Origin of the sequence: Rhodococcus pyridinivorans, assembly GCF_900105195.1 — a bacterium.
Lineage (GTDB): Bacteria > Actinomycetota > Actinomycetes > Mycobacteriales > Mycobacteriaceae > Rhodococcus > Rhodococcus pyridinivorans.
Genome location: NZ_FNRX01000002.1, coordinates 515896 through 571685, shown reverse-complemented (window position 1 = coordinate 571685; position 55790 = coordinate 515896). Strand labels below are relative to the sequence as shown.

Genomic DNA, 55790 nt, shown 5'->3' with positions numbered 1-55790 from the left:
GCGTTCGCCGAGAAGCGCGCACCGGTCTGGAAGGGCGAGTAGGAATGTCGGACGTTCTGGTCGCGCAGGACGGCTCGGTCGCCACGATCACGCTGAGTCGACCGGAGCGCAAGAACGCGATGACGGTCGAGGCGTGGCGGTCGTTGCGTGAGACGTTCGGTGCGCTCCAGCACGACGATTCCGTCCGCGCCGTGATCCTCACCGGCGCCGGTGGTGACTTCTGCACCGGTGCCGACATGGAACGGCGCGACTCCACCCATCCCCTCGACCGTATGCGGGAGATCAACGAGACGGCGCTCGCCGTCGCGGAGTTCTCGAAGCCGTTGATCGCGCAGGTCGAGGGGTATGCGGTGGGCGCGGGATGGAACATGGCGTTGCTGTGCGACGTGGTCGTCGCCTCCCGCACCGCGAAGTTCGGTCAGATCTTCGCGCGGCGCGGACTGTCGATCGACTTCGGCGGGTCGTGGATCCTGCCGCGCCTCGTGGGACTGCACCAGGCGAAGCGTCTGGTCATGCTCGCCGACATCGTGTGCGCCGAGGAAGCATACGACCTGGGCCTGGTGACCGAGCTCGTCGAGCCCGACGCCCTCGCCGGTCGCGCCGCCGAACTGGCCGCGCGGCTGGCCGCCGCCCCGCCGGTCGCGGTGAGCATGTCGGCGCGGATGCTCGAGCAGGGTTCGTCGCTCACGCTCCGCGAAGCACTCGAGAACGAGGCCCGCTCGCAGGCGATCAACCACGCCACCGACGCCCCCGATGCGATGCGTGCATTCGTCGACAAACGCGAGCCGTCGTTCACCGGCGGATGGCGGGTACCGCGCCCGGTAGACACCCCTTCCTGACGGTTGCGTCCAGGACGGTTCCGAGCGTCACCTACGATAATCGGGTGGACTTGCACCTCGTGACCTATTTCGTGGCGGTCGTCGACCACGGCGGGATCACGAAAGCTGCTCAGGCACTTTACATTTCGCAGCCGTCGTTGTCGCAGGCCATCCGCACCCTCGAACGCCGCCTCGACACGACCCTGTTCGACCGCACCGGCCGACGGCTCACCCTCACCGAGGACGGTCGTGTCCTCGAGGGCGCCGCACGCCGCATCCTGGCCGACGTCGAGCGGGCGAAACAGAAGGTCGCGGCGGTGCGCGATCTCCAGGCCGGTCGTGTCGAGATCGTCACCTTCGCGACGTTCTCGATCCACCCCGTCATCGAGTTCGTCCAGCGCTTCCGTCGGCGCTACCCCAACCTGACCGTGCGGGTGAACGACGCCGAAGGCCCTCCCGGAGTCCACGCGGCGCTGCGCCGCGGCGAGGCGGAGATCGGCATCACCGACCTGTCCGTCGATCACGCCGGCATGATCACCGTTCCGGTCCTCGAGCAGGAGATGGTGCTCGCCGTGCACCCCGACCGCGCCGCCGACGTGCCCGACCCCGTCACCCGGGCCCAGGTCCGCGACTTCCCGCTGGTCCTCGACCTCGGCTCCCGCGCGAGCGCCGCACGCACCGGTGAACTGCTCGGCGATCAGAACGTCGTCGTCGACTGCGCCAACCAGGCAGCCCTGTGGCAGTTCGTCGAGCGTGGCACCGCCGGGACGATCGTGCCGCGTCGCGTCGCCGAGAAGCAGATCCCCGGTGCGGTCGTCCGGCCCCTGGACCCACCGTTCCGGCGTCCCGTCGGATTGGTGATGCGACCCGGCGATCTGTCCCCCGCTGCCGCCGCATTCGTGGCAACCACCACCGGCACCCCCTGGGAAGCGTGACGACATGGAGTTCCGTCAGGTCGAATACTTCCTCGCCGTCGTGGAGAACGACGGCATCAACGGCGCGGCCGCCGAGCTCGGCGTCGCCCAGCCCACCGTCTCCCAGGCACTGCGCAGCCTCGAACGCGAGCTGGGGGTGCAGTTGTTCCACCGCATCGGGCGCGGCATGGTGCTCACCGCGGCGGGCAAGGCACTGATCGGCCCGAGCCGGCAGATCCTCCGCGATGTGAACGCGGTCGAGGAGCTGCTCACCGTGTCGACGACCGAGGTGACGGGCCGACTGGATCTGATGGTCTTCCCCGCTCTCGCAACCGGCCCGATCGTCGACCTGGTCTCCGAGTTCCGCCGTCTCCATCCCAAAGTCACCGCGCGCCTCGGTGATCTGCGTGCGGAGGAGTTCACCGCGTCGGTCATCCACGACGGCTACTGCGAGTTCGTCGTCACCCATCTGCCCGTCGAGGACGAGGTGGGTCTCGAGATCATCGAGCTCGGACAGACCGAGTACTGGCTCGCCTATCCCCCCGGCACCGACCTGCCACCCGGGCCGCTGTCCTTGGCCGAGCTCCCCGACATCCCGATGGTGTTCGTGCCGCGCGGTGGTGGCTCCGTGAGCGACGCGATCGACTACGCAATGCGGCAGGCCGAGGTGCGCCGTCCCATCTCCGTGCTCACCGATCATCGCGAGGCCCGCCTGCCGATGGTGCTCGCCGGTCTGGGTGGGTCGTTCGTCGAACGGTCGCTCGCCGAGTCGGCGCAGGACGTCGCGGTGGTCCGTCCGTGCGAGCCGACCTTCGCGCAGTCGTACGGACTGGTGTTCGACCCGGCCTCGCTGTCGAAGGCCGGTCGCGCCTTCGTCGACTTCGTGCGGTCGTCCGAGGAGTCCGGCGCGGAGGAGCAACTCCCGACGGAACGGTGACATCCGGGGATCCGGGGGCGACGATGGTGGGGACGACATCCACTTCTCCTCGGGAGATGATCCGTATGTCCACCTCGACGACTTCCTCCGTCCACCTCGATTCCGTCGACGCGTACGCGCAGCGCGTCCTCGATTCCGTCCTCGGCACCATGGACACCCTCACGATCCTGATCGGCGACCGTCTCGGCTGGTACCGAAGCCTCGCCGACGACGGACCTGCGACGGCCGGCGAACTGGCCGAACGCACCGGAACCCACCCGCGGTACACCCGCGAGTGGCTCGAGCAGCAGGCTCTGACCGGTCTGCTCGACGTCGACGACGGCGATCCCCCACGCTTCACGCTGTCTGCGGTCGGTCGCGAGGTACTCACCGATCCGCACAGCCTGGCGTACATGGCGCCGCTCGCCCGGATGATCGTCGGCGCGACGATGCAGCTTCCCGGTCTGCTCGAGGCGTACCGCAACGGTGGCGGCGTGAGTTGGAGCCAGTTCGGCCGCGACGTGTGCGAGTCGCAGGCCGACGCGAACAGGCCGCTGTTCGAGAAGGCGCTGCCCGATGCTCTGCGGTCGGTACCGGAGGTCGACCGGGTGCTCGGTCAGCCGGGCGCGCAGATCGCCGACATCGGCTGGGGCGGGGGATGGTCGACGATCACGATCGCGCGCACCTATCCGGATGCGAAGGTTCACGGCTTCGACATCGACGCCCCGTCGGTGGAGATGGCCCGGTCGAACCTCGCGGAGAATGCCGATGTGGCGCAACGCGTCACGTTCACGCAGTGCGACGCGTCCGAACTGCCCGATGAAAACTTCCAGGCGGCCTTCGCATTCGAGTGCGTCCACGACATGCCCCGACCGGTCGAAGTGCTGGCTGCCGTACGACGGTCGCTCGCACCCGGCGGGTTCATGATCGTCATGGACGAAGCGGTCGCCGACACCTTCACCGCGCCCGGTGACGACGTCGAACGGCTCATGTACGGCTACAGCCTCACCATCTGCCTCCCTGACGGTATGAGCCACACACCGAGCGCCGCGACGGGCACCGTCATGCGTCCCGCGACCCTGCGCCGCTATGCCCTCGATGCCGGTTTCACCGAGGTCGACGTGCTCCCCATCGAGGACTTCGGCTTCTTCCGCTTCTACCTCCTCCGCACCGAATAGCGTTGCCCGTCGAAAGTTCGGGGAGGTTGTGTTCGCGTTTCTCGAAAAACACGCACACAACCTCCCCGAAGTTCTGCTCAGACGGGCGCACCGGCCGCTCCCAGAGCACGCCGCACCCGTTCGACGAAGACTTCGGGCCGCCGGTAGAGGAGGTCGGCGCCGACCCGGATGACCGTCCACCCCAGTTCGGGCAGCACCGCGTACCGATCGATGTCGCGGGTGCGCTGAGTGGGGTCGGTCCAGTGCTGCACGCCGTCGTACTCCACGAGCACCCGCCACTGCTTCCATCCCATGTCGGCTCGCGCCACGAACACGTCGCCGTCGAAGATCTCGATCTGGGTCTCCGGCGGTGGGAGACCGGCACGGACGAGGAGCAGACGCGTGTGGGTCTCGGGCGGTGACGCAGCCCCACCGTCGACGAGGGCGAGCACCCGCGGCACGGCACCGATACCGTGTGCGCCTTTGCTCCTCGTCGCGAGTTCCTCGATCTCAGGCACCTTCAGGCCGGTCGCGTTGCAGAGCGCGTCGATCGTTTCGACGGCCCGATCGAACGGCATTCGTCGGGCGAGATCGAAGGCCGTCTGCGCCGGTGTGGTCGCGAACATCCCGTCGACCACGCAGGTGTCGAGCTTCGGGGCGCGTCGGACCGAGATGCCCGGCGCCGACCGGACGTGATCGGAGCGGACGAGTTCGGCCGCCGCATCCGGGTCGAGCCATCGAGTGCCGTGCACGGCAGCGGCGGACACTCCCGCGAGGACGCCGCGGCCCTGCGACCACAACCATGCCGCCTTCGCACGCAGCAGCGGGGTGGCCGGGATCTCTCGTCGGATGTAGACGTCGCGGTGGAGGTGGACGAAGTCGCGTGCGAGCCGATGCCGCGTGACGACGCCGGCAGCGAGTGCCGCGCGTCCCGAGAACGGTTCGTCGAAGTCGATCACGCGCCGAGCATGCCGGGCGCGACGCGCCTCCTGACGCCGCGTCGAGGCCCGGTTGTGGACAACCCGGCGTCATCCCCAGCCCGGTCACCTGCGACGAAAGAAGTTCGGGGAGGTTGTGTCCGGGCTTTTCGAGAAAAACCGAACACAACCTCCCCGAACCGGGAGCTGTCTGCTTACGCGACGCGCTCGAAGATCGCTGCCAAGCCCTGGCCGCCGCCGATGCACATGGTCTCGAGGCCGTAGCGGGCCTCGCGACGGTGCAGCTCGCGGGCGAGGGTGGCGAGCATGCGTCCGCCGGTCGCGCCGACCGGGTGGCCGAGCGAGATGCCGGAGCCGTGAACGTTGGTGCGCTCGAAGTCGGCCTTGCCGAACTTCCATTCGCGGGTCACCGCGAGGGCCTGCGCGGCGAACGCCTCGTTGAGCTCGATGATGTCGACGTCGGCGAGGGTGATGCCCGCCTTGGCGAGGGCGACCTCGGTGGCCGGCACGGGGCCGATGCCCATGACCTTCGGTTGGACACCGGCGACGCCCCACGAGACGAACCGCACCAGCGGGGTCAGGCCCAGCTCGGCGGCCTTCTCCGGGGTGGTGACGATGGCCATGGACGCGGCGTCGTTCTGGCCGCTGGCGTTGCCGGCGGTGACGGTGGCCTCGGGGTCCTGCTTGCCCATGATCGGCTTCAGCTTGGCGAGGGTCTCCAGGCTGATGTCGGGACGCGGGTGCTCGTCGGTGTCGATGACCTCGTCGCCCTTACGGCTGCTCACCGTGACTGGGATGATCTCCTCGGCGAGGATCCCGTTCTTCTGGGCGTGGACTGCACGCAGGTGCGAGTTCAGGGCCAACTCGTCCTGCTCGTCGCGGGAGATCGAGTACTCGCGACGCAGGTTCTCCGCGGTCTCGATCATGCCGCCGGGCACCGGGTAGAAACGGCCACCGGCGGTCGAGCGGGCTCGGACCAGCCCGTCGTGCATCTGCACACCGGTGCGGGCGCCGCCCCAGCGGATATCGGTGGAGTAGAACGCCGCGTTGCTCATCGACTCGGTGCCACCGGCGACAACGAGATCGTGGTCGCCGTTACCGACCTGGAAGGCGGCCTGGATGACGGCCTGCAGGCCCGAACCGCAGCGACGGTCGATGTGCATGCCGGGCACCGTGATCGGCAGACCGGCGTCGAGAGCGACGACGCGGCCGATGGCCGGGGCCTCACTGTTGCCGTTGCAGTGGCCGAGGATGACGTCCTGAACCTGTTCGGGCGCAACACCGGTGCGCTCGAGTAGACCCTTCAGGGCCGCGACACCGAGATCGACTGCGGTGAGGGACTTGAACATTCCGCCGTAGCGGCCGATCGGGGTACGGACCGGCTCGCAGATGACAACTTCACGCATGATGACCTTTCGGGAAGAGAGGGAGGTGACGGATGGACCGTCACATGAAGCGGCCGCCGGTGACCTCGAGGACGGTGCCGGTCATGTAGGAGGACATGTCGGACGCGAGGAACAGTGCGACGGAGGCGATCTCGTCGACCTCGCCGGGGCGGCCCATGGGGATCTCGGCCATCTTCCGGTCCCATGCCTTCTGCGGCATGGCCTCGGTCATCGCCGAACGGATCAGGCCGGGCTGGATCGCGTTGACGCGGACGCCGTGGTGCGCCATCTCCTTGGCGGCGGCCTTGGTGAGGCCGACGATGCCCGCCTTGGCGGCGGAGTAGTTGGTCTGGCCGACCATGCCGACCTTGCCGGACAGCGAGGAGATGTTGACGATCGCGCCGCGCTTGGCCTCACGCATGATCGCGGCGGCCTTGCGGGTGCCGTGCCAGGTGCCCTTGAGGTGCACCGAGATGACGAGGTCGAAGTCCTCTTCGGTCATCGTGCGCATCGTCGCGTCGCGGGTGATACCGGCGTTGTTGACCACCACGTCGAGCGAACCGAAACCGTCGACGGCCTCGGCGAGGAGGGTGTCCCAGTCGGCGGACTCGACGACGTTGGCGCGCACGGCCCGGGCCACGTCGCGCCCTCCGAGCTTCTCGGCGGCGGCGGTGGCGGCATCGAGATCGAGGTCGCCGATCACGACGCGGGCGCCGGCGTCGACGAACTCCTGTGCGATGGCGAAGCCGATTCCCTGAGCGCCACCGGTGATCACGGCAGTGCGGTTCTCCAACAGAGACATCTACGATTCCTTTCGGCGGGACTCGGGACGGCCCCCAGACAAGTCGATGCTCCGAATATAACGGCGAACCGGCCGGTAGAACGGCTCTCATCCATCGACAATGCCTATATGGGAATGGCGCCATTCGTATTGGACACCTCCCCGCGGCCGCACGAAGGTTGTAGACATGACACTCTCCATCCCGGCCCCCGAGGTCGACGAGGACGACTTCCGCGAGATCCTCGCGCAGACCCGCGCGTTCGTGCGCAACGTGGTCGTGCCGCGCGAGCAGGAGATCGCCGAGACCAATGCGATTCCCGAGGACATCCGCCAGGCCGCGAAGGACATGGGCCTGTTCGGATACGCCATCCCGCAGGAGTGGGGCGGCCTCGGCCTGAATCTGCAGCAGGACGCGGAACTCGCGATGGAGCTGGGTTACACGACCCTGTCGCTGCGCTCGATGTTCGGCACCAACAACGGCATCGCCGGCCAGGTGCTCGTCAACTTCGGCACCGACGAGCAGAAGCAGCAGTGGCTCGAGGGCATCGCCTCCGGCGAGGTCGTCGCATCCTTCGCCCTCACCGAGCCGGGCGCCGGCTCGAACCCGTCGGGTCTGCGCACCAAGGCCGTGCGCGCCGGTGACGACTGGGTGATCACCGGCGAGAAGCGCTTCATCACCAACGCGCCGCTGGCGAACCTGTTCGTCGTGTTCGCCCGCACCCGTCCGGCAGACGGGAACGGCACCGGAATCGCGGTCTTCCTCGTCCCCGCCGACACCCCCGGCCTGACGGTGGGCAACAAGGACGCCAAGATGGGCCAGGAGGGCGCCTGGACCGCCGACGTGCACTTCGACGACGTGCGTGTGCCGAACTCCGCGCTCGTCGGCGGCAGCGAGGACGTCGGCTACAAGGCCGCCATGGTCTCGCTCGCCCGCGGTCGCGTGCACATCGCCGCACTGTCGGTCGGCCAGGCCCAGCGCGCACTCGACGAGTCTGTCGCCTACGCCGCGACCGCCACGCAGGGCGGCAACCCCATCGGAAACTTCCAGCTCGTGCAGGCGATGATCGCCGACCAGCAGACCGGTGTGATGGCCGGCCGCGCCCTCGTCCGCGACGCCGCGAAGGCGTGGGTCGAGGAGACCGACCGCCGCATCGCACCGTCGGTCGCGAAGCTGTTCTGCACCGAGATGGTCGGCAAGGTCGCCGATCTCGCCGTCCAGATCCACGGTGGCACCGGCTATATGCGCGAGGTGCCGGTCGAGCGGATCTACCGCGACGTGCGTCTGCTGCGCCTGTACGAGGGCACCAGCGAGATCCAGCGTCTGATCATCGGCGGCGGACTCGTCAAGCAGGAGCAACAGAAGAACTCCTGACCTTCGGGGCGCGGTTCCGGAACAGGTACGTCCGGAACCGCGCCCGAACCGATTCTTGCGAATCACCTTCCACCGCATACGAAGAAAACCCCGGCATCGGATGCCGGGGGTTTCTCGTGTGCGGGGTCAGGAGACCGTCAGTCGCGATCGCAGATCGGTCTTGAGGATCTTGCCCGCGGCGGAGGTCGGCAATGCGTCGACCACCACCACTTCACGGATCTTCTTGTACGGCAGGACCTGTTCGGCGACGTACGCCTTCAGCTCCTCCGCGGCGGGCTCCTCGCCGTCGACGGGGACGACGAAGGCTACCGGCTCCTGACCGATCGCGCCTGCCTCCCGCCCGACGACCGCCGCAGTGGACACCTTCGGGTGGGTCACCAGGATCTCTTCGAGCTCACGCGGATACACGTTGTAGCCCTTGTAGATCAACATGTCCTTCGCCCGGTCGGCGATGTACACGAATCCGTCGGCATCGCGGTAGGCGATGTCGCCGGTGGCGAGCCAGCCGTCGACGTACTGTTCCGCGGTGATCTCGGGGTGTCCGAGATATCCGTCGGTGACCTGCGGTCCGCGGATCCACAGTTCGCCGAGCTCTCCGTCGGGGAGGACGACGGTCGGATCGATCTGCGAGCGGATCTCGAGTTCGGTGTCGAAGACCGGGAGGCCGACGCTTCCGAGGCGGTACTCCGAGTCGACGACGAGCGGCATCGCCGTGACGACGCAGGTGCCCTCGGTGAGCCCGTAACCCTCCGCGATACGTGCGTTGGGGAACGCACGCTCGAGGTTCCCGAGGGTCACGTGGTCGATCGGAGCGGCACCGGACGACACGACCCGCACGGTGGACAGGTCGCGGGTCTCGACGTCGGGATGCGTAGCGAGGGCGTGCCACATCGCCGGGCTGCCGGTGATGTAGCCGGCCTCGTACCGTTCGATCAGCTCGAGCATCCGGGCCGGATCGAAGCGACCCGCGAGGACCTGGGTCAGGCCGCACGCGAGAAGGAACGACGTGTTGATCAGCGCGTGCGCGTGGAACAGCGGCGACACCACGATCGTCGAACCCTGACCCGGGACCGCACCGGCGATTTTCAGGTCGCCGATCGGTTCGAGCGAGATGCGTCCGTCGACATCGGCGACCAGCTGGTGCCCGGCGCGCCACGCACACATCTGCGTGACGTTGCCGACAACGTTGCGGTGCAGGACGCGCACGCCCTTCGAAATGCCGGTCGTGCCACCGGTGTACGCGATGTGCGCGATATCGTCCGGACTGGTGACGACCGGTTCGAAGGTCTGCGGGCGTCCTTCGAGCGCATCGCCGAAGCGCACGGCACCCGGCGCGGTGACCGCTTCGTCGGAGACGACCGCGATCAACCGGATACTCGTTCCGGACGCAGCCCGGAACAGGGTGTCGGCCTGTGCGGAACCGGTGACCGCCGCGGCTGCGGAAGTCTCCTCGATCTGCCGGCGCAGACCCGGTTCGGGCTGCAGCGGATTCACGAGCGTGACCGCCGCTCCGACGCGGAGCGCACCGTAGTAGGCGATGTGGAACTCGACGCAGTTACCGAGGTGCAGGAGCACCACGTCGCGGGCCCGCACCCCGGCCTCGTGCAGCACGCCGGCGAACTGCGCCGAGCGTGCGTCGAGGTCGTTGTAGGTGAGCACCCGGTCGCCGTCGATCACCGCGGGACGGTCGCCGTAGACGGCGGCGAGGCTCGGTGCCCACACCGCCATCGTCGTCGCCGGGTACGACAGCCTGCGCTGTGCGAGGTCGGAAGCCGAGGTCATGGTCGACGCCCGGTTCACCGCGGTGCCATACGGATGGCGCCGTCGAGGCGAATGGTCTCGCCGTTGATGTAGCCGTTCTCGAGGATGTTCGTGGCCAGCTGCCCGAACTCGTCGGGCCGGCCCAGACGCGACGGGTTGGGCACGGTCGCTTCGAGCGACTTGCGGACGTCCTCGCGCAGGCGGGCGAGCAGCGGGGTGTCCATGATGCCGGGGGCGATGGTGTTGACGCGGATGCCCTTGCTGGCGAGGTCGCGTGCGGCGACGATCGTCATGCCGACGATGCCGGCCTTGGACGCCGAGTAGTTGATCTGGCCGATCTGGCCCTCGAAGGCCGCGACGGAGGCCGTCATGACGACGGCGCCACGCTCGTCCTCGATGAGGTCGAGTTCGGCCATGCGCTCGGCGCCGAGGCGCAGCGCGTTGAACGAGCCGATGAGGTTGAGGCGGATCACGAACTCGAAGTCCTCGAGCGAACCGGCCTTGCCCTCCTTGTCGAGGATGCGCATCTTGCGTCCGGCGCCGGCGCAGTGCACGACACCGCGCAGGCCGCCGCGCTCGTGCGCGACGTCGAGAGCCGCAGCGAACTGCTCCGAATCGGTCACGTCGCCGGGGGCGAAGACGGCGCCGTCGCCGAGCTCCTTGGCGATCTCCTCACCGTTCGAGCCGGGGAGGTCGATGAGGGTGACGTTGCCGCCGGCGGCCAGGACGCGACGTGCCGTGGCGAGACCGAGACCGGACGCTCCGCCGGTGACGGCAACGGACAGACCCTTGAGTTCCATAGTGTTTCCTTCGGATTCGTAGCAGCTGGGTGACGTGAGATCAGAGCAGTTCGAGGATGGTGGCGTTGGCCATGCCGCCGGCCTCGCACATCGACTGCAGGCCGTAGCGGATGCCGTTGTCGCGCATGTGGTGCACGAGGCGGGTCATGAGAATCGCGCCGGAGCCGCCGAGGGGGTGGCCGACACCGATCGCGCCGCCGAGCGGGTTGAGGCGGTCGGGCTTCGCGCCGGTCTCGACCTGCCATGCCAGCGGCACCGGTGCGAAGGCCTCGTTGATCTCGAAGGCGCCGATGTCGTCGATGGACAGACCGGAACGCTCGATGGCCTTCTCGGTGGCGGAGATGGGGCCGGTGAGCATGACGACCGGGTCGTCGGCGGCGACGACGGCGGTGTGGATGCGTGCGAGCGGGGTCCAGCCCTGCGCCGCGGCGTATTCGCTGGTGGTGATGAGCAGGGCGCCGGCACCGTCGGAGATCTGCGAGGAGTTGCCGGCGTGGATCACGCCGTCCTCCTTGAAGACGGTCTCGAGCTTGGCAAGCGACTCGACGGTGCCGCCGCGGCGGATGCCCTCGTCGGTGGCGAACTCGCCGACCACGGCGATCTGGCCGGTGAAGGCGCCCGCGTCGGTGGCGGCTGCGGACAGTTCGTGCGAGCGCAGCGAGAATTCGTCGAGCTGCGTGCGGGAGAAACCCCACTTCTCGGCGATCATCTCGGCGCCGATGCCCTGGCTGAAGCCGCCGACCTCGAAGCGGTCGAGCACGTTCTGCGGGAAGTGCTGACCGTCCTTGCTGGCGCTGCCCATCGGCACACGGCTCATGGACTCGACACCACCGGCGATCACGACGTCGTTCTGGCCGGAGATGACGGTCGCGGCGGCGAAGGACACGGCCTGCTGGCTCGATCCGCACGCCCGGTTGATGGTGGTGGCGGGTACGGTGACCGGCCATCCGGCCGCGAACACGGCGCTGCGCGAGACGATTCCGGCCTGGTCGCCGACCTGGCTCACACAACCCCACTGGACGTCGTCGATCGTGGCGGGATCGAGGCCGGTCCGCTCCGCCAGTGCGGTCAGCACGTGGGCGGACAGGTTGACGGGGTGGATCTCGGACAGTGCACCACCTCGACGTCCGATGGGGGAACGGACGGCGTCGACGATCACGGCATCGCGCATGCGAATCGGTCCTTTGCTGTTGCGGGACACGGTTGCCGGGCAACCGTGGTGGGAAAAGACGACCGGCCGGGTGGTGGTCCTCACATTCGAGGAGACCATGCACCCGGCCGGTAGGGGTAAGTCTTTCGGCGGAAGCTTCCGTTAGGCGGAAGCTATGCCGAACAGGTCAGGCGGCTGCCCGGATGATCTTGCGGTCGCGCTCCGGGTCGGCCAGGAAGAGCACCAGGATCGCGGCGAGCGCACCGAGTGCACCGATGACCTGGAAGGCCGTTGCATAGCCCTCCGCCGCGGTGGCGGCGTTGTCGACGAGGACACCCGTGCCGTAGGGGGCAACGAGACCGCCGACCGCCATCAGCGCGAGGAAGACACCCATCGTGCCGGCGGTCTGCTGCGGCGGGCACAACTCGGAGATCGCGGCGTTGATCAGCGGGAACGCGATGGCGCCGAAGCCGTAGCCGATGGAGACGACCGCGACGGCCAGAGCCGGCGTACCGATGGACGGGAGGAAGACCAGGATGGCACCGCAGATGAGCACACCGACGGCGGGCACGATGATGCGGACGACCCGCGAGCGGTAACCCTTGGCGCTGAGGCGGTCGGTGACCGTGCCCGAGCTGATCATGAGGAACAGACCGATGATGGACGGCAGGGCGAACATCGAGCCGGCCTGCAGAGCGCTGTAGCCGAGACCGACCTCGAAGTAGGACGGCAGCCAGGTCAGGACGACGGTGGTGAGCGCGTAGACGACCATGATCAGGATCGCGCAGCTGATGAAGGTGCGAGTGAGGAAGATCTTGCGCCACGGCACGGACGGTTCGGTCTGCGCGGGGGAAGCGGCGGTCTCGGCGCCCTTGACGGCCCGGGTCGTGTAGGGGCCTTCCTTCCAGCCGAGGAGCCAGCAGCCCATCCAGATCGCACCGAGGATCGACAGCGAGATCAGCGCGGCACGCCATCCCCATTCGACGGTGATGAAGGTCAGGACGGGAGCGAGGGCGATCTTGGCGACCGAGGCGGAACCGGCCAGGAAGGCGCCGGGCAGGCCACGCTTGGCCGGCGGGTGCCACGAGTACGCGGCGGTGTGCATGAGCGCCGAGCTCGGTCCTTCGGCGAGACCGAGCAGCATGCGGGTGACGACCAGCATCGCGAAACTCGCACTGACGACCAGCGGCAGCATGACGAGCGACCAGGTCAGGCCGAGGGCCAGCAGGGCCCAGCGGAGGGTCATGTACTTGTTCAACGGCCCGGCGAAGAAACCGCCGACGGTGAATGTGACGAAGAACAGCGACCCGACCAGGCCGATCTGGGAGGAGCTCATGCCGAGCTCACGCGCCAGAGGCTGGGCGATGATGCCGAGGACGGCCTTGTCGGCGTAGTTGACGACGTAGAGGAAGATGACCAGGCCGGTCATGCTCCACGCGCGGCCGGGGGTCACGAGAGGTGTCGAGCCGGTCGTCGGCCGACCGGGCCCGCCGGCGGCTGCCGACTTGTCGTGCACGATTTCGCCTGTGGTCACTGGGAGTCCCTTCAGAACTCGAGCGGGATGGCCGACTTACGAACGATCGGTATGTCGCTGTCGGAAGAACGTCACGCCTGGCGTCTGCATGCATTGAACGTGAGCCATGTCACCTGAAGCAAAGAGCGGGAGGCGAACGAATCGATCACTGAAACCTATGACTCATCACACGGCGGATTCAGGCCGCATCGAGTATTGGTCTGCGCTAACCGAGCGATAGCCGATCGGTGCTGTTCCGGGCGGCAAAACCTGGGCATGCTGACTGTGCCCGAAACAATCTGCGACGAGGACGAGCGAGCCCAGCATGAACTCCACCGCTTCCACCGACGAACTGCCCTCGTCCACTGCACCCCTCGCGGGAGTGCGCGTGGTCGAGGTGTCCAGCTTCGTGGCCGCACCCCTGTGCGGCATGACCCTGGCCGCGCTCGGCGCCGACGTGATCCGGGTCGACCCGATCGGCGGCGCTGCCGACTACCGCCGCTGGCCGGTCACCGACGGCAACGAGTCGATCTACTGGGCCGGCCTGAACAAGGGCAAGCGATCGCTCGCAGCGGATTTCCGTAGCCCGGAGGCACAGAACCTGATCCGCGACCTGATCATCGATGCCGGCGTGCTGGTCACCAACGCCGCCGGTCGCTCGTGGCTCGACTACGACGAACTCGCCGCGATCCGCCCCGACCTGATCCACGTGCAGGTCCTCGGTCGCGCCGACGGCACCGGCGCCGTCGACTACACCGTCAACGCCGCCGCCGGTTTCCCGCAGGTCACCGGTGCCGAGAACGTCTCGACTCCGGTCAACCACGTGCTGCCCGCCTGGGACGTCTCGTGCGGCCTGTACGCGGCCCTGTCGGTTGCCTCGGCCGTCTACCGTCGCGAGATCACCGGCGCCGGAACGAGAGTCGTTCTCCCGCTCGAGGACGTCGCGTTCGCGACCGTCGGCAATCTCGGCTACATCGCCGAGGCCCAGCTCGGCCGCCCCGTCCGGGAGAAGGTCGGCAACTCCGTCTACGGCACCTACGGCGCCGACTTCGCCACCAGCGACGGCGCACGCTTCATGCTCGTCGCGCTCACGCCGCGCCACTTCCGCGATCTCACCGAGCTCACCGGCACCGCCGAGGCCGTGGCCGCACTCGAATCCGCCCTGGGCGTCGACTTCCGCGACGAGGGCACCCGGTTCGAGCACCGCCACGTGCTCAACAGCCTGTTCGGCGCCTGGTTCTCGCGCCACACCGCCGACGAGGTCGAGACGGCGCTGGGCGGCACCTCGGTCCTGCACGAGCGCTACCGCACGTTCGCCGAACTCGCCGCCGACCCGCGCGTGACCGACAACCCGATGTTCCACAAGCTCGACCAGCCGCGCATCGGCAGCTACCACGCCCCGAGCACCCCGATGTCCTTCGACGGCCGGTATCCCGAGGTCCGCCCCGCGCCGGCCAACGGCGACGACACCGCCGAGGTGCTCACCGAACATCTCGGGCTGACCGACGACGAGATCGACGCCCTCGCAGCATCCGGCACCATCCGCATCTCCCAGAAAGAGCACGCATGACCCGCCTCGCCCAGACCCTCGGTCTGACGGAATTCCAGTCCGAGATCCTCGACACGGTCCGCGCCTTCGTCGATCGCGAGATCATCCCGAACGCTCAGGAACTCGAGCACTCGGACACCTACCCGCAGGCCATCGTCGACCAGATGCGCGAGATGGGCCTGTTCGGGCTGATGATCCCCGAGGAGTACGGCGGGCTCGGCGAGTCGCTGCTGACCTACGCGCTGTGCGTCGAGGAACTCGCCCGCGGCTGGATGAGCGTCTCCGGCGTCATCAACACGCACTTCATCGTCGCGTACATGATCCGCCAGCACGGCACCGAAGAGCAGAAGCAGTACTACCTGCCCCGCATGGCCACCGGTGAGGTCCGCGGCGCGTTCTCGATGTCCGAGCCCGAACTCGGCTCCGACGTCGCCGCCATCCGCACCAAGGCCAAGCGCGACGCCGACGGCAACTACGTCATCAACGGCCAGAAGATGTGGCTGACCAACGGTGGTAGCTCCACTCTCGTCGCCGCGCTGGTCAAGACCGAGGAAGGCTCCGACAAACCCCACAAGAACCTGACCACCTTCCTGGTCGAGAAGCCTGCCGGCTTCGGTGAGGTCGTCCCGGGCCTCACCATCCCCGGCAAGATCGACAAGATGGGGTACAAGGGCATCGACACCACCGAGCTCGTCTTCGACAACTACAAGGCCTCGGCCGATTCGATCCTCGGTGGGGAGCCCGGCAAGGGCTTCTTCCAGATGATGGACGGTGTCGAGGTCGGCCGTGTCAACGTCTCGGCCCGCGCGTGCGGTGTCGCGATCCGCGCCTTCGAGCTCGCCGCCCGCTACGCCCAGCAGCGCACCACCTTCGGCAAGCCCATCGCCCAGCACCAGGCGATCTCGTTCTCCCTCGCGGAGATGGCCACCAAGGTCGAGGCCGCCCACCTGATGATGGTCAACGCCGCGCGTCTGAAGGACTCGGGTGAGCGCAACGACGTCGCCGCCGGCATGGCCAAGTACCTCACCAGCGAATACTGCTCCGAGGTCACCCAGGCCGGCTTTCGCATCCACGGCGGCTACGGCTACTCGAAGGAGTACGAGATCGAGCGCCTCATGCGCGAGGCTCCCTTCCTGCTCATCGGCGAGGGCACCAGTGAGATCCAGAAGACGATCATCAGCAAGGGTGTGCTGCGCAGCTACGCGCTGTAAGGTGCTCCCCCACAATCACATCCATCCCTGGAAGGACAACGCGTGAAGCGCACGCTGTACAACGAGGATCACGAGGCGTTCCGGCAGACCGTCCGCGACTTCATCGCGAAGGAGGTCGTGCCCGTCTACCCCGAGTGGGAAGAGACCGGCCATCCTCCGCGCGAGTTCTACAGCCGCATGGGCGAACTCGGGCTCCTCGGCATCCAGGTTCCCGAGGAGTACGGCGGAGGCGGCGAGGCGTCGCTGAAGTTCAACGTGATCCTCGCCGAGGAGGCGTCGGCGGCCGGTGTGTCGTTCGGTTCGTCGTCGGTGCACTCGAACCTGATCCTGCCGTACATCATGCAGAACGCCACCGAGGAGCAGAAGCAGCGCTGGCTCCCCGGGTTCGCCTCGGGTGAGCTGATGTTCGCCATCGCGATGACCGAGCCGGGCACCGGTTCCGACCTCGCCAACATCGCGACCACCGCGAAGCTCTCGGAGGACGGCAGCCACTACGTCCTCAACGGCGCGAAGACGTTCATCACCGGCGGTGCTCTCGCCGACCGCATTCTCGTCGTGGGCCGCACCTCGCCGTACAACCCCGAGGACCGTCGCGGTGGCCTGTCGATCCTGGTGGTGGACACCAAGAGTGAGGGCTTCGCGGTCGGACGCAAGCTCCACAAGATCGGTCTCAAGACCTCGGACACCGCCGAGCTGTCGTTCGACGACGTGAAGGTGCCGGTCGCCGATCTGCTCGGCAAGGAGGGCGAGGCGTTCTCGTACCTGACGCAGAACCTCGCGCAGGAGCGTCTCACCATCGCGTTCGGTGCTGCCGCCACCGCGGCCGCGGCGATCCAGCACGCCATCGCATACACCAAGGACCGCAAGGTCTTCGGCAAGCCGGTCGCGTCCTTCCAGAACACCAAGTTCGTGCTCGCCGAGTGCTCGACCGAACTGCAGGCCATGCAGATCATGGTCGACAACGCGATCGAGCTCAACGACCGCGACGAACTGACGGTGCCCGACGCCGCCCGCGCGAAGCTGTTCGCGACGGAGGCCGCCGGCCGCATCATCGACAAGTGCCTGCAGCTGCACGGCGGCTACGGCTACATCACCGAGTACCCCATCGCCCGCCTCTACGCCGACACCCGCGTGACCCGCATCTACGGCGGCACCAACGAGGTCATGAAGACGATCATCGCCAAGGATCTGGGACTGTAGGTCTTCTGTAGTTCTTCGGTGGAGTGGGCCCCGCTACCGGGGGTTCACTCCACCGAAGTCGTTTCCGACTATCGTTTCCCGCCATGCGGCTAGTCGTGAAGACCAAGAGGGTGATCGAAGCCCACCTGAACAATTCGTCCGTCCGAGCCCTGTCGGGGTCGATGGTGGCGTACGAGGGCCAGGTCGGTTTCAAGTCCGCCGGTTTCGGTGGTGGCGAGGGTGTTCTCTCCGGGCTGCGGCAGCGCGCGACGGGTGAGGGGCTCTCGCTCATGGAGTGCAGCGGCACGGGCATCGTCTACTTCGCGCACCAGGCGCAGGACGTCACGGTGCTGGAGCTGAACAACGAGACGCTGCAGGTCGAGTCCGAGCAGTTGCTGGCGCTGAGCGGGAATCTGAACACGAACGTGACGTTCGCGGGTCTGCGCGGCGGCATGAGCGGCCAGGGTCTGTTCACCACGACGGTGACGGGGACCGGGCAGGTCGCGCTGCTCTCCGCCGGGGGCCCCCTCATCCATCTCGAGGTGTCGCCGCAGCATCCCCTCGTCGTCGATCCCGACGCCTTCGTGTGCGCGAAGGGGCAGCTCACGCAGTCGTTCGTCACCGACGTGTCGTGGCGCTCGGCCATCGGTCAGGGCAGCGGCGAGGCGTTCTCCCTCGAGTGGGTCGGCGTGGGCGTGGTCTCCATCCAGCCGGCGGAACGGTAGGAACAGATGAGCTTCACGAAGATCAACGGCAAGGTCGTGCGCGTCGACCTGCGGCAGTCCGGTCCCGTCGTGGCCCGCCGCGGCGCGATGCTGTTCTACACCGGCAACGTCCGGTTCTCCCCCCACGGTGTTCCCGGTGGCGTCGGGGGCGCTCCGGGTCTTGGTGGTCTCGCCGGTATGGCGGGACGCATGCTGCAGGGTGAGCACGAGGCCACGATGCTCGCGCAGGGCGACGGTGTCGTGCACTACGGCTTCCGCGGTCTCGAGACGCACATCGTCGACATGTCCGCGGGCGGTGAGCTGCGGGCGGAAGCGTCGCGCCTGCTCGCCCACACCACCGGTCTGCAGTCCACGGTCGTCTCGGTGGCCGCCGCCTCCGGTGGGGGCGGTGGCGGCGGGGGTCTGCTCGGGGCGCTGCGCGGCGCCGCCACCGGAGCGATGACCGGCACCGGCATGTTCACCACCCAGCTGATCGGCCAGGGCGCGGCGGTGCTGCTCGCCCACGGCGGCGTGTTCGAGCTTCAGGTGGGTGGTCCGACGCCCGTGGTCGTCGACCCGCAGGCGTTCGTGGCGTCCTACGGCCCGGTCCGCACCGAACTGAAGTCGTCGATGAGCTGGCGGAACGTCGGTCGCACCGGTGGGGAGGCCATGCAACTCGAATGCAGCGGACAGGGCATCGTCTACGTGCAGGCATCGGAGGAGAAGCTGTGAGTACCGTTCTGAACCCGTCGAGCTTCGGCGGCAGCGACAACGTGCCGGGCAACCCCTACGCCTACTGCATCGACCTGCAGACGCCCTGGTTCCTGTCGAAGGGCGCGATGATCGCGTACTACGGTCAGGTGCAGTTCTCGGCACTCACCCACGGGCTGCAAGGACACCTGCTGCACATGGTGGCCCAGCAATTCTCCGCTCCGCTCTATCTCGGCGACTACGTCGTGGCCGAAGGCTTCGGGAAGCTGATCATCGGCGACCGCGGATACGACATCAACTCGTACGACCTCGACGACGGCAACCTCACGATCCGGCAGGCCAATCTGCTGGCCTTCGAACCGGGCCTGTCGCTCAACCAGTCGATCGTCCCGGGTTTCCTCACCCTCATCGGTACGGGCCGTTTCCTCGCGTCGTCGAACGGGCCGGTGATGTTCGCCGAGCCGCCGCTGCGGGTCGACCCGGAGGCGCTCGTCGGGTGGGCCGACTGTCCGTCCCCCAGCCATCACTACGACGAATCGTGGATCACCGGATTCGTCTCGGCCGGGGCGCGGCGTTTCGGTGTGCAGTCCGGTGAGGAACGGCAGTTCGATTTCACCGGTGCCGGAACCGTCCTGATCCAGTCGAGCGAGAAGGTCCTCGACGATTCGTCGCTGGTGCGCACGATCGAGAACCAGATCCCAGGCCTCACCTCGCCCGGTCTGCACCGGATCAACCAGGTGGTCTCGCAACACCTGCAACAGCAGTAGCTGCAGTATCACACCCTGGGACGGACCTGGGCATAACACGGATCCGCCCCCCTCTTCTTGTGACTACGATCACAAGCTAGGCTAGCCTAAGCCGATGTAAGGTTTGGACAACCTAAGTGAGTGTTTCCTCAGTCGCAGAAAGGTGGCTCTGATGATCGTCTGCAGTTGCCACGCTCTTACCCACCACCACATCGAGGCAGAGGTGGCTGCGGGAGCACGCTGTACCCGCGAGGTGAGCGCCAAGTGCCGCGCCGGCACCGATTGTGGCAGCTGCGTCCGGAACATCTCCGCGATCATCCGGCAGGCCCGCCGGCGGAATGAGACCATCGAACTCGAGACCGCCGTGTAGCCAGCCCCTACCCGGCGGTAAACCTGATGGTTCACCCCGGGAGGTGCCATGAAGGGCGACAAGAAGGTCATCGAGTTGCTCAACGAACAACTCACCGCCGAGCTCACCGCGATCAATCAGTACTTCCTGCATTCGAAGATGCAGGACAACCGCGGATGGGCGAAACTCGCGAAGCACACTCGCGACGAGTCGTTCGACGAGATGCGTCACGCCGAGAGACTCACCGATCGGATCCTCTATCTCGACGGACTCCCCAACTACCAGCGCCTCGGGGCGTTGCGTCTGGGTCAGACCGTCAAGGAGATGCTCGAGGCCGACCTGCAGGTGGAGATCGAGGCGCGCGACCGGCTCCGGAAGGGAGCCGAGTACATGCGCTCGGTCAGCGACATCACCTCGGCCAACATCTTCGAGGAGATCCTCGCCGACGAGGAAGAACACATCGACTATCTCGAAACCCAGCTCGATCTGATCGAGCAGCTCGGCGAACCGCTGTACCTCGCCCAGCACATCTCTCCGCCGGAATAACCCGGCACAGCAGAACGGGCCGCGGCATTGCGCCGCGGCCCGTTCTCTATGCTGTGGACACACCAGCTTGGCTGTGGGACACACCAGCTTGTCGACGGTGAGAGGAAGACCATGAGCGATTCGTCCGTGACCGTGGTGCACAACGCCGAGAAACAGAGGTACGAAGTCCGGGACGACGACGCCGTCGTCGGATACACCCAGTACCACCCCGACGACGACGGCCGCCTCGTCTTCGACCACACCGAGATCGACAAGGGTTACTCCGGTCAGGGACTCGGAGGCAAGCTCGTCGGTTTCGCCCTCGACGACGTCCGCGAACGCGGCAAGCGCATCGTCGCGATCTGCTCGTACGTCGACAAGTTCATCGAGAAGCACCCGGACTACCGGGATCTGACCGACTAGACATGCACGCGGGCGCTGGTCAGTTCCCCGCGCGGTTGCGCAGGTCGAGTGCGACGTCGGTGATCATGTCCTCCTGCCCACCGACGAGGCCGCGACGGCCGATCTCGACGAGGATGTCGCGGGTGTCGAGACCGTAGATGCTCGCGGCGGTCTCGGCGTGACGCAGGAAGCTCGAGTACACGCCGGCGTAGCCGAGGGTGAGGGTCTCGCGGTCGACCTGCACCGGACGGTCCTGCAGCGGGCGCACGAGATCGTCGGCGGCGTCCTGCAGCCCGAACAGATCGCACGAGTGCTTCCAGCCGAGCAGGTCGGCGACGGCGACGAAGGGCTCGATCGGGCAGTTGCCGGCACCGGCACCGTGTCCGGCCAGCGACGCGTCGACGCGGATGACGCCTTCCTCGACGGCACACACGGAGTTGGCGACCGACAGCGACAGGTTCTGGTGCGCGTGGATGCCGATCTGCGTGGTCTCGTTCAGGACCTCACGGTAGGCACGCACACGCTCGCGAACACCGTCCATGGTGAGGCGTCCGCCGGAGTCGGTGACGTAGACACAGTCGGCGCCGTAGGACTCCATGAGCTTCGCCTGGCGGGCGAGCTCCTCGGACGGGGCCATGTGCGACATCATCAGGAAGCCGGACACGTCCATGCCCAGTTCCTTCGCCGCGGCGATGTGCTGCGCGGAGACGTCGGCCTCGGTGCAGTGCGTCGCGATGCGCACCGACCGCACGCCGATCTCGTAGGCACGCTTCAGCTCGTGGACGGTTCCGATACCGGGCAGGAGCAGCGTGGTGAGCGTGGCCGAATTGATCACTCCGGCAGCGGCTTCGAGCCACTCCCAGTCGGTGTTGCTGCCGGGACCGTAGGTCAGCGAGTGACCGGCGAGACCGTCGCCGTGGGAGACCTCGATGGCATCCACACCAGCACGGTCGAGCGCACCGGCGATCTTCGCGACGTCCTGTGGCGTGATGCGGTGACGGATGGCGTGCATGCCGTCGCGCAGGGTCACGTCCTGGATGTACAGAGCCGTTCCGTCGCTTGCGAATTCGCGAGTCGTCGTCGTTGCCGCGGTCATGCCGTCACCTGATCCTTCGTGCGTGCCGCCACGGCGCGTGCGACCTGCAGCGCCGCGGAGGTCATGATGTCGAGATTGCCCGCGTACTCGGGCAGGTAGTGCGCTGCGCCCTTGACCTCGAGGAACACCGCGACCTTCCACAGAGGGCCGGTGTGGTCGGTGAGCGTCTCCATGGGCTCGGTGACCTCGGTGAACTGCACCTCCTGCTTGAGGGTGTAGCCGGGCACGTATTCCTGGACCTTCGCGACCATCGCCTCGACGGACGCGACGATCTCGTCCTTGCGGTCCTCACCGACGAGAGCGAGCACGGTGTCGCGCATGATCATCGGCGGCTCGGCCGGGTTGAGGATGATGATCGCCTTGCCGCGCGTGGCGCCACCGATCTTCTCGATGGCCTGCGAGGTGGTCTCGGTGAACTCGTCGATGTTGGCGCGGGTGCCGGGGCCGGCCGACTTCGAGGAGATCGAGGCGACGATCTCGGCCCAGTGCACCTTGGTGACCTGCGAGATGGCCGCGACGATCGGGATGGTGGCCTGGCCACCGCAGGTGACCATGTTGACGTTCGGGGCGTCGAGGTGCTCGGTGAGGTTCACCGGCGGCACCGTGTACGGGCCGATCGCGGCCGGCGTCAGGTCGATGAGCATCTTCCCGTGGGGGCGCAGGACCTTCTCGTTGTACTCGTGGGCCTTCGCCGAGGTTGCGTCGAAGACGATCTCGATCTCGTCGAAGCGCGGGTGCTCGACGAGTCCTTCGACACCGGTCGAGATGGCGTCGATGCCGAGGCGCTTCGCCCGTGCGAGGCCGTCGGATTCGGGATCGATGCCGACGAGGGCGACGGTCTCGAGTTCGGCGTCGGCCAGTCGCTTGATCTTGATGAGCAGGTCGGTGCCGATGTTGCCCGACCCGATGACGGCAACCTTGGTGGTCATGAGTTCTCCTGTGCGGTGGAGCTTTCGGAAGAGAAACGCGCGGTGACGGTGCCGAGCGAGGAGATCTCGGCGCGGACCGCGACGCCGGGCGGCGCCGGAACCATCGGGCCGAGTGCCCCCGACAGCACGACCTGCCCTGCGCGCAGGGGCTGCCCGAACTCGCGTGCCGTGCGCGCGAGCCACAGCAGGGCGTTCAGCGGATCGCCGAGGCAGGCTGCGCCGTTGCCCTCGGAGACGAGCTCGTCGTCGACGTACATCCGCATGGTGGCGTCGATCGGCTCGAACTCGTCGAGGGTGAGCGTCTGCGAACCGAGCACGTACAGGCCGCTGGATGCGTTGTCCGCGACCGTATCCGTGATCTTGATGTCCCAGCCGGCGACGCGGCTGTCGACGATCTCGAGAGCGGCAACCGCGTGGCCGACGGCGGCGCGGACGGTCGCGAGATCGAGATCGTCCGAGTCGAGGTCGGCGGAGAGGACGAAGGCGATCTCGGCCTCGGCCTTCGGCTGCAGCAGGCGCTCACTGGGCACCTCGTCGAGAGCGGTGACGTCCATGTCCTCGAAGAGGACACCGAAGTCGGGGCGGTCGACACCGAGCTGCTGCTGCACCGCCGGCGAGGTCAGGCCGATCTTGCGTCCGACGATGCGGGCACCTTCGGCGAGCCGGCGGTCGGTGAGCTGCTGCTGCACCGCGTACGCCAGGTCGATGTCGGTCTCCCCGAGCAGGTCGCGGACCGGACCGCACGGTGTGGAGCTGCGTGTGGCCTCGATGAGACGGTCGGCCGCCGCACCGGCGATGCGGGTGCGATCCGCCGCTGATGCGGTGTTGGAGCTGGTAGTCATCACGTCCTCGTCGTTCGATGGATTACGACCATCGTGGCGGCGAGGTCCGCCCCCGTACAGGGGGTCGTTCCGGTGAGTGGAACGTGCGCGCTCAGAGGTTGCGAATGGCCTCGCGGCGGGCGTGGGTGGCGGCGATACCCGCGGCGGCGGCCTTCACCGCTCCCTCGTGCTTCTCCGGACGGAACCGGGTGACGGGACCGGTGACGCTCACCGCCGCGATGGGACGCTCGTCCGCGTCGAGGATCGGGGCGGCGACACAGGCCAGGCCGACCGCGGACTCCTCGAACTCGAAGGCCACCCCGCGCTCGAGCACGGTCGCGAGATTCGCCCCGAGCCGCCCGGGGGTCGTGATGGTGCGGGGAGTCTTGCGCGCCAATCCGGCCTCGACCACCTCGGCCAGCAGCTCCGGTGGGGAGAACGCGAGAAGAGCCTTGCCGATCCCGGTGCAGTACATGGGCATTCGCCCACCGATCCGGGACGGCGTGGACGCGGGGCGATGTCCGCCGATCTTCGAGACATAGACGACCTCGACACCTTCGGGGACGCCGAGGTGCACGGTCTCGTGGGTGCGCTCGTAGAGGTCCTCCATGAACGGGATGGCGACCTCGACCAGGCCCCGCTCGAGGGAGGCGCGCAGGCCCAGTTCGAAGAGCTGCCCGCTCAGGCGGTAACCGGCCGGGTCCTTGTCGAGCAACCGGACGGCGACGAGGTCGCCGACGACGCGGTGCAGCGTCCCCTTCGGCAGACCGGTGCGTCGACCCAGTTCGGCGAGGGTGAGGACGTGGTCGTCGGCGGTGAACGCCCACAGCACGGTGACGACCTTGCCGAGCACCGTGTTGGTGTCCACCCCGTCGCCCGGCGGGCGGGCATGCACCGGCGACTCGCGCTGTCCTTCCACGTGGCTCAGGTTAGGACACCAGCACCGTGTGGCGGTCGGGACCCACAGCCGCCCGGACCCGGTGCCCGCCCCTGGCATCCTGGATGTGTGACCGAGCGCAAGCGGTGGGATCTGACGTTCGAGACGTGGATCGAACGGCAGATCCGCGTGGCGCAGGACCGGGGCGATTTCGACGATCTGCCCGGTTACGGCAAACCCATCCCCGACCACGGCGACGACGAGCTGTGGTGGGTGAAGAGTTATCTGGCGCGCGAAGGTCTTTCAACGGAGGCTCTGCTGCCGCCCGAATTGCAGTTGCGGCGCGAGATCGAGCGGCTGCCCGGCACGGTCGGGTCGGCTCCCAGCGAGAAGGTGGTGCGCGAGATCGTCTCCGATCTCAACCGGCGGATCGCCGACTGCCTGCGGTTCCCGAGCGGACTGCCCGTGCCGATCCACAAGGTCGACGCCGAGGAGATGGTGGAGGTGTGGACCGTCGAGCGGGCGCGTCGTCGTGAGGAGGCCCGCACGGCTCTGAACTCGACGCGACCCCGGCTCGAAACGGAGTCCGAGGCCGGGGCCGTGCGCAGGGGGTGGATCTTCCGGTGGTTCCGCAGGCGGAACCGGCCGGTCGTCAGGGAAGGGTGAGCGGTGCTCCGGTCGCGGCGCGCACCTGATCCTCGGTGACGCCGGGGGCACACTCGGTCAGGACGAGGCCGTCGGCGGTCACGTCGATCACCGCGAGGTTGGTGATGATGCGCTGGACCACGCCCTCACCGGTGAGCGGCAGCGAGCACTCCGAGACGATCTTCGGGTTGCCCTGCTTGTCCGTGTGCTCCATGAGCACGATGACCGTGCGGGCGCCGTGGACGAGGTCCATCGCCCCGCCCATGCCCTTGACCATCTTTCCGGGCACCATCCAGTTGGCCAGATCGCCGGTGGCCGAGACCTCCATGCCGCCGAGCACGGCGGTGTCGATGTGGCCGCCGCGGATCATGCCGAAGCTCAGCGCCGAGTCGAAGAAGGCAGCGCCGGGGTTGACCGTCACGGTCTCCTTGCCGGCGTTGATCAGGTCGGGATCGACCGAGTCCTCGGTGGGGTACGGCCCGGTGCCGAGGATGCCGTTCTCACTGTGCAAGGTGACGTGCACACCCTCGGGCAGGTAGTTGGGGATCAGGGTCGGCAGGCCGATACCGAGGTTGACGTACTCCCCCGGCGCGAGTTCCTGCGCGGCGCGCGCGGCCATCTGTGTGCGCGTCCAACCGAGTGTCTCGACAACTGTGGTCATGTTCTACGCTCCCTTCGCGGCGCTGACGGTGCGCTTTTCGATCTGCTTGTCCTGGACACCGGTGTGCACGACCCGGTTCACGAAGATTCCCGGCAGGTGCACCTCGCCCGGATCGATCTCGCCCGGCTCGACGAGTTCCTCGACCTGGGCGATGCACACGCGGCCGGCCATCGCGGCGAGCGGGTTGAAGTTCATCGCGGCCTTGTTGAACACCAGGTTGCCCTCGGTGTCGCCCTTGAGGGCGTGCACGAGCGAGAAGTCGGCGGTGATGGACTCCTCGAGCACGTACCGCTTGCCGCGGAACTCGCGGATCTCCTTCGCCGGCGACGCCACGGCGACCGAACCGTCGGCGTGGTACTTCCACGGCAGTCCGCCCTGCGAGATGGGCGTGCCGACGCCGGCGGGGGTGAAGAAGGCGGGGATGCCTGCGCCACCGGCGCGGAGCTTCTCGGCGAGGGTGCCCTGCGGGGTCAGCTCGACCTCGAGCTCACCCGAGAGGTACTGCCGGGCGAATTCCTTGTTCTCCCCGACATACGACGCGGTGACCCGGCGGATGCGCTTGCTGCCCAGCAGGATTCCGAGACCGTGGCCGTCGACACCGCAGTTGTTGGAGAACACCTCGAGGTCGGTGGCCCCGGCGTCGGCGATGGCCCGGATCAGGATGTCGGGGATACCGCACAGTCCGAATCCGCCCACCGCGAGCGTCGCACCGTCACGGATGTCGGCGACGGCCTCCGCCGCCGTCTCGAACACTTTCGTTGCCAACTCTCACCTCTCGGGTTTCCGGGGGAGCCGCCGGGCTCCGCTGGACGAATCACGTCCACTGGATGAACGCAGTCGCATGCTTGGTTTCTACTAAAGAGTCTGCAGGTAGAGAACACAAGTACCTGCCGGAATATCTCTGAAATTGATCGTTCATCGAACAGAGACGCTATATGCGTTCACTGAGTGGACGTATAATCGAGGCATGTCGTCCGATGCACGGGGTCAACTGGTCGCGCGGATCGCCGCCCTGCTGCGCACCGTCTCGTCGCACGAACCGGAAGGGGTGACGACCTCGGAGGTCGCCCGCACCACCGATCTCGCCCGGCCCACGGTGCACCGGCTGCTCAGCTCGCTCGCCGACGAGGGGCTCGTCGACCGGGATCCGGCGTCGGGACGCTGGGCCCTCGGACCCGAGCTCTACCTGCTGGGATCGCTCGCCTCCGTGCGCTACGACATCACCGATCTCGCGGGCGACGTGCTGCGCGATCTGGCGCGCGCGACCGGCGAGAGCGCCTTCCTCTCCGCGCGGCGGGGCGACGAGACGGTCTGTCTGGCGATGGAGGAGGGCAGCTTCCCGCTGCGTTCGCACGTGCTCCACATCGGGATCCGGTTCCCGCTCGGGGTGGCGTCGGCGGGGCTGGCGATCCTCGCGCACATGCCCGATCAGGAGATCGAGGCGCATCTGTCGCGGGTGGATCTCACGCAGGATTGGGGACCGGACCACGCGCGACCCGCACTGGAGAAACGGATCGAGACGACACGGCTGACCGGCTACGCCGTCAATCCGGCACTGATCGTCGAGGGCAGTTGGGGAATGGGCGCCGCGGTGTTCGATCACCGCGGCGCCCCGACCTGGGCGTTGAGTCTGACCGGCGTGGAGAGCCGGTTCCGGCCCGATCGTGTGCCCGAACTCGGTGAGGCGCTGCTCGACAGCGCCCACCGTCTCACTCAGTTGTTGCGTCACCGTCCCCGGTGACACGCGGTCATGCCGAGGCGGCGGCCGACGCGCGCTGCAGCACGCGCTCGGCGTGACGCAGCACCGGGGCGTCGACCATCTTCCCTTCGAAATCGAAGACGCCGCGTTCCGATTCGGCGGCCTCGAGAACGCGCCGCGCCCACGCCTCCTCCTCGGGGGTGGGCGCGTATGCCCGGCGGACGACGTCGACCTGGCTGGGATGGATCGACACCTTGATGTCGAATCCGACCGCCACGGCGTCGAGCGCCTCCTCGTACAGGCCGTCGGTGTCCTTGATGTTCAGGTACACCGAGTCGAGCGCCCAGCGGGCGTGACCCTTCGCGGCGAGCAGGGTCACCGACCGGGCGTGTTGCGCGACCGCGCGGTACGTCCCGTCGGCGTGACGGCTCGCGTTGCCACCGAGTCCGGCGACGAGATCCTCGGCACCCCACATCATTCCGAGGGTGTTCTCGGCGACGGCGATGTCCTCCACCGCGAGCACCCCGAGGGGCGACTCGATGAGCGCGACCACCTCGAGCGGTGCGAGCGAGCGCACCTCGTCGCCGCTCTCGCACTTGGGCAGCATGACCCGCGTGTACGACGTGCGGCGCAGTGCCTCGAGATCGGCCTCGTGGTCGGCCGTGCCCACCGGGTTGACCCGCACCACGGTGCGTTCGGGGTCGAGCGGAGTGGCGATCAGCGCCTCACGGGCCGCCGGCTTGTCGGCCGGCGCGACGGCATCCTCGAGGTCGATGATCACCACGTCGGAACGTTCGGCGGCCTTGGCGTAGCGCTCCGGACGATCGGCGGGACAGAAAAGCCATGCGGGGCCGGGGAGTTCCCAGGTCATGTCGTGGGCCTCTTCTGGACCAGGGTCTTGCGCACGGCGACGGCGACGACATCGCCGTGCTGGTTGCGACCGGTGTGTTCGAGGGTGACGATGCCCTCCCCCGGCCGGCTCTTCGACTCGCGCTTGTCGACGATCTTCGTCTCGGCGTAGAGCGTGTCGCCGTGGAACAACGGCTTGGGGAAGGAGATCTCGGAGAACCCGAGATTCGCGACGATCGTGCCCTGCGTGAGCTGGGCGACCGACAGTCCCACGAGCGTCGAGAGCGTGAACATCGAATTGACCAGACGCTCACCGAAACTCGTCTCGGCAGCGTATGCGGCGTCGAGGTGTAGCGCCTGCGTGTTCATCGTCTGCGTCGTGAACAGCGTGTTGTCGGCCTCGGTGATCGTCCGGCCGGGGCGGTGCTCGTAGATCGCGCCGAGTTCGAACTCCTCGAACCACAGGCCACGCTGGACGATCCGCTTCTCCACGGTGGTGTCGGTCTCGCTCACAGTCCCAGCTCCCGTCCGATGAGCATGAGCTGCACCTCGGTGGTGCCCTCACCGATCTCGAGGATCTTGCTGTCGCGGTAGTGGCGCGCCACGGCGTACTCGTTCATGAAGCCGTAGCCACCGTGGATCTGCGTCGCGTCGCGCGCGTTGTCCATCGCGGCCTCGGACGCGACGAGCTTGGCGACGGCGGCCTGCTTCTTGAACGGCTTGCCGGCGAGCATCGCGGCGGCGGCGTCGTAGTAGGCGGTGCGCGCGGCGTGCGCACGTGCCTCCATGCGGGCGATCTTGAAGGCGATGGCCTGGTTGTTGCCGATCGGGCTGCCGAACGCCTCGCGCTCCTTGGCGTACTTCACCGATTCGTCGACGCAGCCCTGCGCGGCGCCGGTCGACAGCGCGGCGATGGCGATGCGGCCCTCGTCGAGGATGCGCAGGAAGTTGGCGTAGCCGCGGCCCCGCTCGCCGAGGAGGTTCTCCTCGGGCACCCGCACGTCGGCGAAGGTGAGCGGATGCGTGTCGGAGGCGTTCCAGCCGACCTTGTTGTAGGCGGGTTCGGCGGTGAAGCCCGGCGTGGAGGTCGGCACGAGGATCGTGGAGATCTCCTTCTTGCCGTTCTCCCGCACATCGGTGACGGCGGTGACGGTCACGAGCGAGGTGATGTCGGTGCCGGAGTTGGTGATGAACTGCTTGTTGCCGTTGATGATCCACTCGCCGTTCTCGAGCTTGGCGGTGGTCTTGGTGCCTCCGGCGTCGCTGCCCGCACCCGGCTCGGTGAGCCCGAAGGCCGCGAGGTTGCGGCCGCTCGCGAGCTGCGGCAGCCACTCCTGCTTCTGCTTCTCGTTGCCGAAGCGGTAGATCGGCATCGCGCCGAGCGAGACACCGGCCTCGAGGGTGATGGCGACGGACTGGTCGACCTTGCCGAGTTCCTCGAGCGCGAGGCACAGCGCGAAGTAGTCGCCGCCCATGCCGCCGTACTCCTCGGGGAACGGCAGGCCGAACAGGCCCATCTCGGCCATGCCCTGCACGACCTCGTAGGGGAACGAGTGCTCGGCGTCGTGCTTGGCGGCGACCGGCGCGACCACCGTGCGGGCGAAGTCGGCGACCGTCTTGCGAAGCTGCTCGTACTCGTCGGGAAGTTGGCCCGTGGCCAGGTATTCCGTCATCACTTTGTCTCTTCCGTGTCGGCGTGCGGGGTGATTCGCACGAGAAGTTGATCGACCTTGACCTGCTCACCGGCTGCCGCGAACAGTTCGACGGTGCCGTCGATGGGGGCGGTGAGCGAATGTTCCATCTTCATGGCCTCGACGACGACGAGCGTCTGCCCGGCCGTGACGGTGTCGCCGGGGGCGACGGACACCGCGATGACGGCGCCGGGCATCGGGCTCGTGATGTCGGCGTCGCCGGCGTGGGCGTCGTCGCCGCGCACCGACGCCTCGCGCACCTCGCGGACGGCGACGCTGCCGTGACCGTCGGAAAGCCAGACCGCACCGTCGGATTCGCCGACGCGGTAGCTGTGACGCCGGCCGTCGAGCACGACCGCCAGAGCGGAGCCGTGCAGCACGGCGCTGAACCGGTAGGTCTCGCCGTCCTCGACCTCGGCGACACCGGCCGCCGGAGTTCCGGTCAGGCGCACATGTGCGGTGCGGTCGCCGGAGGTGAGCCGCGACGTGACGGGCCGGTGGGCACCGACGCGCCATCCGTCGGGCACCGCCCACGGATCGGTGGTGTCGCCCGCCCAGCGGTCGAGCCACCGCAGGATGGCCGCGGCGACGAGCGTGGAATCGGCGGTCGTGGGGGCGGTGTAGTCGCCGACCCGGCGGTCGAGGAGTCCGGTGTCGAGCGCACCGGCCACGACGTCGTCGTCGGCGAGCAGGAACCGCACGAAGTCGACGTTGGTGACGACGCCGAGCACGGCGGTCTGTGCGAGCGCCCGGTCGAGGCGGCGCAGCGCTCCGGCGCGGTCGTCGGCGTGGGCGATGACCTTGGCGAGCATCGGGTCGTAGTCGCTGCCGACCACGGTGCCGGCGCGGATGCCGGAGTCGACGCGCACGCCGGGGCCGGAAGGTTCCACGACATCGGCGATCTCGCCGCCGGTCGGGAGGAAGCCGCGGGCCGGATCCTCGGCGTAGACGCGGGCCTCGATCGCGTGGCCGGTGAGGGTGATGTCGTCCTGGGTGAAGCCGAGCGGCTCACCCGCGGCGATGCGCACCTGCCACTCGACGAGGTCGAGGCCGGTGACCATCTCGGTGACCGGATGCTCGACCTGCAGCCGGGTGTTCATCTCCATGAAGAAGAACTCGTCGGGCTTGTCGGCGGAGACGATGAACTCGACGGTGCCGGCGCCGGTGTAGTCGACGCTGCGCGCGGTGTTGCACGCGGCCTCACCGATGCGGGCGCGGGTGGCCTCGTCGAGCAGCGGCGAGGGCGCTTCCTCGATGACCTTCTGGTGCCGCCGCTGGAGACTGCACTCGCGCTCGCCGAGGTGGACGACGTTGCCGTGCGCGTCGGCGAGGACCTGGACCTCGATGTGCCGGGGGCGCTGGACGAACCGTTCGAGGAAGAGGGTGTCGTCACCGAACGCCGACGCTGCTTCGCGGCGGGCGGATTCGAGCGCGGCGGGCAGATCCTTCGGGTCCTCGACGAGGCGCATGCCCTTGCCGCCACCGCCGGCGGACGGCTTGACGAGCACGGGATAGCCGACTTCCTCGGCGCCCGTGATCAGTTCGTCGTCGCTCAGTCCGGGCCGGGAGATGCCGGGCACGACGGGAACGCCGAACTCCGACACCGCGGCCTTGGCGGTGATCTTGTCGCCCATGGTCTCGATGGCGTGGGCGGACGGGCCGAGGAAGGCGATACCGGCAGTGGCGCACGCGGCGGCGAAAGCCGAATTCTCCGAAAGGAATCCGTAGCCGGGATGGATGCCCTGTGCACCGGTGGCGAGCGCCGCGTCGATGACCTTGTCGATCACCAGATAGCTCTCGCGCGCCGCGGCGGGTCCGAGCAGCACCGCGGTGTCGGCCTCCTGCACGTGCCGGGCGTCGCGGTCGGCCTCGCTGAACACGGCGACCGAGCGGATGCCCATCGCCTTCAGGGTGCGGATGACGCGCACCGCGATCTCACCGCGGTTGGCGACCAACACCGTGTCGATCCGAGTCGTATCAGTCATGGGTGCACTCACATCCGGAAGACGCCGTAGGAGACCGGCTCGAGCGGGGCGTTGGCGCACACCGACAGTGCCAGTCCGAGAACTTTTCTGGTGTCTGCGGGATCGATGATGCCGTCGTCCCACAGGCGCGCGGTCGAGTAGTAGGGATTGCCCTGTTCCTCGTACTGGGCGCGGATCGGAGCCTTGAACTCCTCCTCCTGCTCGGCCGTCCAGGGCTTGCCCGAGGCATCGAGCTGGTCGGAGCGCACCGTGGCCAGCACCGAGGCGGCCTGCTCGCCACCCATGACGGAGATGCGGGCGTTGGGCCACATCCACAGGAAGCGAGGCGAATACGCGCGACCGCACATCGAGTAGTTGCCGGCGCCGTACGAGCCGCCGATGACGACGGTCAGCTTCGGCACCCGCGCGCACGCGACCGCGGTGACCATCTTCGCGCCGTGCTTGGCGATGCCGCCGGCCTCGTAGTCGCGGCCGACCATGAAGCCGGAGATGTTCTGCAGGAACACCAGCGGGATCGAGCGCTTGTCGCACAGTTCGATGAAATGCGCTCCCTTGACGGCGGATTCGCCGAAGAGAACGCCGTTGTTCGCGATGATGCCGACCGGGTGGCCGTGGATGCGTGCGAAGCCGGTGACGAGAGTCTTGCCGTATTCGGCCTTGAACTCGTGGAAGCTGCTGGATCCATGGCCGTCACCGCCGGCGCCGTCGACCACACGGTCGATGACCTCGTGCACGTCGTAGGGGATGCGCGAGTCGGTGGGCACCACGTCGTACAGCTCGGTGGGGTCGGCCTCGGGTTCGACGGTGGGTTCGACGTCCCACGGACGCGGGTTGCGCGGACCGAAGGTGGAGACGATGTCTCGCACGATGCGCAGCGCGTCGCGGTCGTCCTCGGCCAGGTGGTCGGTGACGCCGGAGACCTTCGAGTGCAGGTCGCCGCCGCCGAGCTCTTCGGCGGTGACGACCTCGCCGGTCGCGGCCTTCACCAGCGGCGGGCCACCGAGGAAGATGGTGCCCTGGTTGCGGACGATGACGGCCTCGTCGCTCATGGCGGGGACGTAGGCGCCGCCGGCGGTGCACGAGCCCATGACCGCGGCGATCTGCGGAATCCCCTTGGCGCTCATGGTGGCCTGGTTGTAGAAGATGCGGCCGAAGTGCTCGCGGTCGGGGAAGACCTCGTCCTGCCGCGGCAGGAAGGCGCCACCGGAGTCGACGAGGTACAGGCACGGCAGGTTGTTCTGCAACGCGACTTCCTGCGCCCGCAGGTGCTTCTTGACCGTGATCGGGTAGTAGGTGCCCCCCTTGACGGTGGCGTCGTTCGCGACGATCACGCACTCGCGGCCGGCGACGCGGCCGATGCCGGCGATCATGCCGGCGCCGGGGCACTCGTCGTCGTACATGCCGTCGGCGGCGAGGGGCGACAGTTCGAGGAACGGGCTGCCCGTGTCGAGCAGTTCGTCCACGCGGTCGCGGGGAAGCAGCTTGCCGCGGGCGACATGCCGCTCCCGGGCTTTCTCGCTGCCACCCAGGGCTGCGGCAGCGAGCTTGTCTCGGAGCTCTCCGACCAGCTGTTCGTGCTGGTCGCGGCTGGTTGTCGAGGCCGTCTCAGCGGTTGTCACGGACACCATCCTCGGTAGATCGACTAATCGCCATTAACTGAAATCTAGGTTAGTTATGATTAACCGAGTTGTCCAGACCACACCGAGCGGAGATTTTCATGACCGAGTCCGCGATCGACGTCTCGACCGCATCGGGACGCCCGACGCGGCGTAGCCTCGCCAAGGCGGAACGCCGACGGGACCTCCTGCGTGCCGCGGCGCACCTGATCGCCGAACGCGGATTCCCCGGGGTCCGCCTCGAGGATCTCGGTGCGGCCGTGGGGATCAGCGGTCCCGCTGTGTACCGACACTTCCCCAACAAGGACGCCCTGCTCGTCGAGATCCTCGTCGAGATCAGCCGCCGCCTCCTCGCAGGTGGCACGCAGGTCGCCGAGACGACGCCCGACCCGCGCGACGCCCTCGAGGGCCTGGTCGACTTCCATCTCGACTTCGCGCTGGGCGAGCCCGATCTCATCCGCGTGCAGGACCGCGAGTTCACGTCCCTCCCCGACGAGGGGCAGCGGGAGGTGAGGGTGACCCAGCGTCGCTACGTCGAGATCTGGGTCGAAGCCCTGCGCCGCATCGACCCCGCACTGCCCGAATCCGATGCGCGCACGATGGCGCACGCGACCTTCGGACTCATCAACTCGACACCGCACAGCGCCGACCCGCGTTCCCCCGAAGGCACCCGCGCGGTGCTGCGACGCATGGCACTGGCAGCTCTCGCCGCGACCCCCTCGGCTCTCGCGGCAGAGCCGTCACGAACGGAGACCGCATGAGCTACTTCGAACGACTCGGCCCGACCTCCTTCCGCGCCACCGAACATGTCGGTGGGGCGTGGAACGAGGCGGAGCAGCACATCGCTCCCGCTCTCGGGCTGATCGCCCACGTCGTCGAATGCGACCGCGACGCGCGGCGCGACGACGACCTCACGATCGGACGCCTGTCGTACGACATCCTCGGCACCGTGCCCGTCGGTCCCGTCGTCACGACGGTCGAGGTCCTGCGGCCCGGACGCACCATCGAACTCGTGGAAGCGACCCTCGCCTACGACGGGCGCGCGATCGTGCGTGCGCGCGCGTGGCTGATGCAGACCCGTCCCACCGCGGAGATCGCCGGCACCACGCTGCAGCCGATTCCGACGCCCGAGGACTGCGAACCCTGGGACCCGACGACGCTGTGGCCGGGAGGATTCATCGACTCGGTGGAGGTGCGCCGCGTCTCGACCGCACCCGGACGGGCCTCGTTCTGGGTGCGCACCGGTCTCCCGCTCGTGGAGGGCGAGAAGGTCAGCGATCTCGCCGCCACGGCCGGCCTGTTCGACATCGCCAACGGCATGGCGGTGCGTGCCGATCCGAGAACGATCGCCTTCCCCAACGTCGACCTGACCGCGCACCTGTTCGCCGAACCCCGCGGTGAATGGGTCGGCTTCGATACGTCGGTCTCGTTCGGCGCCGACGGCGTCGGCCTGACGAGCACGGTGCTGCACGATGCGACCGGACCGATCGGCACGATGTCCCAGATCCTCACGGTGCGGCCGATCTGAGCGGCCACACCGATCCGGTGACCTCGGGGTTCGGTGACCTCGGGGTTCGGTGACCTCGGGGTTCGGTGGCCTCAGCTCAGCAGCGCGGACGCGAGCTGCCGGTAGCCCTCGCTCGGGAAGGTGAACGGATCCGCGGTGAGCACCTGGATGGCGACCTCGTCGGCACCGGCGGCGTAGTGCTTCTCGATGCCGGCGACGACGCTGTCGAGATCGCCCCACGGGATGAGCACGTCCATCAGGCCGTCGCTGCCACCGTCGGCGAGGTCCTCGTCGGTATACCCGAGACGACGCAGGTTGTTCGAGTAGTTCGGCAGCGCGAGATAACCGCGCATGTACTCGCGGGCGATGTAACGCGCAACGGTCTCGTCGGTTTCGAGGACGACGGCCACCTCGGGCGCGAGCAACGGCTCCGAGCCGAGGGCCTCACGCGCAACCGCCGTGTGCGCGGGCGGAACGAAGTACGGATGGGCTCCTGCCGCGCGCTCGGCGGACAGCTTCAGCATGCGCGGGCCGAGCGCCGCGAGGACCCTGCGATCGGTGGGCACCGGCGTCGACGCCACATCGAGGCCGTCGAGGTACTCGACCATCCGGCTGTAGGGCTTGGTGTAGCTGGTGTTCTCCCGCGCGTCGACGACGGGAGCGTGACTCGTTCCGACGCCCAGCAGGAAACGACCGGGATACCGCGACTCCAGATCGGCGACCGCAGCCGCCGTGGTCTCCGGGTCGGCGTGCCAGATGCTGATGATGCCGCTCGCCAGCTCGAGCGTCGTCGTCGCCGCGAGCAGTTCACCGTAGACGGAGGGGAAGCCGTCCTTGAATCCGCCGGACGTCCACAACCGGGAGTACCCGAGCTCCTCCAGTTCGCGGGCTGCATCGAGCGCCTGCTCGCGAACCTTCCGACTGAGCCAGAACGCGCCACCCCACACACTCACTCGTCGTGTCATGCGACCGACCCTAGTCGCGTTCCGGCACTCGGTGCAGCCGGTTCGGCCCGTGGCCGGATCGGAACGGCTCCACCGGTCGGCTACAGTTCGCATTCGGGTTCAACAGACAGCCCGTCCATACGTGTGTTCGCAGACCGACAGGTTCGGGACCGCACCGCCGTCGGGATTCGTCGCCCGTAGGCGCGAATCGGGCACGGGCCGGGAAGCTGGGGTGGATGTGATCGGTATCGTGCGTTCCGCCGAGGTCGGAGCGACGGTGCGGCGATGAGGGATCCTTCGGTTCCCGAACCGCGCATCGAGCGGTTCTCGTCGCGGCTGGTCGTGCAGAGCTGGTTCCAGGTCGCGTTCGCGGTCCTCGCGGTCTTCGCCGTCCTCGGCTCGATCGTGGGCGGAATCTTCATCCAGCGCACCGTGCAGATCACCGACGAGGTGACCGGGCGGATCCAGCCCGCGATGACGGAGTCCTACCGGCTGCAGAGCTCATTGCTCGATCAGCAGACCGCGGTCCGCGGGTATGCGCTCACAACCGACCCGATCTTCCTCGGGCCGTATCGCGCCGGCCGAGCCGATCAGCAGGTCGCCCTCGATCGCCTCCGTGAACTCCTCGCCGACCATCCCGAGCTCCTCGCCGACATCGACTCCATCGACGCCACCGCCCGGCAGTGGCAGACGCAATATGCAGAGCCGATCATCGCCACAGTCGTGCCCGGGCAGCCGCGCCCCGTCGATGCGAACCTGGCAGAGGAGGACCGGCTGACCTTCGGTGAGATCCGGTCGATGTTCGTCCAGGAGAACAGCGCGCTCTCCCGTGTGCTCGAAGAGAACCTCGACGATCTCGTGCAGTCCCGGACGATCCGCAACTCGGTCCTGATCGCCATGGTGATCGCGTTCATCCTCACCGGCCTCGCGATGGTGGCCCTCGTCCACAATCTCGTCGCCGTGCCGCTCAGCAAACTCCGCAACGCCAGTCGCCGGGTCGCGCTGGAGGAGAACTTCTACCAGCACATATACCCCCAGGGACCGAAGGACATCCGGGCACTCGCCCTGGACGTCGAGACGATGCGCGGTCGTATCGCGGACGCGTTGGCGGACTCCCGGAAGCAGCAGACCCTGCTCGCGAAACAGACCGAGGATCTCGATTCCCAGGCCGAGGAACTCCGCCGCTCGAACACCGAACTCGAGCAGTTCGCCTACGTCGCATCGCACGACCTGCAGGAACCGCTGCGGAAGGTCGCGTCCTTCTGCCAGCTGCTCGAGAAGCGGTACGGCGACGTCCTCGACGATCGTGGACGACAGTACGTCGAATACGCCGTGGACGGCGCGAAACGGATGCAGGTGCTGATCAGCGATCTGCTCGCCTTCTCCCGGGTCGGACGCGTCCACGACGCCTACGTCCGGGTCGACCTCGGCCGACCGCTCGAGAAGGCGTTGTTCAACCTCTCCGCCTCCATCGAGGAGTCACAGGCGCAGATCGAACGCCCCGACGACCTCCCCGAGCTCACCGGCGACCCCACTCTGCTGACGATGCTGTGGCAGAACCTGGTCGGCAACGCCATCAAGTTCCGCCATCCCGATCGCACCCCGGTGATCAGGATCGAGTGCGAAAAGGCCGAGGACGAGTCGGACGGTCCGCGGTGGCACTTCTGCGTCACCGACAACGGCATCGGGATCGACAGCGAGTACGCCGAGAAGGTGTTCGTCATCTTCCAGCGGCTGCATCCTCGCGACGATTACCAGGGCACCGGTATCGGACTGGCGCTGAGCAAGAAAATCGTCGAGTATCACGCGGGAAGAATCTGGATCGACACCGAGTACGGCGATACTCATACCGAGGGCACTCGAATCTGCTTCACCCTCGGAACCGCATCACGCCCCGTCGAGCAGAAGCAGGGGACAACGTCATGAGGAGCACGATCGTGACCTATCCCGCTGCCCGACCGGTGGACGTCCTGTTGGTCGAGGACGATCCCGGCGACGAGCTGATGACCCGTGAAGCATTCGAGGACAACAAGATCGGCAACGCCCTACACGTCGTCCGCGACGGGGCGGAAGCACTCGACTTCCTGTACCGCCGGGGCGACCACGAGGGTGCGCCGCGCCCGGATCTGATCCTGCTCGACCTGAACCTGCCGAAGTACGATGGCCGGCAGGTGCTGACGAAGATCAAGTCCGATCCGGAACTGTCCGACATCCCGATCGTGGTGCTCACGACCTCGTCGGCCGAGGAGGACATTCTCCGCAGCTACAAGCTGCACGCCAATGCGTACGTCACCAAGCCGGTCGATCTCGACCAGTTCATCGGTGCCGTGAAGCAGATCGACGAATTCTTCGTGCAGGTCGTGCGGCTACCGCGTCGCGGACGCTGACGAGAAGCTCCGCGGGGCGGCTCGGGCCGAACCGTCAGGACAGGATGCCGAAGATCGCGACCACGAAGATGATCACGATCACCGCGACGGCGAGCAGCGTGAGCCACCCGCTGATGGGGAATCCTCGAGATCCGGGGTGCGCGAAGGTTCGGGATCCTGGCTTCCGTGGTGTTCGGGGTCCGAAGTGGTCACCTGACCTCCTTCTGTGCGGCTGCGCTCCCGCAAGAGCGGCCACAGACATGTGTCGCGGTGATTCGATTCTGTGGCGACATACCTCTCCTCCGGCACGCGCAAACATGTGCGGCGCGGCAGGGACCCGCTCGCGGGCAGCGTTTGCCCGCGCCGAGCGGGGGTAGGCATCGAGGGACACGTGCCGGGCACGGCCCGACATTCCTGCACCCGAGGAACCGAGGAGCGACATGAAGGCAGTGACATGGCAAGGGCGCCGCAACGTGAGCGTCGATACGGTGCCCGATCCGACGATCCAGGAGGCCGGTGACGCCGTCATCCGCGTCACCACCACCAACATCTGCGGCTCCGACCTGCACCTGTACGAGGTGTTGGGAGCCTTCATGACTCCCGGCGACATTCTCGGTCACGAACCGATGGGCATCGTCGAGGAGGTCGGCTCCGGCGTCACGAAGCTGAAGCCCGGCGACCGGGTGGTGATCCCCTTCCAGGTGTGTTGCGGCCAGTGCTTCATGTGTTCCCACGGCCTGCATTCGCAGTGCGAGACCACGCAGGTCCGTGAGGAGGGCACCGGCGCCGCACTGTTCGGCTACTCGAAGCTCTACGGCAGCGTGCCCGGCGGGCAGGCCGAATATCTGCGCGTCCCCCATGCCGACGCCACCCACATCAAGGTCCCGGAAGGGCCGGCCGACGACCGTTTCGTCTACCTTTCCGACGTGCTGCCCACCGCGTGGCAGGCCGTCGAGTACGCGGAGATCCCCGACGGCGGAAGTGTCACGGTGCTCGGCCTCGGCCCCATCGGAGAGATGGCCGCCCGCATCGCGGTGCACAAGGGTGCCCGCGTGATCGGCGTGGACATGGTCCCCGAGCGACTGGCCCGCGCGGCCTCCCGCGGCATCGAGGTCGTCGATCTGCGCGAGGTCGACAACAATCCCGGCGACATGATCCGTGACATGACGAACGGGCGCGGCACCGATTCGGTGATCGACGCCGTGGGTATGGAGGCGCACGGCTCGCCCGTCGCGAAGCTCGCCCAGAGTGCCGCCGGCTTCCTGCCGTCGGCGATCGCCGAGCCGTTCATGGAGAAGGCCGGAGTGGACCGTCTCCACGCGCTGTACACCGCGATCGACGTCGTGCGGCGTGGTGGCGCGATCTCGTTGAGCGGTGTGTACGGCGGGGCGGCGGATCCGATGCCGATGCTCACCCTGTTCGACAAGCAGATCCGTCTCCACATGGGTCAGGCCAACGTGTTGAACTGGGTCCCGGAGATCCTGCCGCTGCTGACCGACGAGGATCCGCTGGGGGTCGACGACTTCGCGACCCACCGCCTCCCGCTCGACGACGCACCGCACGCGTACGAGATCTTCCAGAAGAAGCAGGACGGCGCCATCAAGATCTGCCTGAAACCGTAGTGGACGCAGCCGAACCGGGCCCGGGAATCATCCCGGGCCCGGTTCGCCTTAGCGGTTCACTTCTCGATCGCGGCCTGGCCGTTCGTCTCCGCGTCGATCACCGAGATCTTGCGGGGCTTCGCCTTCTCTGCGACCGGAATCGTCACGCGTAGAACACCACCGCGGTACTGCGCTTCGATCCGATCGGTGTCGAGGGTGTCACCGAGGAACAGCCTACGAGTGAAGATGCCTCGCGGCCTCTCGGTCGAGACGAATTCCTTGTCCCGGTCGACTTCCGGACGTTCCGCGCGCACGGTGAGCACGTTGCGTTCGACATCGAGGTCGATCGAGTCGGCGTCGACGCCCGGGAGATCGAACTCGGCGACGAAACGGTCGCCTTCTCGCCATGCATCGAGCGGCATCACCGCGGGCCGTGCCATGGTGCCGAGCACCTGCTGCGTGAAGCGATCGATATCGCGGAAGGGGTCGGTGCGCATCAACATCGGTCTGTCACCTCCGACTGTCCGGCCGTTCGTGACGGCCACACTTTGTTGATTATCTGTGTCCGTAGACACAGATTTATTATGGACCTGTGATAAGGTTCGGTCAAGTCGCGGGTGACCGCAGCGCGACCCGAGAAGACCGACTCCGGAGGAAACGATGACGCCAGATCCGTTACGCGCCCGGCGCGGGGTCTACGGCATCTCGGTGGCCGCCGAACTGTCGGGACTCGACCCGCAGACCTTGCGCCTGTACGAACGCCGAGGGCTGCTGAACCCCGCACGCACAGCGGGTGGGACGCGTCGCTACAGCGACAACGATCTCGAGATCGTCCAACGGATCGTCGAACTGGTGGGCTCCGGAATCAATATCGCCGGAATCGCCCGGATCCTCGAACTCGAGGCGAACAACGCGGCCCTCAAGGAGGACAACGACCGTCTGCGCTCCACCCTGGACAGCAGACCCCCTCCCCCGCCGCATACTTCCTAGACCTCCTCTACCTGTGCAAACAGCAGAAAGACCGGGCCGGTTCAGTAGAACCGGGCTAAGATTCAAGAACGCCTCAGAGGTGCGTAGGAGTGCGTCCGCCAATGACGCACCGATAGCAATAAGGGGTGACCTCAGTGCGCAACGCACAGCACGATTCACCGAATACCGGACAGGGACAGCAGGACATGGCATCCCGGCCCAATCACATCGCAGACGACACGATCCGCTGGCCCGATCCGAGCCCGCTGGACGGATGGTGGGCCCGCGTCATGGGCAAGTCGGTTCCCTGAGAGGAACCGGCACGATCCGACCATTCCACGACATCGATTCGCGGATACCGAGTTGTTGATATCGAGGTGGACATGACGCCGCACCGCGACCCGATCTCCGGTGGCCGGTGGGTCTTCCGTTGCGACCATTGCGATCACTGCTACCGCACTGCGGCACAGAGCAAGCTGCAGGCAGAGCTCTATGCCCAGATGAACGGCTGGGCCATCCATCCCACGACGTTGTGCCCCGGATGCGCAACACTGTTCACCGGCGAGTTCGCGCCGCTCGCGCACGCCGACGGTTGATCCGATAGTTGTCGCAGTCGCCGGTCGGGAGGCGGGTGAGCATCTAGGCTCGCTTCATGACCGGCGACGCAACACGTATCGATTCACCCGAGAAACTCTCGGCTGCTCTCGAGACCACGGGATATCTCGCCGACGACGGACTGGCGACCGTCGTCTTCCTTGCGATGCGTATGGGCCGGCCGCTCTTCTGCGAAGGCGAACCCGGAACCGGGAAGACTTCGCTCGCAGCGGCTCTCGCTCAGGCCCTGGATCTGCCGATGGTCCGGTTGCAGTGCCACGAGGGCATCGACGCCTCGCAGGCCCTCTACGACTGGGATTTTCCCCGGCAGTTGCTCCATCTGCGCTCGCTCGAAGCGGCGAGCGACGGTGTGCTCGATGCGGACACCGCCGAGCGTTCCCTCTACACGGAGCGCTATCTCCTCGTCCGCCCGTTGCTGCAGGCGCTCACCGACTCACCGTGCGTGCTGCTCGTCGACGAAATCGACCGCGCCGACGACGAGTTCGAGGCCTTCCTACTCCAGTTGCTCGACGAGAACGCGGTGACGATCCCCGAATTGGGCGAGATCCGCGCGGAGGTCCCACCGCTGGTGGTGCTCACCTCCAATCGGACCCGCGAGGTGCACGACGCACTCAAGCGCCGCTGTCTGTACCACTGGGTGGAGCATCCCGATCTCGAACGCGAGGTCGCGATCCTGCAGCGGCGGCTGCCCGGTCTGGGGCACCCGCTCGCCGAGCAGATCGCCCGCGCGGTGCGCTCGTTCCGCGAACAGGACCTCCTGAAGCCACCGGGGATCGCCGAATCCCTCGACTGGGCGCGCGCACTGGTCGCCCTCGACCGCGACGTCCTCGACGCAGCGACCGCTGCGGCGACACTCGGTGCCGTACTGAAGTACCGCGAGGACATCGACCGGGTCACCCGCGCCGGACTCGACCTCTCGAGGGCCGGATGACGACCGCCCCCGGATCGGTCGCCGGGTTGGCCGGCTTCTGCCGCGCCCTCGCCGCCGCCGGTCTGCCCGTCGCCCTCGACGCCACCGCCACCTATCTCGACGCCCTCGCACACGTCGACGTCGGGGATCCCGTGCAGGTCTATTGGGCAGGCCGCGCCACGCTGTGCCGCACACCGGACGACACGGCCCGCTACGACGTGGTCTTCGTCCACTGGTTCGGCGACACCGTCCCCACCGGCTCGCGTACCCACGGGCAACGCACCCGCACCGCACGGATCGCCGCGCTGTCCCGCAGCGAGGGCGCCGAGGGCGATTCCGGTGACGACGCGCCACGCCTGCAGGTCGCGGCGGACGACACCGACGTCCTCCGGCACCGCGACGTGGCCGAATTGACGACCGCCGAACGCGCTCACCTCGCCGAACTGCTCGCGCGGTTGCAGCCCCGACCCCCGACGCGTCGGGGATTGCGGTCGAAGCCCTCCCGCCGCGGGCCGGTGGACCCGCGGCACACCCTGCGCGACATGCTGGCGGGCGGAGGCGAACCCGTCCGGCCGCGGCACCGGGCACGAGCGACGAGACCGCGCCGGGTGGTGTTGCTGATCGACGTGTCCGGCTCGATGAGTCCCTACGCCGACGCGCTCCTGCGGTTCGCGCACGTCGTCACGCGTGCCGCGCCGTCGTCCACCGAGGTGTTCTCCCTCGGCACGCGGCTGACCCGCCTGTCGCGTGCGCTGCGTGCCCGCGACCCGCAGATCGCGCTCGCCGGGGCCTCGCGTGCGGTACCGGACTGGGCGGGCGGGACACGTCTCGGCGACACGCTCGGCGCGTTCCTGGACCGCTGGGGGCGCAGAGGTTTCGCGCGCGGCGCGGTGGTGGTGATCTTCTCCGACGGCTGGGAGCGCGGCGACACCTCGCAGCTCGGGGAACGCATGGCGCAGCTGCATCGCCTCGCGCACCGCGTGCTGTGGGTGAACCCGCACGCCGGCGGCGCCGGATACGAACCGATCCAGTCGGGTATCTCCGCGGCCCTGCCGCACATCGATCGTCTGCTCGCGGGACACAGCCTTGCGACACTGGAAGAACTTCTCGAGGAGGTTCGGCGTGCGTGAAATTCTGGACGAGCTCGACCGGCGGTACCGGGACGGGGAGGCCGTCGCGGTAGGCACCGTGGTCTCGACTTTCCGTTCGGCGCCCCGGGGGCCGGGTGCATCGATGCTGGTCGCGCAGGACGGCACCGTCACCGGCAGCGTCTCGGGCGGGTGCGTCGAAGGCGACGTCTACGAACTCGGCCGGTCGGTCATCGACAGCGGGCAGCCGGTGCTGCAACGCTACGGGGTCTCCGACGACGACGCGTTCTCCGTCGGCCTGACCTGTGGCGGCATCATCGACGTCTTCGTCGAACGGATCGACGCCGCGTCCTTCCCCGCCTTCACCGACCTGCTCGACTCCGTCCGCGCGGGCGAACCCGTCGCGCTCGCGACCGTCACCGCCCATCCCGACCCGGCGTTACGGGGACGACGGATGGTCGTGTGGCGCGACCGCGCCGACGGACAGCTCGCCTCGTCCCGCATGTACGACGCCGTCGTCGACGACGCGCGCGGCCTGCTCGAGGTGGGACGCTCGGGCACCCTTCACTACGGCACCGACGGTGAGCGTCGCGGCGAGGGGATGTCGGTGTTCGTCAACGTCTTCCAGCCCCCGCCGCGGCTGATCGTGTTCGGGGCGATCGACTTCGCGTCGGCGATGGCCCGGCTCGGCTCGTTCCTGGGCTACACGGTGACGGTGTGCGACGCGCGCGGGGTGTTCGCCACCGAGGCCCGCTTCCCCGGCGCCCACGAGGTGATCGTCGACTGGCCGCACCGCTATCTCGCGGCCGAGGCCGAGGCCGGACGTGTGGACGCCCGCACCGTCATCACGGTACTCACCCACGACCCGAAGTTCGACGTGCCACTCCTCGAAGTCGCCCTACGGCTCGACGTGGCCTACGTCGGGGCGATGGGGTCGCGCCGCACACACGACGACCGGATGGAGCGTCTGCGGGAGACGGGACTGACCGAGGAGGAACTGGCGCGCCTGTCGTCGCCGATCGGTCTGGATCTCGGGGCCCGCACCCCGGAGGAGACCGCGGTGTCGATCGCCGCGGAGATCATCGCGCTGCGCTGGGGCGGGGGCGGCGGCCGCCTCGCGGAGACACGCGGACCGATCCACGCCCACGAGGAGCACATCGGCGCTCAGAAGTACTGAGCACCACCGTCGATCGCGAAGCTCTGGGCGGTGACGAAGACGGACTCGTCGGACGCGAGGCGACCATGTTCGCGATCTCGTCCGCCTCGGCCATGTACTTGTTCAGGAAGGGCATGGTCATGCCGCCGAGCCGGGGTTGCTCTCGGCGGTCTGGGCGATGCGGTCGCGCATCGAACCGGATCCCATCGGGGTGTTCACCGCGCCCGGGTGGATGCTGTCGACCCGGATGTCGTGCTGTCCGAGTTCGGCGGCGAAGGCCCGCGCCATCCCGACGAGGGCGTGCTTGCTGGTCGTGTAGTGCACCAGATGTTCCTTGGCGCCCTCCGCCTCGACCAGCCGGCGTGTCTCGTGACGATCCCGCCTCCGATCGACGCGAGCCCAAAGGCGATTTCGGCGATTCGGGTCCTTTCGACGCGCGATATGCAGCAGAGTGTCAGTGATCTGTATCACTGCGCTACGCGAGGCACTTGGAGGATCGATGCGCATCACTGTCACCGTAGACGGAACGCAGTACACGGACGACGTGGAACCGCGACTGCTTCTCGTCCACTACCTCAGAGATCGACTCGGGAAGGTGGGCACGGTGGTCGGCTGCGACACGAGCAACTGCGGCGCCTGCACCGTGTTGCTCGACGACCGCAGCGTCAAGTCGTGCTCGATGCTCGCGGTACAGGCCGACGGACACTCGGTCACCACCGTCGAAGGGCTCACCACGAACGGCAGCCTGCATCCGGTCCAGGAGGCGTTCCGCGAAAAGCACGCCCTGCAGTGCGGCTTCTGTACGCCTGGGATGATCATGGCGACCATCGACCTGCTCTCCGAGAACTCCGATCCGAGCGACGAGGACGTACGGCACGGTCTCGAAGGAAATCTGTGCCGCTGCACCGGATACCAGAACATCGTGGCCGCTGCGCGTGACGCCGCTCAGCGACTGCGCAAGAACCCGGCCGCCACGCAGGAGGTATGACGATGACGAGCACCGTGGATCCCACCACCGACGAGGGCACCGGCGAATCCGAACTCGGCCGGGCACGCCGCCGCAAGGAGGACGAGCACCTCATCACCGGCCGCACGCGCTGGACCGACAACATCGTGCTCCCTGGGATGCTGCACGCCGCGATCCTGCGCAGCCCGATCGCGCACGCCCGCATCACCGGACTCGACGTCTCCGAGGCCCGGGGCAAGCCGGGGGTCGTCGCCGTCTACACGGGCGCCGACCTCGCCGAGGAGCAGGGCAGCCTGCCGTGCGCGTGGCCGATCACCGAGGACATGAAGACCCCGAACGCCCCGGCCCTGGCCGTCGACACCGTGCGGTTCGCGGGTGAGGCCGTCGCAGTCGTGGTGGCCCGCAGCGCATACGAGGCCCACGATGCCCTCGACGCGATCGACGTCGACTACGAGGACCTGCCGGTCGTGCTCGATCTCGAGAGCGCGGCGCAGGACGGCGACCTCGTCCACCCCGATCTCGGCACCAACGTCAGCGCGACATGGGTGTTCGACTCCGCCGAGGCCGGCAGCGGCGGCAACGTCGAGGACGCGATCCGCGACGCGGAGGTGGTCGTCGAACGGACCTTCCGGCAGCAGCGGCTCATCCCGGCCTTCATGGAACCGCGATCGGTCGTCGTCGACCCCACCGCCTCGCAGATCACCATGTGGTCGGCGACCCAGGTCCCGCACGTGCTGAAGCTGATGCTCGCGATGACCCTCGGTCTCCCCGAGCACAAACTGCGCGTCATCGCCCCCGATGTGGGCGGTGGTTTCGGCGGCAAGCTGCAGGTCACGCCGGAGGAGGTGCTCACGCTCCTCATCGCGCGTCGCCTACACAAGCCCGTCAAGTACACCGAGACGCGCAGCGAGTCGATGCTCGCCGCGCACCACGGCCGCGACCAGGTCCAGAAGCTGACCCTCGCCGCGCGCCGCGACGGCACCGTCACGGGCCTGAAGGTGGAACTGCTCGCCGATATGGGCGCCTACCTGCGTCTCGTCACCCCGGGTGTGCCGATCCTCGGCGCGTTCATGTTCAACGGCATCTACAAGTTCGACTCGTACCGGTTCGCCTGCACCAACGTGTTCACCAACAAGGTGCCCACCGACGCCTACCGCGGCGCCGGACGCCCCGAGGCCACCTTCGCGATCGAACGCATCATGGACGAGCTCGCCGTCGAACTGTCCATGGATCCCCTCGAGCTCCGCGAGAAGAACTGGATCAAGCACGAGGAGTTCCCGTTCGACACCGTCGCGGGCCTGACCTACGACTCGGGCAACTACGAGGCCGCGACCGCCAAGGCCCGAGAGTTGTTCCACTACGACGCATTACGGCGCGAGCAGACCGAACGACGCGAGCGCAACGACCCGGTGCAGCTCGGTCTCGGTGTCTCCACGTTCACGGAGATGTGCGGCCTGGCCCCGTCGCGGGTGCTCGGTTCACTCTCCTACGGCGCCGGCGGCTGGGAGCACGCCGCGATCCGCATGCTCCCCACCGGCAAGGTGGAGGTCGTCACCGGTTCGTCCGCCCACGGTCAGGGCCACGAGACGGCGTGGAGCCAGATCGTCGCCGACCGGCTCGGAATCCCGTTCGAGGACATCGAGATCCTGCACGGCGATACGCAGAGTTCACCGCGCGGTCTCGACACCTACGGCTCCCGCTCGCTCGCCGTCGGCGGCATCGCGGTCGTGAAGGCCGCCGAGAAGGTGGTCGCCAAGGCCCGGCCGATCGCCGCACACCTGCTCGAATGTTCCGAGGACGATCTGGATTTCGAGGCAGGACAGTTCCGCGTCAAGGGCACCTCGAAGTCCGTCGGGCTCACCGACGTCGCGCTCGCGGTGTTCGCCGCGCACGACCTGCCCGACGGTGTCGAACCGAACCTCGACTCCGAGGCGACCTACGATCCCGACAACTTCTCGTTCCCGCACGGCACCCACCTGTGCGCCATCGAGGTCGACACCGAGACGGGGCACGCGCGGATCCGCAAGTACGTGTGCGTCGACGACGTCGGGCACGTCGTGAATCCGCTCATCGTCGAGGGTCAGGTGCACGGCGGACTCGCCCAGGGTATCGCCCAGGCCCTCTACGAGGAAGCGGTGCACGACGAGTCGGGCACGTTGCTGAGTTCGTCGTTCGCCGAGTATCTGCTACCCACCGCGGTGGATCTGCCGCCCTTCGTCACCGATCGCACCGACACTCCGGCACCCGGTAATCCGCTGGGTGTCAAGGGTGTCGGCGAGGCAGGAACCATCGCCTCCACCCCGGCCGTCGTCAACGCCGTACTCGACGCGGTCCGGCCGTTCGGCGTCACCGACGTCGAGATGCCCTGTACACCGATGCGGATCTGGCACGCGCTCCGCGACGCCCGAGGAGGCACGAAATGATACCGGCCCCGTTCGACTACGTCGCCCCGTCGAGCGTCGACGAAGCGGTCGCCGCGCTGACCGAGGCCGGTGAGGACGCGAAGGTCATCGCCGGTGGGCAGAGCCTCATGCCCGTCCTGCGCCTGCGGATGGCGGCACCGACCGTGCTCGTCGACCTCGGCAGGATCCCCGAACTGCGGGGCATCCGCGACGACGGCGACGCCCTGGTGATCGGCGCGACCACCACCCACCACGATGTGCTGCACGACCCGCTCGTCGCGGAGCACGCACGGTTGCTGGCCGAGGCGACGGCGACCGTCGCCGATCCCCAGATCCGGCACCGCGGCACGTTCGGCGGGTCGCTCGTGCACGCCGACCCGGCCGGGGATCTCGCGGCGCCTGCCGTGGCGCTCGAGGCGACCTTCACCGTGGCCGGTCCGTCCGGGCGTCGCACCATCGCGACGGACGACTTCTTCCAGGACTTCTTCACGACCGCGGTCGAGCCCGGAGAGATCCTCGTCGAGGTCCGGATTCCCAAGCGCACGGGCTGGTCTGCGCGCTACGAGAAGTTCCATCGCGCGGCCCAGCAGTGGTCCATCGTCGGGGTCGCTGCGACCCTACAGGCGTCCGGCGACACCATCGAACGGGCGAGGATCGCGCTTACTAACATGGCAGCCGTCCCGGTCCGGGCACGCGGCGTCGAGGAATCGCTGATCGGTAAGCCCGCGACGGCCGAGACGATCCGGGAGGCCGCCGAGCTCGCCACCGACGGCACGGCTCCCATGACCGACGGGAATGCCGACGCCGAGTATCGGAGCCACCTCGCCCGGGTACTCACCCGACGAGCGGTCACCACTGCCTCCGGGGTCTAGGCGTTTTCCACGCCGAACACCGAGATCCCGGACCACCTACGAACTTGAGGACCTCATGCAACTCGAACACACACTGTCCGTTCCCGCCCCGGTCGACGAGGTGTGGACCGCCCTGCTGAATCCGGAGAAGGTCGCGCCGTGCATGCCCGGTGCGACGCTCACCGGGGTCGACGGCGACACGTTCACCGGGACCGTCAAGGTGAAGCTCGGACCGGTGGCGCTCACGTTCAAGGGCACCGGCGTGTACGTCGAAAAGGACGAGACCGCCCGCCGGGCGGTCATCGAGGCCAATGCGAAGGACACCCGAGGCAACGGCACGGTGGCCGCGACCATCACCGTCACCCTCACCGGCGACGGCGACCGCACCGACGGCATCGTGAGCACCGACATGAAGATCACCGGCAAGCCCGCCCAGTTCGGGCGGGGGATGATCTCGGATGTCGGTCGGAAGATCCTCGAGCAGTTCGCGGACTGCCTGTCGAAGAAGCTCGGACCCGAAGCGACGGCCTCTTCTGTGTCCTCCTCCGCGGCGGCCACTGAGGCAGCCGAGTCGCAGCCCAACGAGTCCGTGCCGGCGAGCCCACCGCTCACCGCCTCGGGTTCGGGCGACGAGCCTGCCGGTGGAGCATTCGTCGGGTCCGGTGCCGGGGATGACGACTCCGCGCAGACGCGGCCGAACGAGTCGGTTCCACCCAGCCCGGTGAGCGCCTCACCGGCACCGGCGATGACCTCGACGCCTCCCACGCCATCGACGACTCCCTCCCCGGCAGCGCCCCCGCAGCCCGAGGCCGAACCGCTCGACCTCATGCAGTACGCGAAGGGATCGGTCGCGACGCGGGTCGCGCCGGTCGGAGTGGTCGCGATTCTCGTCGTGGTCATCGCGGTGATCCTCCAGCGTCGATCGGGACGCTGACCTCGTCGGATCCACTCGAACGCTGCGGATCGGACCCCGTCGAACGGGCCGGTCCGCAGCGTTCGTCGTCGTCAGCCTGCCTGTGCTGCGACGCGGCGACGCCCGATCGGGTCGAGCTGCGCACGGAGCCAGGCGTGCGCGGGATCCGCATCGCGCTCGGCGTGCCAGACCGCGAATTCGCGCAGGGGCGGCAACTGGAAGGTCGGTTCCAGGATGCGCAGGAACGCCATCTCGGCGAGGTGCCGGGCCAAGCGCTCGGGCAGGAACGTGACCATGCGGGTGTTCTCCAGGGCGTACGGAAGCACCGCGAGGTTGCCGCTGGTCGCGCCGACCTGGGCCACCGCCCCCGCACGCAGCAGAGCGCGGCCGAGGTTGGTGTCGTCGGAATACTGCGCGTAGGACAGCAACGGGTAGCGGCCGAGCACTTCGCGGGTGAGCTTGGTGCCGGTGTACGGGTGCCCGGACCAGACCGCCCCGACGAGTCTGTCGGTCAGCACGACCTGCCTCCGGCAGCTCTCGAACTCCGGGGATTCGAGCACGTGTTCCGGTAGCACCGCGAGATCGATCTCGAACCGGCGGAAGGCATCGAGACCGGCACCGTTGAACGGCAGCAGATCGAAACGGATGCCGGCCGGGGTGCTCCCCCGGACCAGCAGACGCAGGAGGGTGATCGCGGCGTAGTCGCCGGTCATGATGGTGAAGGTGCGTGAATCCGTCGCGGGATCGAAGCCGGGCGCAGCCAGTACCGAGCGCTCGAGGGTCCGCAGCACCTCGCGGAGCGGTTCGACGATCGCCTGGGCGCGCACGGTGGGACGCAGTGTGCGGCCGCTCTTCACGAGAAGCGGATCGTCGAATTGCTTGCGCAACCGGGCGAGAGCCGTACTCGTCGCCGGTTGCGACATGTTCAGTCGCCGCGCCGCGCGCGTGACATTGCGTTCGGAGAGCAGGACTTCGAGGACGACGAGCAGGTTGAGATCGACCCGTCGCAGATCCATGCGCCCCCCTGACATCGAAACCCGGCGGAACGGGAAATTCCGGCGGCATCGTAGCGCACGACCGTGATGTATACACAAGATCGAATACCAGCTATCGGACTTGGACGGCGATCTTGTGAGCGCAGCGAAGTACTACCTACTCTGACCCACGTCCTGACGGCAGCGAACCGTGATTCGCCCTGGCCCGAATTTCCAAGGCGAAGTTCTTTACTTGCCGAAGTCCAGTTTCGGCCGGCCGCCGACTCAGGCAGGTAGAGAGGCTCGGGGGGCGAAACGTTGTGAGTGTCATGAGGAAATTCCGGCAGTACACGCCGGACAACTGGCGTCTGTGGCGCAGGATGACCGCGGTCGTCGCCGTCCCCATCGTCGCAGCGACCCTGTACGGCTCGCTCCGCGTCTACGACCTCTACCAGGAGAACGACGCCTACAGCGCCGCCGCCGAGAACGTCTCCATCCTGCCGACCCTCGCCGACTACGCCACCAGTGTCACCGGCGCCGCGGCAGCGACGATCCTGTCACTGCCCGTCGACAACGGCGCCCAGGTCGCCCGCGAATCCGCCGCGACGCTGCGCGACCACATCGACGCGAAGGATCTCGATCCGCAGATCGCGGCGATGATCAACCGCATGCTCGCCGAGGGCGAGAGCCTGCTCGACAGCGCGTCGTCGGGAACCCTGGCGCCGACCGTGGCCAGCGAGCGCGCCGAAGGATTCGTCAGCCGCGCCCAGGCTGCCTACCGCGCCATCACCACCACCACGGACGACCCCACCGTCCAGCGCGAGAGCGCGACACTTCTCGACCTGTGGGACACCCAGTGGTCCCTGCTCGACCAGGTCCTCGCATACTCCGCGCTGAGCGCCGGAACCGACGGTGCCCTGCTCATGTGGAACAACGCCCTCGGTGTCGAGTCCGCGCGACTGGCCGTCCTCCGTGACACCTTCGTCGAGAACGAGACCGCCGACTCCTCCCGGGTCGACGGTCTGATGACTCAGCTCGAGAATCGCCGCAGCCTCACGGCCAACCTCGACAACGAAGCGGGCAACGTCGCCGCTCTGCGCGGGTCGCTCTTCGAGAGCCTCATGATCTACCAGGAAGAGGTCGCCGGTTCCGCGACCCGAGCCGTGGCCGCCCTCGACGACCTCGCGGCCGAAGCACGCACCGAAGCCCTCAAGAACGCCATCGGTGTCGCGATCATCCTCGCCCTCGCCCTCGCCCTGGCGATCGTGATCGCGATGTCGCTCGTCCGGCCGTTGCGCCGACTGCGCGACGACACCCTGCGCACCGCCGAACAGGATCTGCCCGCCGCACTCGCTGCGATCAAGGACGGCGCCGAGATCGAATCCGTCACACTGGATCCGATCCGCGTCTACACCCGCGAGGAGATCGGCGAGGTGGCGCGCGCCGTCGACAGCATGAACGATGGTGCCCTACGTCTGGCCGGCGAGCAGGCCCAGCTGCGCCGGCAGGTCAACGAGATGCTCGAAACGCTCGCCCGCCGCAACAAGACGCTCGTGGAACAGCAACTGGCGCTGATCGATTCGCTCGAACACGAAGAGCGCGACCCGACGCGTCTGCAGAACCTGTTCGCGCTCGACCACCTCGCCGCCCGCATGCGGCGCACGGGCGACTCGCTGCTCGTCCTCGCCGGTACCCGCCAGCGCCTCGGCCGCGTCCCCGACACACCGCTCGTCGACGTCCTGCGCGCATCCCTCTCGCAGGTCGAGAACTACCAGCGCGTGAACATCGGAAATGCGCCGGACGGCAATCTGGTCGGCAGCGCCGTCACCGACGTCGTCCACATGATCGCCGAGCTCCTCGACAACGCACTGCGCGCCTCACCGCCCGAGAGCACCGTGGCGTTCGCGTTCTCCCGCGCCGTCGACGGCGGCCTCCTCCTCGAGATCGCCGACCGTGGAATCAGTATTCCCGCAGATGAACTCGCCGACATCAACATGCGGCTGGGTTCGGACGGCGAAGCCGGATCCGGCGCCGCACGGCGAATGGGTCTGTTCGTAGTCGCGCGCCTCGCCGATCGTCACGACATCACGGTGCGTCTGCGTCCGACCTTCGACTCGTCCACCAATGCCGGCATCACTGCGAGCATCTACCTGCCGACCAGCCTGCTCAAGGGAACCGGCAGGAACCACGACGATCCGTACCGGATCGATCGGCCGCGCCGCCTGCCCGATCCCCCATCGGAGTACGGCGAGCAGCTCCACGCCGACCCGGCATCCGGATCGCAGCCGGTGGTCGGAAGCCGTCACTCGGCACCCACCCCCGCTCTCGCGACGCCCGGGACGAGTCCGGGTATCCGGCGCGGACAGCTGCACGAACGATGGGTTCCCCGCGGCGCGGGACAGTAGGCGACGCGGACAGCGCGGACAGCGGACAGCGGACAGCGGGCGGGCGGTCTGCCATCCTGACGGCATGACCGTTCCCCGCGTCGACGTCCACCAGCACGTCTGGCCGGCACCACTCGTCGCTGCGTTACGGGCACGCACCCGTGCGCCGCGGCTCGTCGGATGGACGCTGTACCTCGGCGGTGAACCCCCGTACGAGGTGCGACCGGAGGATCACTCGATCGCCCGGCGGGCCGAGCTCGCGGCGCAGGACGGCATCGACTTGGCGCTGGTGTCGTTGTCGAGCCCGCTGGGGATCGAAACGCTTCCCGCAGCCGACGGGGCCGGCCTGCTCGACGCCTACCACGAGGGAGTGCTCGCGCTGCCGCACCCGTTCGGGGCGTGGGCGGCAGCGTCGGTCGACGATCCCGATCCCGCGGCGCTGCGCGAGGTGCTCGGGGCGGGATGCGTCGGTCTCCAGCTTCCCGCCACCGCGTTGGCGGATGCCGACGGCTACGCGCGGTGCGCCCCGCTCCTCGACGAACTCGACCGCGTCGGTGCTCCCCTGTTCGTGCATCCCGGGCCCGCCGCGGCCGATCCGTCGGCTCCGCCGTGGTGGCCGGCGATGGTGTCGTACGTGGCGCAGATGCACACCGCGTGGTTCGCCTGGCACGAGTACGGGGCCCCTCGCCTCCCCGGACTGCGCGTGGGGTTCGCGATGCTCGCCGGGCTCGCGCCGCTGCACGCCGACCGGATGGCCGCGCGCGGCGGACCGGCGACGGTCCCGTCGGCCGGAGTGTTCGTCGACACCTCGTCGTATGGTCCCGAGATCGTCGAGGCCGTGGCGTCCGGACTCGGCCCCGACCGCGTCGTGCTCGGTTCGGACCGCCCGTACGCAGCACCGTTGCTGTTCGGCGACGCGCGCGACGAGCCCGTACGGCGACGCAATCCGGTCCGGTTGTTCCGAACGTCACACGAGTGAAAATCTTGACAGTGCCGCATCCGGCCGCTGAAGTGAGCGACATGCGTCTTCCGGCGACCCTGCGGCATCGCAGGCTTCATGTGGACTACGTCCGCATCGCCGGTGGTTTCTGTGGTTGTCGCGCCTGTCGTTGATCCCGGCCCGACCCACTTCCCCTGCCCGGACGACCCTACGATCCCGTCCGGCTCCCGTTTCGAGGAACCACGATGGCTGCTGCTCTTCTGTCCCCCTCCGTGCGCGTCGATCTCGCCGAGATCGTCCGTGACATCGCCGCGGACGTCTCCCGCTGGCGGGCGCTCGTCCGCTTCGACGAGACCGAACGCTGGTACACCCGGCTCGCCGTCGCCGACGACTACGAGGTGTGGTTGCTGGGCTGGCTTCCCGGGCAGCGCACCGGGATCCACGATCACGGTGGGAGTGCCGGCGCGTTCGCCGTCGCGCAGGGACAGGTCCGGGAGGACACCGTCGACCAGCCGTGGTCGGAAGATCTTCCCGGGCAACGCGTGACGCTCTCCCGCACCCGTTTGTCGGCGGGTGCCGTGCGTCGATTCGACGGTCGGCACGTGCACGAGGTCGTCAACGACGGTCCCGTCCCGGCGGTGACCGTGCACGCCTATGCCCCCGCACTGGACTCGATGAGCCGATACCGTCTCGAGAGCGGCATCCTCGCCCTCACGACCTCGGAGCGTGCCGGCGACGACTGGTGATCCACTCGTGACAAATCCGGCACAGTGGGTATCCGCCGGGATAGAGTCGAAAACCGACCGTGCCGCATCCGAGGGAGCAACCCGTGAAACGCTTCGCACGCACCACCGCGCTTCTCGCCGTGTCCGTATTCGCCCTGGCCGCCTGTTCCGGCGGCGGAGACGAGGATCCCCTCGCCGGAGACACAGCGGACGGAGGCGCGATCGTCGTCGGTTCGGCGAACTTCCCGGAGAACGTCCTGCTCGCGGAGATCTACTCGCAGGCGCTCGAGAGCACGGGGGCCGAGGTCACCCGCCAGTTCAACATCGGCAGCCGCGAGATCTACTACGACCAGGTCGCCTCGGGTGCCATCACGCTCGTCCCGGAGTACAACGGCGCACTGCTCGCGCGGGTCGACCCCGACAGCACCGCCTCGACGACGGAGGACGTCAATGCGGCCCTGTCCGAAGCCCTTCCGGACGGGCTCGAGATCCTGGCCTCCGCCCCCGGTGAGAACAAGGACGCCCTCGTCGTCACCGAGGAGACCGCGCAGCGCTACAACCTGGTGAGCATCGCCGATCTCGCGCCGGTCGCCGGCGAACTCGTCCTCGGCGGACCTCCCGAGTTCGAGACGCGTCAGCAAGGTGTCGTGGGTCTGCGCGAGGTGTACGGGGTCGAGTTCCGCGAATTCGTCCCCACCGACACCGGTGGCCCCATCACCATCCGCGCG

57 protein-coding genes and 1 pseudogene (2 of these 58 only partly in view) are annotated in these 55790 nt (G+C 67.9%); 36 read left to right on the top strand and 22 right to left on the bottom strand.

All coding sequences use genetic code 11. The features are described 5' to 3' along the window. The 5 genes in view from BLV31_RS03375 to BLV31_RS03355 are tightly spaced (at most 56 nt apart) and all read left to right on the top strand, a layout consistent with a single transcriptional unit that may run on beyond the window. On the top strand, nt 1-42 hold the 3' end of the coding sequence (locus BLV31_RS03375) for a crotonase/enoyl-CoA hydratase family protein (RefSeq protein WP_064060034.1). Its footprint begins 720 nt before the window's first position; the window shows 42 of its 762 coding nt (coding positions 721-762); the start codon falls outside the window, past its left edge; it ends in the stop codon at nt 40-42. Nucleotides 43-44: 2 nt separating this feature from the next. Next, complete coding sequence (locus BLV31_RS03370) at nt 45-839, top strand: enoyl-CoA hydratase/isomerase family protein (protein WP_019290613.1); 795 nt, start codon at nt 45-47, stop codon at nt 837-839. A gap of 44 nt (nt 840-883) precedes the next feature. Then, nucleotides 884-1753: a LysR family transcriptional regulator gene (locus BLV31_RS03365; protein WP_064060035.1), complete on the top strand. Its 870-nt coding sequence runs from the start codon at nt 884-886 to the stop codon at nt 1751-1753. A gap of 4 nt (nt 1754-1757) precedes the next feature. Then, on the top strand, nt 1758-2669 hold the full coding sequence (locus tag BLV31_RS03360) for a LysR family transcriptional regulator (protein ID WP_064060036.1): 912 nt from the start codon (nt 1758-1760) through the stop codon (nt 2667-2669). Nucleotides 2670-2725: 56 nt separating this feature from the next. Further along, nucleotides 2726-3826: a class I SAM-dependent methyltransferase gene (locus BLV31_RS03355; protein WP_081263340.1), complete on the top strand. Its 1101-nt coding sequence runs from the start codon at nt 2726-2728 to the stop codon at nt 3824-3826. Between the two features lie 77 nt (nt 3827-3903). On the opposite strand, the gene BLV31_RS03350 is transcribed toward BLV31_RS03355, so the two are convergent. The 3 genes from BLV31_RS03350 to fabG form a co-directional block, all read right to left on the bottom strand. Beyond that, nucleotides 3904-4764 (bottom strand): endonuclease domain-containing protein, encoded by an 861-nt coding sequence (locus BLV31_RS03350; RefSeq protein ID WP_039584363.1) that lies wholly within the window; start codon nt 4762-4764, stop codon nt 3904-3906. 173 nt (nt 4765-4937) lie between these two features. Then, on the bottom strand, nt 4938-6149 hold the full coding sequence (locus BLV31_RS03345) for an acetyl-CoA C-acetyltransferase (RefSeq protein WP_006550728.1): 1212 nt from the start codon (nt 6147-6149) through the stop codon (nt 4938-4940). A 40-nt stretch (nt 6150-6189) separates the two neighbouring features. Further along, entirely contained in the window at nt 6190-6930 is a 741-nt protein-coding gene (gene fabG / locus BLV31_RS03340) for a 3-oxoacyl-ACP reductase FabG (protein ID WP_006550729.1), read from the bottom strand. A gap of 166 nt (nt 6931-7096) precedes the next feature. Between fabG and BLV31_RS03335 the strand changes: the two genes are divergently transcribed. Beyond that, the gene (locus tag BLV31_RS03335) at nt 7097-8281 is read left to right on the top strand and encodes an acyl-CoA dehydrogenase family protein (RefSeq protein WP_019290607.1); all 1185 of its coding nucleotides are present in this window, start codon (nt 7097-7099) and stop codon (nt 8279-8281) included. Nucleotides 8282-8407: 126 nt separating this feature from the next. Here the strand turns inward: BLV31_RS03335 and BLV31_RS03330 are convergent, their stop codons facing one another. The 4 genes from BLV31_RS03330 to BLV31_RS03315 all read right to left on the bottom strand — a co-directional run bounded on the left by BLV31_RS03330 (nt 8408) and on the right by BLV31_RS03315 (nt 13526). Then, nucleotides 8408-10063 (bottom strand): AMP-binding protein, encoded by a 1656-nt coding sequence (locus BLV31_RS03330; RefSeq protein WP_064060055.1) that lies wholly within the window; start codon nt 10061-10063, stop codon nt 8408-8410. Between the two features lie 14 nt (nt 10064-10077). Beyond that, entirely contained in the window at nt 10078-10842 is a 765-nt protein-coding gene (locus BLV31_RS03325; RefSeq protein WP_024102416.1) for an SDR family NAD(P)-dependent oxidoreductase, read from the bottom strand. Between the two features lie 40 nt (nt 10843-10882). Beyond that, on the bottom strand, nt 10883-12013 hold the full coding sequence (locus BLV31_RS03320) for a thiolase family protein (protein WP_064060037.1): 1131 nt from the start codon (nt 12011-12013) through the stop codon (nt 10883-10885). 166 nt (nt 12014-12179) lie between these two features. After that, nucleotides 12180-13526 carry an MFS transporter gene (locus BLV31_RS03315; RefSeq protein WP_064060038.1) on the bottom strand — a complete coding sequence of 449 codons (1347 nt, stop codon included), beginning with the start codon at nt 13524-13526 and terminating at the stop codon, nt 12180-12182. Nucleotides 13527-13830: 304 nt separating this feature from the next. Between BLV31_RS03315 and BLV31_RS03310 the strand changes: the two genes are divergently transcribed. The 9 genes from BLV31_RS03310 to BLV31_RS03270 all read left to right on the top strand — a co-directional run bounded on the left by BLV31_RS03310 (nt 13831) and on the right by BLV31_RS03270 (nt 20902). Further along, a complete protein-coding gene (locus BLV31_RS03310; RefSeq protein ID WP_033097526.1) occupies nt 13831-15075 on the top strand; it encodes a CoA transferase in 1245 nt (414 codons plus the stop codon). Then, entirely contained in the window at nt 15072-16265 is a 1194-nt protein-coding gene (locus BLV31_RS03305) for an acyl-CoA dehydrogenase family protein (RefSeq protein ID WP_064060039.1), read from the top strand. The genes BLV31_RS03310 and BLV31_RS03305 overlap by 4 nt, the downstream gene beginning before the upstream one ends. A gap of 42 nt (nt 16266-16307) precedes the next feature. Continuing rightward, nucleotides 16308-17465 (top strand): acyl-CoA dehydrogenase family protein, encoded by a 1158-nt coding sequence (locus BLV31_RS03300; protein WP_064060040.1) that lies wholly within the window; start codon nt 16308-16310, stop codon nt 17463-17465. A gap of 83 nt (nt 17466-17548) precedes the next feature. Next, nucleotides 17549-18169: an AIM24 family protein gene (locus BLV31_RS03295; RefSeq protein ID WP_064060041.1), complete on the top strand. Its 621-nt coding sequence runs from the start codon at nt 17549-17551 to the stop codon at nt 18167-18169. Between the two features lie 6 nt (nt 18170-18175). After that, nucleotides 18176-18880 carry an AIM24 family protein gene (locus tag BLV31_RS03290; protein ID WP_019290601.1) on the top strand — a complete coding sequence of 235 codons (705 nt, stop codon included), beginning with the start codon at nt 18176-18178 and terminating at the stop codon, nt 18878-18880. Further along, on the top strand, nt 18877-19626 hold the full coding sequence (locus BLV31_RS03285; RefSeq protein WP_016693090.1) for an AIM24 family protein: 750 nt from the start codon (nt 18877-18879) through the stop codon (nt 19624-19626). The genes BLV31_RS03290 and BLV31_RS03285 overlap by 4 nt, the downstream gene beginning before the upstream one ends. A 151-nt stretch (nt 19627-19777) precedes the next feature. After that, entirely contained in the window at nt 19778-19975 is a 198-nt protein-coding gene (locus BLV31_RS03280) for a (2Fe-2S)-binding protein (protein WP_033097528.1), read from the top strand. A gap of 48 nt (nt 19976-20023) precedes the next feature. Continuing rightward, the gene (gene bfr / locus BLV31_RS03275) at nt 20024-20500 is read left to right on the top strand and encodes a bacterioferritin (RefSeq protein ID WP_016693088.1); all 477 of its coding nucleotides are present in this window, start codon (nt 20024-20026) and stop codon (nt 20498-20500) included. 111 nt (nt 20501-20611) lie between these two features. Further along, entirely contained in the window at nt 20612-20902 is a 291-nt protein-coding gene (locus BLV31_RS03270; protein ID WP_024102424.1) for a GNAT family N-acetyltransferase, read from the top strand. Nucleotides 20903-20921: 19 nt separating this feature from the next. Here the strand turns inward: BLV31_RS03270 and dmpG are convergent, their stop codons facing one another. The 4 genes from dmpG to BLV31_RS03250 all read right to left on the bottom strand — a co-directional run bounded on the left by dmpG (nt 20922) and on the right by BLV31_RS03250 (nt 24595). Continuing rightward, nucleotides 20922-21977, bottom strand: coding sequence for a 4-hydroxy-2-oxovalerate aldolase (gene dmpG / locus BLV31_RS03265; protein WP_064060042.1), 1056 nt, complete (start codon nt 21975-21977; stop codon nt 20922-20924). Further along, nucleotides 21974-22906 (bottom strand): acetaldehyde dehydrogenase (acetylating), encoded by a 933-nt coding sequence (locus BLV31_RS03260; RefSeq protein ID WP_019290597.1) that lies wholly within the window; start codon nt 22904-22906, stop codon nt 21974-21976. Before BLV31_RS03260 ends, dmpG begins: the two co-directional genes overlap by 4 nt. Further along, nucleotides 22903-23748, bottom strand: a complete 846-nt coding sequence (locus BLV31_RS03255; RefSeq protein ID WP_064060043.1) for a 2-keto-4-pentenoate hydratase — start codon at nt 23746-23748, stop codon at nt 22903-22905. Before BLV31_RS03255 ends, BLV31_RS03260 begins: the two co-directional genes overlap by 4 nt. A gap of 91 nt (nt 23749-23839) precedes the next feature. Continuing rightward, the gene (locus BLV31_RS03250; RefSeq protein WP_033097576.1) at nt 23840-24595 is read right to left on the bottom strand and encodes an IclR family transcriptional regulator; all 756 of its coding nucleotides are present in this window, start codon (nt 24593-24595) and stop codon (nt 23840-23842) included. Nucleotides 24596-24733: 138 nt separating this feature from the next. Between BLV31_RS03250 and BLV31_RS03245 the strand changes: the two genes are divergently transcribed. Beyond that, on the top strand, nt 24734-25270 hold the full coding sequence (locus BLV31_RS03245; protein ID WP_024102428.1) for a DnaJ family domain-containing protein: 537 nt from the start codon (nt 24734-24736) through the stop codon (nt 25268-25270). On the opposite strand, the gene BLV31_RS03240 is transcribed toward BLV31_RS03245, so the two are convergent. Further along, nucleotides 25257-25910, bottom strand: a complete 654-nt coding sequence (locus tag BLV31_RS03240) for a CoA transferase subunit B (protein WP_064060044.1) — start codon at nt 25908-25910, stop codon at nt 25257-25259. The genes BLV31_RS03245 and BLV31_RS03240 overlap by 14 nt on opposite strands. Before the next feature lie 3 nt (nt 25911-25913). Continuing rightward, nucleotides 25914-26675: a CoA transferase subunit A gene (locus BLV31_RS03235; protein WP_071935901.1), complete on the bottom strand. Its 762-nt coding sequence runs from the start codon at nt 26673-26675 to the stop codon at nt 25914-25916. A 202-nt stretch (nt 26676-26877) separates the two neighbouring features. Here BLV31_RS03235 and BLV31_RS03230 point away from each other — a divergent pair, with 202 nt between their 5' ends. After that, entirely contained in the window at nt 26878-27651 is a 774-nt protein-coding gene (locus BLV31_RS03230) for an IclR family transcriptional regulator (protein ID WP_019290591.1), read from the top strand. 7 nt (nt 27652-27658) lie between these two features. Here BLV31_RS03230 and BLV31_RS03225 read toward each other — a convergent pair whose 3' ends face one another. From BLV31_RS03225 to BLV31_RS03205, 5 genes are read right to left on the bottom strand one after another with little or no spacing between them, the layout of a single operon-like run. Beyond that, the gene (locus tag BLV31_RS03225) at nt 27659-28480 is read right to left on the bottom strand and encodes an HpcH/HpaI aldolase/citrate lyase family protein (protein WP_064060045.1); all 822 of its coding nucleotides are present in this window, start codon (nt 28478-28480) and stop codon (nt 27659-27661) included. Then, nucleotides 28477-28971 (bottom strand): MaoC family dehydratase, encoded by a 495-nt coding sequence (locus BLV31_RS03220; RefSeq protein ID WP_019290589.1) that lies wholly within the window; start codon nt 28969-28971, stop codon nt 28477-28479. Before BLV31_RS03220 ends, BLV31_RS03225 begins: the two co-directional genes overlap by 4 nt. Then, nucleotides 28968-30131 (bottom strand): acyl-CoA dehydrogenase family protein, encoded by a 1164-nt coding sequence (locus BLV31_RS03215; RefSeq protein WP_024102433.1) that lies wholly within the window; start codon nt 30129-30131, stop codon nt 28968-28970. The genes BLV31_RS03220 and BLV31_RS03215 overlap by 4 nt, the downstream gene beginning before the upstream one ends. Then, on the bottom strand, nt 30131-32134 hold the full coding sequence (locus tag BLV31_RS03210) for an acetyl-CoA carboxylase biotin carboxylase subunit (protein WP_064060046.1): 2004 nt from the start codon (nt 32132-32134) through the stop codon (nt 30131-30133). Before BLV31_RS03210 ends, BLV31_RS03215 begins: the two co-directional genes overlap by 1 nt. A gap of 8 nt (nt 32135-32142) precedes the next feature. Next, nucleotides 32143-33762: a carboxyl transferase domain-containing protein gene (locus tag BLV31_RS03205; RefSeq protein ID WP_064256805.1), complete on the bottom strand. Its 1620-nt coding sequence runs from the start codon at nt 33760-33762 to the stop codon at nt 32143-32145. Nucleotides 33763-33851: 89 nt separating this feature from the next. Between BLV31_RS03205 and BLV31_RS03200 the strand changes: the two genes are divergently transcribed. Then, the gene (locus BLV31_RS03200) at nt 33852-34511 is read left to right on the top strand and encodes an SACE_7040 family transcriptional regulator (protein WP_019290585.1); all 660 of its coding nucleotides are present in this window, start codon (nt 33852-33854) and stop codon (nt 34509-34511) included. Then, entirely contained in the window at nt 34508-35278 is a 771-nt protein-coding gene (locus BLV31_RS03195; RefSeq protein ID WP_064062035.1) for a thioesterase family protein, read from the top strand. The genes BLV31_RS03200 and BLV31_RS03195 overlap by 4 nt, the downstream gene beginning before the upstream one ends. Before the next feature lie 71 nt (nt 35279-35349). Here BLV31_RS03195 and BLV31_RS03190 read toward each other — a convergent pair whose 3' ends face one another. Further along, nucleotides 35350-36222 (bottom strand): LLM class F420-dependent oxidoreductase, encoded by an 873-nt coding sequence (locus BLV31_RS03190; protein ID WP_198387744.1) that lies wholly within the window; start codon nt 36220-36222, stop codon nt 35350-35352. A 264-nt stretch (nt 36223-36486) separates the two neighbouring features. Between BLV31_RS03190 and BLV31_RS03185 the strand changes: the two genes are divergently transcribed. The 3 genes from BLV31_RS03185 (at nt 36487) to BLV31_RS03175 (ending at nt 40189) form a co-directional block, all read left to right on the top strand. Then, a complete protein-coding gene (locus BLV31_RS03185) occupies nt 36487-38127 on the top strand; it encodes a sensor histidine kinase (RefSeq protein WP_064062037.1) in 1641 nt (546 codons plus the stop codon). Then, entirely contained in the window at nt 38124-38588 is a 465-nt protein-coding gene (locus BLV31_RS03180; protein ID WP_006550760.1) for a response regulator, read from the top strand. Before BLV31_RS03185 ends, BLV31_RS03180 begins: the two co-directional genes overlap by 4 nt. Before the next feature lie 419 nt (nt 38589-39007). Continuing rightward, a complete protein-coding gene (locus BLV31_RS03175) occupies nt 39008-40189 on the top strand; it encodes a zinc-dependent alcohol dehydrogenase (RefSeq protein WP_019290580.1) in 1182 nt (393 codons plus the stop codon). A gap of 56 nt (nt 40190-40245) precedes the next feature. Here BLV31_RS03175 and BLV31_RS03170 read toward each other — a convergent pair whose 3' ends face one another. Further along, a complete protein-coding gene (locus BLV31_RS03170) occupies nt 40246-40671 on the bottom strand; it encodes an Hsp20/alpha crystallin family protein (RefSeq protein WP_019290579.1) in 426 nt (141 codons plus the stop codon). 157 nt (nt 40672-40828) lie between these two features. On the opposite strand from BLV31_RS03170, the gene BLV31_RS03165 reads away from it, so the two are divergent. The 6 genes from BLV31_RS03165 to BLV31_RS03145 all read left to right on the top strand — a co-directional run bounded on the left by BLV31_RS03165 (nt 40829) and on the right by BLV31_RS03145 (nt 44927). Then, entirely contained in the window at nt 40829-41158 is a 330-nt protein-coding gene (locus tag BLV31_RS03165; RefSeq protein ID WP_006550764.1) for a MerR family transcriptional regulator, read from the top strand. 125 nt (nt 41159-41283) lie between these two features. Next, nucleotides 41284-41448 (top strand): hypothetical protein, encoded by a 165-nt coding sequence (locus BLV31_RS24920; RefSeq protein WP_153811622.1) that lies wholly within the window; start codon nt 41284-41286, stop codon nt 41446-41448. Nucleotides 41449-41520: 72 nt separating this feature from the next. Beyond that, nucleotides 41521-41733: a hypothetical protein gene (locus BLV31_RS03160; RefSeq protein ID WP_019290577.1), complete on the top strand. Its 213-nt coding sequence runs from the start codon at nt 41521-41523 to the stop codon at nt 41731-41733. Between the two features lie 56 nt (nt 41734-41789). Continuing rightward, nucleotides 41790-42683: an AAA family ATPase gene (locus BLV31_RS03155; protein WP_006550765.1), complete on the top strand. Its 894-nt coding sequence runs from the start codon at nt 41790-41792 to the stop codon at nt 42681-42683. Continuing rightward, nucleotides 42680-43792, top strand: coding sequence for a vWA domain-containing protein (locus BLV31_RS03150; protein WP_064062038.1), 1113 nt, complete (start codon nt 42680-42682; stop codon nt 43790-43792). The genes BLV31_RS03155 and BLV31_RS03150 overlap by 4 nt, the downstream gene beginning before the upstream one ends. Continuing rightward, nucleotides 43785-44927, top strand: coding sequence for an XdhC family protein (locus tag BLV31_RS03145; RefSeq protein ID WP_006550767.1), 1143 nt, complete (start codon nt 43785-43787; stop codon nt 44925-44927). The genes BLV31_RS03150 and BLV31_RS03145 overlap by 8 nt, the downstream gene beginning before the upstream one ends. Here the strand turns inward: BLV31_RS03145 and BLV31_RS03140 are convergent. Further along, nucleotides 44915-45233, bottom strand: a pseudogene (locus tag BLV31_RS03140) (SDR family oxidoreductase); the annotation flags it as partial. The gene BLV31_RS03145 and the pseudogene BLV31_RS03140 sit on opposite strands and share 13 nt — an antisense overlap. Nucleotides 45234-45405: 172 nt before the next feature. Between BLV31_RS03140 and BLV31_RS03135 the strand changes: the two are divergent. From BLV31_RS03135 to BLV31_RS03120, 4 genes are read left to right on the top strand one after another with little or no spacing between them, the layout of a single operon-like run. Further along, nucleotides 45406-45894, top strand: coding sequence for a (2Fe-2S)-binding protein (locus BLV31_RS03135; protein ID WP_064062040.1), 489 nt, complete (start codon nt 45406-45408; stop codon nt 45892-45894). A 2-nt stretch (nt 45895-45896) separates the two neighbouring features. Next, nucleotides 45897-48296, top strand: coding sequence for a xanthine dehydrogenase family protein molybdopterin-binding subunit (locus BLV31_RS03130; RefSeq protein ID WP_064062041.1), 2400 nt, complete (start codon nt 45897-45899; stop codon nt 48294-48296). After that, nucleotides 48293-49147: an FAD binding domain-containing protein gene (locus BLV31_RS03125; RefSeq protein ID WP_064062042.1), complete on the top strand. Its 855-nt coding sequence runs from the start codon at nt 48293-48295 to the stop codon at nt 49145-49147. Before BLV31_RS03130 ends, BLV31_RS03125 begins: the two co-directional genes overlap by 4 nt. A 55-nt stretch (nt 49148-49202) precedes the next feature. Continuing rightward, a complete protein-coding gene (locus tag BLV31_RS03120) occupies nt 49203-50060 on the top strand; it encodes an SRPBCC family protein (RefSeq protein ID WP_072740459.1) in 858 nt (285 codons plus the stop codon). A gap of 71 nt (nt 50061-50131) precedes the next feature. On the opposite strand, the gene BLV31_RS03115 is transcribed toward BLV31_RS03120, so the two are convergent. Then, nucleotides 50132-51055: a LysR family transcriptional regulator gene (locus BLV31_RS03115; protein ID WP_006550773.1), complete on the bottom strand. Its 924-nt coding sequence runs from the start codon at nt 51053-51055 to the stop codon at nt 50132-50134. A 287-nt stretch (nt 51056-51342) separates the two neighbouring features. On the opposite strand from BLV31_RS03115, the gene BLV31_RS03110 reads away from it, so the two are divergent. From BLV31_RS03110 to BLV31_RS03095, 4 genes are all read left to right on the top strand, one after another. Beyond that, a complete protein-coding gene (locus BLV31_RS03110) occupies nt 51343-53418 on the top strand; it encodes a sensor histidine kinase (protein ID WP_064060719.1) in 2076 nt (691 codons plus the stop codon). 64 nt (nt 53419-53482) lie between these two features. After that, entirely contained in the window at nt 53483-54376 is an 894-nt protein-coding gene (locus BLV31_RS03105; protein WP_064060720.1) for an amidohydrolase family protein, read from the top strand. 206 nt (nt 54377-54582) lie between these two features. Further along, nucleotides 54583-55083: a cysteine dioxygenase gene (locus tag BLV31_RS03100; protein WP_064060721.1), complete on the top strand. Its 501-nt coding sequence runs from the start codon at nt 54583-54585 to the stop codon at nt 55081-55083. A gap of 83 nt (nt 55084-55166) precedes the next feature. Continuing rightward, nucleotides 55167-55790, top strand: the 5' portion of a protein-coding gene (locus BLV31_RS03095) for an ABC transporter substrate-binding protein (protein ID WP_024102446.1). The gene runs 288 nt beyond the window's last position; the window shows 624 of its 912 coding nt (coding positions 1-624); the start codon lies at nt 55167-55169; the stop codon falls past the right edge of the window.

Excerpts from the sequence above, each read along its gene's own strand:
- BLV31_RS03355 (WP_081263340.1), top strand. The coding sequence starts at position 2,726 with ATGATCCGTATGTCCACCTCGACGACTTCCTCCGTCCACCTCGATTCC.
- BLV31_RS03370 (WP_019290613.1), top strand. The coding sequence starts at position 45 with ATGTCGGACGTTCTGGTCGCGCAGGACGGCTCGGTCGCCACGATCACG.
- BLV31_RS03180 (WP_006550760.1), top strand. The coding sequence starts at position 38,124 with ATGAGGAGCACGATCGTGACCTATCCCGCTGCCCGACCGGTGGACGTC.
- BLV31_RS03120 (WP_072740459.1), top strand. The coding sequence starts at position 49,203 with ATGCAACTCGAACACACACTGTCCGTTCCCGCCCCGGTCGACGAGGTG.
- BLV31_RS03160 (WP_019290577.1), top strand. The coding sequence starts at position 41,521 with ATGACGCCGCACCGCGACCCGATCTCCGGTGGCCGGTGGGTCTTCCGT.
- BLV31_RS03130 (WP_064062041.1), top strand. The coding sequence starts at position 45,897 with ATGACGAGCACCGTGGATCCCACCACCGACGAGGGCACCGGCGAATCC.
- BLV31_RS03100 (WP_064060721.1), top strand. The coding sequence starts at position 54,583 with ATGGCTGCTGCTCTTCTGTCCCCCTCCGTGCGCGTCGATCTCGCCGAG.
- BLV31_RS03195 (WP_064062035.1), top strand. The coding sequence starts at position 34,508 with ATGAGCTACTTCGAACGACTCGGCCCGACCTCCTTCCGCGCCACCGAA.
- BLV31_RS03150 (WP_064062038.1), top strand. The coding sequence starts at position 42,680 with ATGACGACCGCCCCCGGATCGGTCGCCGGGTTGGCCGGCTTCTGCCGC.
- BLV31_RS03125 (WP_064062042.1), top strand. The coding sequence starts at position 48,293 with ATGATACCGGCCCCGTTCGACTACGTCGCCCCGTCGAGCGTCGACGAA.
- BLV31_RS03115 (WP_006550773.1), bottom strand. The coding sequence starts at position 51,055 with ATGGATCTGCGACGGGTCGATCTCAACCTGCTCGTCGTCCTCGAAGTC.
- BLV31_RS03225 (WP_064060045.1), bottom strand. The coding sequence starts at position 28,480 with ATGACCTGGGAACTCCCCGGCCCCGCATGGCTTTTCTGTCCCGCCGAT.
- dmpG (WP_064060042.1), bottom strand. The coding sequence starts at position 21,977 with ATGACCGCGGCAACGACGACGACTCGCGAATTCGCAAGCGACGGAACG.
- BLV31_RS03330 (WP_064060055.1), bottom strand. The coding sequence starts at position 10,063 with ATGACCTCGGCTTCCGACCTCGCACAGCGCAGGCTGTCGTACCCGGCG.
- BLV31_RS03230 (WP_019290591.1), top strand. The coding sequence starts at position 26,878 with ATGTCGTCCGATGCACGGGGTCAACTGGTCGCGCGGATCGCCGCCCTG.
- BLV31_RS03290 (WP_019290601.1), top strand. The coding sequence starts at position 18,176 with ATGAGCTTCACGAAGATCAACGGCAAGGTCGTGCGCGTCGACCTGCGG.
- BLV31_RS03260 (WP_019290597.1), bottom strand. The coding sequence starts at position 22,906 with ATGACCACCAAGGTTGCCGTCATCGGGTCGGGCAACATCGGCACCGAC.
- BLV31_RS03175 (WP_019290580.1), top strand. The coding sequence starts at position 39,008 with ATGAAGGCAGTGACATGGCAAGGGCGCCGCAACGTGAGCGTCGATACG.
- BLV31_RS03170 (WP_019290579.1), bottom strand. The coding sequence starts at position 40,671 with ATGTTGATGCGCACCGACCCCTTCCGCGATATCGATCGCTTCACGCAG.
- fabG (WP_006550729.1), bottom strand. The coding sequence starts at position 6,930 with ATGTCTCTGTTGGAGAACCGCACTGCCGTGATCACCGGTGGCGCTCAG.
- bfr (WP_016693088.1), top strand. The coding sequence starts at position 20,024 with ATGAAGGGCGACAAGAAGGTCATCGAGTTGCTCAACGAACAACTCACC.
- BLV31_RS03295 (WP_064060041.1), top strand. The coding sequence starts at position 17,549 with ATGCGGCTAGTCGTGAAGACCAAGAGGGTGATCGAAGCCCACCTGAAC.
- BLV31_RS03210 (WP_064060046.1), bottom strand. The coding sequence starts at position 32,134 with ATGACTGATACGACTCGGATCGACACGGTGTTGGTCGCCAACCGCGGT.
- BLV31_RS03135 (WP_064062040.1), top strand. The coding sequence starts at position 45,406 with ATGCGCATCACTGTCACCGTAGACGGAACGCAGTACACGGACGACGTG.
- BLV31_RS03305 (WP_064060039.1), top strand. The coding sequence starts at position 15,072 with ATGACCCGCCTCGCCCAGACCCTCGGTCTGACGGAATTCCAGTCCGAG.
- BLV31_RS03360 (WP_064060036.1), top strand. The coding sequence starts at position 1,758 with ATGGAGTTCCGTCAGGTCGAATACTTCCTCGCCGTCGTGGAGAACGAC.
- BLV31_RS03165 (WP_006550764.1), top strand. The coding sequence starts at position 40,829 with ATGACGCCAGATCCGTTACGCGCCCGGCGCGGGGTCTACGGCATCTCG.
- BLV31_RS03325 (WP_024102416.1), bottom strand. The coding sequence starts at position 10,842 with ATGGAACTCAAGGGTCTGTCCGTTGCCGTCACCGGCGGAGCGTCCGGT.
- BLV31_RS03270 (WP_024102424.1), top strand. The coding sequence starts at position 20,612 with ATGAGCGATTCGTCCGTGACCGTGGTGCACAACGCCGAGAAACAGAGG.
- BLV31_RS03310 (WP_033097526.1), top strand. The coding sequence starts at position 13,831 with ATGAACTCCACCGCTTCCACCGACGAACTGCCCTCGTCCACTGCACCC.
- BLV31_RS03335 (WP_019290607.1), top strand. The coding sequence starts at position 7,097 with ATGACACTCTCCATCCCGGCCCCCGAGGTCGACGAGGACGACTTCCGC.
- BLV31_RS03320 (WP_064060037.1), bottom strand. The coding sequence starts at position 12,013 with ATGCGCGATGCCGTGATCGTCGACGCCGTCCGTTCCCCCATCGGACGT.
- BLV31_RS03200 (WP_019290585.1), top strand. The coding sequence starts at position 33,852 with ATGACCGAGTCCGCGATCGACGTCTCGACCGCATCGGGACGCCCGACG.
- BLV31_RS03345 (WP_006550728.1), bottom strand. The coding sequence starts at position 6,149 with ATGCGTGAAGTTGTCATCTGCGAGCCGGTCCGTACCCCGATCGGCCGC.
- BLV31_RS03255 (WP_064060043.1), bottom strand. The coding sequence starts at position 23,748 with ATGACTACCAGCTCCAACACCGCATCAGCGGCGGATCGCACCCGCATC.
- BLV31_RS03240 (WP_064060044.1), bottom strand. The coding sequence starts at position 25,910 with ATGACCACAGTTGTCGAGACACTCGGTTGGACGCGCACACAGATGGCC.
- BLV31_RS03205 (WP_064256805.1), bottom strand. The coding sequence starts at position 33,762 with ATGGTGTCCGTGACAACCGCTGAGACGGCCTCGACAACCAGCCGCGAC.
- BLV31_RS03215 (WP_024102433.1), bottom strand. The coding sequence starts at position 30,131 with ATGACGGAATACCTGGCCACGGGCCAACTTCCCGACGAGTACGAGCAG.
- BLV31_RS03105 (WP_064060720.1), top strand. The coding sequence starts at position 53,483 with ATGACCGTTCCCCGCGTCGACGTCCACCAGCACGTCTGGCCGGCACCA.
- BLV31_RS03110 (WP_064060719.1), top strand. The coding sequence starts at position 51,343 with ATGAGGAAATTCCGGCAGTACACGCCGGACAACTGGCGTCTGTGGCGC.
- BLV31_RS03190 (WP_198387744.1), bottom strand. The coding sequence starts at position 36,222 with ATGACACGACGAGTGAGTGTGTGGGGTGGCGCGTTCTGGCTCAGTCGG.
- BLV31_RS03185 (WP_064062037.1), top strand. The coding sequence starts at position 36,487 with ATGAGGGATCCTTCGGTTCCCGAACCGCGCATCGAGCGGTTCTCGTCG.
- BLV31_RS03155 (WP_006550765.1), top strand. The coding sequence starts at position 41,790 with ATGACCGGCGACGCAACACGTATCGATTCACCCGAGAAACTCTCGGCT.
- BLV31_RS03280 (WP_033097528.1), top strand. The coding sequence starts at position 19,778 with ATGATCGTCTGCAGTTGCCACGCTCTTACCCACCACCACATCGAGGCA.